We start from the raw sequence: 44730 nt of genomic DNA on the forward strand, positions 1-44730 counted from the left end.
TGCGGGCTTCCAGCGCTGCTCGCCGAGTGGAGAGCCCACCTCGGCACGGTCGACGTTGCGATCCTCGCTGGAAGCGGGCTTCCAGCGCTGCTCCTGGTCCGGCGCCGAGGCCGGGTGGGCGCTGAGTTGCGATCCTCGCTGGAAGCGGGCTTCCAGCGCTGCCGTTTATTTCCCCACACCGGGGGCCCGCGAGTCAGTTGCGATCCTCGCTGGAAGCGGGCTTCCAGCGCTGCCCGCCGCGCTGCGTGCTCGCGGCGACCAGGGCGGCGTTGCGATCCTCGCTGGAAGCGGGCTTCCAGCGCTGCGTGGCGCGGCCGTTGCGACGGCCGCCGGTGGTGACGTTGCGATCCTCGCTGGAAGCGGGCTTCCAGCGCTGCAGGGTGTCGCGCACGATCCCGCCGACCTCGGCGAGTTGCGATCCTCGCTGGAAGCGGGCTTCCAGCGCTGCCCTGGATGACCAGGCTAAATGGTGTCCCCATGAATCGGGAACATCGCCGATGTTCCATTATCCGGGATGACACGCCGACGCCGGCTTCGGAACCTCCCGGCGTGTCACGTCACGCTTGGGGTTCCGAAGCACCACCTACCAGTTCCGGAACCGGCAGGTTCACGAACCGGGGGCGACCGACGCATCCGGGCTCTGCGGCACTCAACGATCTCACGACCGAACCGGGGCCCGCCACGACCGTGCGCTCGGCGCGGTCGACCGTGAACGACCGAGCCGATGAACCCCGAGGCCTCGGGGTTCATCGACAACTCCTTCCGCTGCCACGGTCCCGGACTGCCACAACCCGGCACGGCACACCGACCGCCCGCCTGTTCGAGCGGTCGTGTCCGTGGACACCGCCTGTCACCCTGTTGAGGACTCGTCTCGGGACACCCCGGCCCAACCGCCCACCCCCTGTTCGCAGCCAGAACGGACGGCAATGGCAGTGATGGGAATACCGGAACCTTATCGTCGTGCGTCGGCGACAGGCGCCAATCGGCGTCGGTGTCCTGATGTGGTCGCTTTCCCCCGATATGGCTACACGCGTTCGCCGATGCCCATGCGGAGTTGGGTTTCCTGGGCCCGTTCGGCGGCGGCGCTGGCTCCGTAGTGGCGGGGCATGTCCTCCGACGCCCAACCAAGAAGGAGCATGAGGTCGCCGGTGTCGCCGCCGGCCCGTTTCCACTCGTGGGCGAAGTTGTGACGCCAACGGTGGGCGTGCACGCCGGTCAGGCCGGCCGCCAGGCCCCGGCGTTTGAGCATGATCTTGACACCATTCGGGGCCAACCGGCGGACGCCTCGTTCGGCCAGCCAGAGGTCCGGGAATTCGGCGGCTTTGTGTTTGCCGCGGGCGCGGAGGTAGCGGGACAGGGCGCGGGCGGTTTTCGGGCCGAACCGGACCCGGCGGTCCTTGTCGCCCTTACCCCGGTAGCGGACCGATTCGGTGTCCAGGTCGACGTCGGTCAGGGTGAGATTGCCGACTTCGGACAGGCGTGCACCGGTGTTGTAGTAGAGACGGATCAGGGCCTCGTCGCGCAATGCGACGAAATCCTTGCCCTTGCAGGTGCCGAGGACTTTCTTCGTGTCGTCGTCACGGATGACGGGAATCAGTTTCGTCGTGGTCTTCGGCTGTTTCACCCGGTCCATCGGGGAACGGTCGATGTCCTCCTCGTCGTCGCGCAGCCAGCGGAAGAACTGCTGCAACCCTTTGTGCTTGTTCAGCGCGGTCGCTCCCGAGCGGGTGTCGATCATCCACGCCTGGAAGTGCTCGACGTGGGCGCGGGTCACCTCGCACGGGTCCCCGGCCGCGTCGTCCGCATCAGGGTCCGGAGAGTGCTCAACCAGGTAGCGGGCCAACTGGGCCGCCGCGAGGAGGTAGTTGTAGCGGGTGGTCTCCGGGTGACCGGCCGAGCGCAGGGTCCGGTCCCAGTCGCGGAGGTAGCCCGACCAGGTCTTCGACAGACCGGTGGTGATCTTGTCCAGGTCCAGCAGGGGCATGGCGGAACTCCCCGAGTCAAGGTGTCGCCGAGCGGCGTGCTTGACCCGTCCGAACATCCCAAGATCACAAAAAGAGGGCCTTCGCAGTATCTGACCTGCGAAGACCCTCTTGGCCGTCGGGACGACAGGATTCGAACCTGCGACCCCTTGACCCCCAGTCAAGTGCGCTACCAAACTGCGCCACGTCCCGGCCGCATCCCGTTGTGGGGTGCCCGGATAGCTTAGCGCACCCCACAACGGGCCCCCGACACGGCCCCCCGCGTGGTCGATCTCAGGGGGCTGACCTGGGACGGAGGCCCGCCTGGTGGCGGACCTCCGGTTTCCCGCGGTCGACTGCCGTTCCCCCGGATCGACGCCACGTCACTATGCGTTCGCCGGGTTTCGTGCACTACCGCCGAAAGTCGAGTCATCTTTGTCAACTTTCGACGGACCAGTCGGTAGCCGGGCTTCCAGGGACCAGCTTCCGTCCGCCCGCTCCTCCGTCTCCAGGGTTCCTCCCACGAGGCCCACTCGCTCCGACAGACCGTGCAGGCCCGTTCCGCCCGACTCCGGCGGGGTGGGGCGGGTGGTGGGGGTTCCGTTGGTCACGGCGATCTTCAGGGTTCCGTCTTGTTGCGACAGTCGCACGTGGACCGGTGTGCCGGGCGCGTGTTTCGTCACGTTGGTCAGTGCTTCCTGGACCACCCTGAACGCCGCTCGGCTCACCGACGGCGGCAGGGGGGTGGGTACGGCCGCTTCCAGGGTTATGGTCAGGCCCGCCGCCGCCGCGCGTTCCACCAGGAGTGCGATGTCCTCGTAGCCCTGGTTGGGTTCCGCGGTGAGCAGGCCGAGTGCGGCTCGCATCTCGGCCAGCGCCTCTTTTGCCAGGGCACGCAGGCGTCTGGCGGTTTCGCGGGTCTCCGCGGACTCCGTGGTGGCGGCCAGGGCAGCGGACTCCACGGCGATCAGCGTGGCGTGGTGGCCCACCGCGTCGTGGATCTCGCGGGCTATCCGGGCACGCTCGGACGCGCGTGCGCTGGTTTCCCTCGCCTCCAGTTCCGCCTCCCTCGCCCGGGACGCCTCGGCGAGGGTTTCCGTCAGCTTCTCCCTGGTCGCGATCAGGGCTCCGAGGGCCGCGGGGGCTCCTGACATGAACAGGCTGAACGAGTACGTCAGCAGGATCGCGCCCGCGGTCAGGTGCTGCTGCACGACCACCAGGGTGGCCGGGAACGCCGTGGTGAGCAGTACCCAGCAGGTGATCGACCTCAGGGACGACCCACGCCCCACCCTGTACAGCGCCACGACCGCGGGCGGCCAGCCCAGACCTCCGGCCAGGGCCGGCAGGCAGGCGAGCACCGCCGGCCACGGCCGCCAGTGGCGCAGGGGCAGGAGCAGGCAGGCGGCGAGGGCCGCGGGGATGGACCACGGGTACGGGCCGCCGTCCGCCAGGAGCACCAGGGTGGCCGGGACCGCCACGGCCGGGAGCTCCCGGAGGACCCTCACCACGCGCCGCCGACCTGGTGGGCCACCAGGGCCGCCTGCACCCGGTTCTCCACGCCCAGCTTGGTCAGCACCGTCGACACGTAGCTCTTCACCGTCGCCTCGCTCAGGCCCAGGCTGGTGGCGATGGCGTGGTTCGACCGGCCGTTGGCCAGCAGCGCCAGCACCTGCTTCTCCCGGGCGCTGAGGTTGTCGAGCTGCGGGTTCTGGCGGAACCGGCCGGCGGTGCGGAACTTGGGCAGCAGGCGGGCGGTGATCCTCGGGTCGAGCACCGCCCCGCCCGCCGCCAGGTCCACGACGGCCCTGGTCAGGGCTTCCGGCTCGGCGTCCTTGAGCAGGAAGCCCTGGGCTCCCAGCTCCAGCGCGGTCGCCACGTAGTCGTCCAGGTCGAACGTCGTCAGCACGGCCACCGCGGGCGGGTTCGTCCACGCCAGCAGCGCGCGCAGCGCGGCCAGCCCGTCCATCCCCGGCATCTGCACGTCGACCAGCGCCACGTCCGGCCGGTACCGCCGCACGGCGTCGAGCAGGGCCGCGCCGTCCGCCGCCTCGGCGACGACCTCGACGCGCCCGTCCGCCTCCAGCAACACCCGCAGCCCCCGCCGCAGCAGCGCCTCGTCGTCCGCGAGGACCAATCGCACCGGCACGTGGTCAGGCAACTGCATTCCGCCCGCGGGGGCAACCGATCACTTCTTCGGCTTCTTCTCCCGCACCCGCACCGAGATGCGCACCGGGCTGCCCTCGAAGCCGAACTCCTCGCGGAGCTTGCGCTCGATGTACCGCCGGTACCCGGACTCCAGGAAACCGGTCGTGAACAGCACGAACGTGGGCGGCCGGGTGGAGGCCTGGGTGGCGAACAGCACCTTGGGCTGCTTGCCGCTGCGCACCGGCGGCGGGGTGGCGGCGATCAGGTCGCCCAGCCACGAGTTCAGCCGTCCGGTGGGCACCCGGGTGTCCCACGAGTTCAACGCCGTGCGCAGGGCGGGCGCGAGCTTGCGGACCGCGCGGCCGGTGAGCGCGGAGATGTTGACCCGCTCGGCCCACGGCACGCGGACCAGGCCGCGCTCCAGCTCGCGGACCATCGCGTACCGCCGGTCCTCGTCCACCAGGTCCCACTTGTTGAACGCCAGCACGACCGCGCGACCGGAGTCGACGGCCATGGTCAGCACCCTCAGGTCCTGCTCGCTGATCGGCTCGGACGCGTCCAGCAGCACGATCGCGACCTCGGCGGACTCGATCGCGGCCTTGGTGCGCAGCGACGCGTAGTACTCCGCGCCCGACGCGAAGTTCACCCGCTTGCGCAGGCCAGCGGTGTCCACGAACCGCCACACGTCGTCGTCCAGCTCGACGAGCGAGTCGACCGGGTCCACGGTGGTGCCCGCGACCGCGTCGACCACCGAGCGCTCCTCGCCGGTGAGGCGGTTGAGCAACGACGACTTGCCGACGTTCGGCCGGCCGACGAGGGCGACCCGGCGGGGTCCGCCGGTGTTCACGCCGAACGTGTCGCGCGGCGTCTCGGGCAGCGCCTCCAGGATCTTGTCCAGCAGGTCGCCGGAGCCGCGCCCGTGCAGGCCGCTGACCGGGACCGGCTCGCCCAGGCCCAGCGACCACAGCATGGCCACCTCGCCCATCAGCCGCTCGTCGTCGACCTTGTTCGCGACCAGGATCACCGGCCGCTTGGACTTGCGGAGCACCTTCACGGCGGCTTCGTCGGTGGTGGTCGCGCCGACCGTCGAGTCGACCACGAACACGATCGCGTCGGCGGTGTTCATGGCCAGTTCGGCCTGCGCCGCGACGGAGGCCATCATGCCGGTGGCGTCGGGCTCCCAGCCGCCGGTGTCGACCACGGTGAACTTGCGGCCGTTCCACAGCGCGTCGTACGCCACCCGGTCCCGGGTCACGCCCGGCACGTCCTGCACGACCGCTTCGCGCCGGCCGATGATGCGGTTGACCAGCGTCGACTTGCCCACGTTCGGCCGGCCCACGACGGCCAGGACGGGCTGCGGGACGACGCCGCCCCCGTCGCCGTCGATCCCGTCACCGTCGAACGTCGACCACTCGGACTCGTCCGCCCAGGTGCCGTCCAAGTCCGTCATCCTGCTTCTCCACTCACGCTTCGCCTGCTGTCGAGCTCGGCCACCAACGTGGCCAAGCGGTCGCGGACCTGCTCGGTCGCCTTCTCCAGCCCTTGCCGGCCCTTGCCGGCGTCGAGCTCGAACGGCTTGCCCACCAGCACGTCCACCACGGGTCGGAACCTCCGGCCGGACCCCTCCGGGCGACGGGTGCCCCGGCACGCCACGGGCACCACGAGGGCACCCGACGACCGGGCCAGCCACGCCGCGCCCTGCTGGGCCTGGGCCACGTCGCCGGTGCCGCGCGTGCCCTCGGGGAACACCCCGACGACCCCGCCGCCGCGCAGCACCCTCTGGGCCGCGAGCAGCGGCGCGCGGTCGGGCACGCCGCGCCGGACGGCGAGCTGGCCGATCCGCCGCAGGCCCCGTCCGGCGATCCCGCGGAACATCTCCTGCTTGACCAAGAACACCACACGCCGGGGCAGGACCCCGAACAGGATGGGGCCGTCCACCATCGAGCTGTGGTTCGCGACCAGCACCACCGGTCCGGTCGCCGGCATCCCGGCCGCCCCGACCAGCCGCACCCGGAACGACCTGGCGACGGGCCAGCGACCGATCCAGCGCCCGACGTCCATCAGCCGGGGCCAGGTGCCCTCGGGGAGGTCCTCGTTCACCCGCCCACCGCCACGACCCGCAGTCCGCGCCGCTCCACCAGGTCCACCAGGGCCGCGAGCACGCCGGCCAGGTCGAGCGACGTGGTGTCCAGCTCGACGGCGTCGTCGGCGGGCCGCAGCGGCGACACCGCGCGGGTCGAGTCGTAGGTGTCCCGCCGCCGCACGTCGGCCAGCGTCGCGTCCACTGTGGACGTGCGGCCGGCCGCGTGGTCCTGCTTGGTGCGCCGCTGCGCGCGGGCGCGGGCGTCGGCGGTCAGGTACACCTTCAGCGCGGCGTCGGGCACGACCACCGTGCCGATGTCGCGGCCTTCCACGACGATCCCGCCGGCGCTGCCCAGCGCGGCGGCGATGATCTCGCGCTGCCGCGCCACGAGCAGTTCGCGCACCTCGGGCACGGCCGAGACCGGGGACACCGCGAGGGTCACCTCGGGGCCGCGGATCTCCGCGCCGACGTCCACGCCGTCCACCGCGGTGGTCGACCGCTCCGGGTCGTCGCCCTGGTCCAGCCTGGTCTCGCGGGCCACTTCCGCGACGCGGTCGGCGTCGGTCGGGTCCACGCCCGCGCGCAGCACCGCCAGCGCCACCGCGCGGTACATCGCGCCCGTGTCCAGGTACCGAGCGCCGAGCGTCGCCGCCAGCCGGCGCGCGGCGGAGGACTTGCCGGTGCCGGACGGCCCGTCCAGGGCCACCACGCCACGCAGCTCACCGTGTGCCACCGGGATTTCCTCCTCGAACGCCTGCCTCGTCGTCAACCTCCTATTGTGCCTGGTGTGAGCCGTCACACCCGAATCGGCCTCACTGGTCGAGGTCGGTGCGCGGGCCCGGATCACCCGGAGCACCGCGCCGGGCACGGCGATCTCGACCGCGGACAGCAGCGGCACGTCCGCCGGACTCCCCGGCCGCGCCGCGCGGGCGGGGAACTCCGAGGTGCGGGTCGGGCGTGGCGGTGAGCACCACGGAGATGAGGTCGTCCGAGGTCAGCGCGTTGCGTGCGCACCGCCGTGCGCCCGACCCCGGGTCAGTCGAGGTCGGCCAGCAGCAGGCCGCTGCGCGGTTTGGGGGTGAAGTAGGTGCTCTTGCGGGGCATCCGCCCGCCTGACGCGTGCACCGCGAGCACGTCCGCGACGGGCACGGGCGCGATCAGCAGCAGCGCGTCGGCGTCGAGCGGCACGCCGTGGGTGACCGGGTGCACGCGCGGGCTCTCCGGGTCCAGGCCGAGCGCCTTCGCCAGGAGGTGGGACTCCACGACCGCGTGGTCGAGGCCGGCCGGGGGCAGCACCACCCGCAGCGCCCGCGCGCCGGACACGGCGACCACCACGCCGGGCGACGGCCGGGTGGACACGTCGGTCCCGGCCACCTCCAGCCCGATCCCGCGCCACGCGACCGCCAGGTCGTCCAGGTCCAGGCCGGTGCCGACCAGGGCCCGGTGGATCGGCCCGACCCGCAGGTCCGGCCCGGCGGTGACGAGCGCCAGCAGCCCGGTCAGCCCGGCCGCGCCGGCGGCGGCGACCCGGTGGTTGCCGTCGGCGACCATCAGCGGGTGCGCGCCGGCGGCGGCCAGCAGGGCGTCCTGGTGGTGGCCGGGGCCTACCAGCCACAGCCAGTGCCGCCGCCCGCTCGGGTCGACCATGGACACGGCGGGCGCGGAGTCGACCTCGGCCACCAGCCGGGTCAGCCCGGAGGGTTCCGCGTCCCCCGGCGCGGGCACGGGCACCAGGAGTGCGGCGCTGGTCACACAGCCCAGACCGGCCAGGACGCGGGCCCGCTCGGCGACCACGTCGGGGTAGACCTCCTCGGTGTGGCCGACGGCCGCCGGGTCGGCCAGGCACAGCAGCCCGTACGCCGTGCCGTCCGGCCCGTCCACCCGGTAGGGCGCGACCACGTCCGCGACCTGCCGGTACGCCGTCCGGCACAGGTGGGTCAGGGCGGCGCGCGCCCCCGGTAACGCGTCCAGCAGGCCCAGTCCGGCGGCGAGCGCGGCCGGGGTGCGGTGCGGGTGCTGCACCGCCAGCAGCGTGCCGCCGCGCGCCGCCGCGAGGGCCTCCACGACCTGCTCCGGCTCGGCGAATTCGTCCACGTCAGGCCCCGGCACCCGGTCCCTGACCACCCAACCACCGCGTATGGCCCGTACCCGAACAGTCATGCGGATTATCATGCAGTCATGAACGTCGAGGTCACGCCCCTGCCGGGAATCGGCACCCGCCAGGACTTCATGATCCGGGCCGGTCGCAGGATCGGGGTGATCACCTACCGGGACGGCAAATTCGAGCTGATCGTGTCCAGCAAGGACGACCCCGACAACTGCTCGGCGTCGATACCGCTGTCGCCGACCGAGGCCAACACGCTGGCCGGGCTGCTGGGCGCACCGCAACTGGTGGCGCACCTGGAGGCCCAGCACCGCGAGGTGGCGGGCATCTCCACCAAGCAGTTCCCGATCGCGCCGGGCTCGGGCTTCGACGGCCGGCCGCTGGGCGACACCGAGCTGCGCACCCGCACCGGGGCCTCGATCGTGGCCGTGGTGCGCGCGGGCGCGGTGCACCCGTCGCCCCGGCCCGACTTCACCTTCGCGGGCGGCGACCTGGTGGTCGTGGTCGGCACCACCGACGGGTTGGCCAAGACAGCCGACATCCTGGACGGCTGAGCGTTGCACGACACCGCGATCGCACTGGTCCAACTCGGCGCGGTCTTCTTCGGCCTGGGTCTCCTGGGGAAGATGGCCTGGCGGATCGGCATCTCGCCGATCCCGCTCTACCTGATCGGCGGGCTGGCCTTCGGGCAGGGCGGCCTGATCCCGCTGCACGGCATCGAGGACTTCTCGCACATCTCCAGCGAGATCGGCGTCATCCTGCTGCTGCTCCTGCTCGGCCTGGAGTACTCGGCGGCCGAGCTGATGACCGGCCTGAAGCGCTCGTGGATGGCCGGTGTCCTGGACATCGTGCTCAACGCCGCGCCGGGCGCGATCGCCGCGCTGATCCTCGGCTGGGGGCCGGTGGGCGCGCTGGCGATGGCCGGCGTCACCTACATCTCGTCGTCCGGGATCATCGCGAAGGTGCTCGGCGACCTGGGCCGGCTGGGCAACCGGGAGACCCCGGTGGTGCTGTCGGTGCTGGTCTTCGAGGACCTGGCGATGGCGGTCTACCTGCCGATCCTGACCGCCGTGCTGGCGGGCGTGAGCTTCGTGGGCGGGATGACCGCGGTCGGCATCTCGCTGCTGGCGATCACCGTCGTGCTGGTCATCGCCCTGAAGTTCGGCCGGTACGTCTCGGCCCTGGTGGACAGCCCCGACCCCGAGGTGTTCCTGCTCAAGGTGCTCGGCGCGGCGCTGCTGGTGGCCGGCGTGGCCTCGCAGCTCCAGGTGTCGGCGGCGGTGGGCGCGTTCCTGCTGGGCATCGCGATCTCCGGCTCCACGGCGGAGAACGCCACCCGGATGCTGGAGCCGCTGCGGGACCTGTTCGCGGCGATGTTCTTCGTGGTGTTCGGGTTGAACACCGACCCGAGCTCGATCCCCCCGGTGCTGGGCCTGGCCGTGGCGCTCGCCGCGGTGACCACGCTGACCAAGGTCGCCACCGGGTGGTGGGCCGCGAAGCGGCAGGGCATCGGGAAGCTCGGCCGGGCGCGCGCGGGCGCGGCGCTGGTGGCGCGCGGCGAGTTCTCCATCGTGATCGCGAGCCTCACCGTGGCCTCCGGCGCGGTGGACGGGCAGCTCGCGGCGCTGGCGACGGCGTACGTGCTGCTGATGGCGGTGCTGGGCCCGGTCGCCGCCCGGGTGGTGGAACCGTTGGCCCGTCTGGTGAGCCGGAAGGGTGACGCACAGCCCGCACCGGCCTGAACGGCGGCACGACGGCGGCACGACGACTCGGACTTGGCGGAATCACCCACTTTCGGCCGCTTGAGCCCGAGCGGTGGCAGGGGTTGCACTTGACTGCCGCCCAACCCCGGAGGGGGTCGTCATGCCTGAGGAAACCAAGACCACGACCGGCCGCTACCTCGTGCTGCTGGAGGACAACTCGGTGGCCGCCGGCGCGCGGGAGATGAACCGCGTCGCCGGCATCAACGCCGCCGACACGCTCGAATCGGTCTCGCCGGCCGACCTGGCGGGGTCCGACGGGATCATCTTCCAGGAGCTCGGCGTCGCCGTGGTCACCGCCACGCCCGAGCAGGTGACGCGGCTCGCCCGCGCCACCGGGGAACCCGGCCCGATCGCGGTGGTCGAGCCGGAGCGGATCGTGCGGGCGCTGGCCGTGCCCACGTCGGAGGAGACCTCGTCCGCGCTCGTGGACGAGAGCGTGTTCACCTGGGGGCTCCAGGCGGTCGGCGCGACGCTCAGCTCCGCGAGCGGCGCGGGTGTCCGGCTGGCCGTCCTCGACACCGGGTTCACCGTCGACCACCCGGACTTCACCGGCCGGACCGTGCTCACCCACTCGTTCATCAAGGACGAGGCGGTGGACGACGCGCACGGCCACGGCACGCACTGCGTCGGCACCGCCGCCGGTCCGCGCGAGCCCGCCACCGCACCGGGCTACGGCGTCGCCCACGAAGCGGAGATCTACGCGGGCAAGGTGCTGTCCAACGCCGGGTTCGGCGACGACGGCGGCATCCTGAACGGCATCGCGTGGGCGGTCGCCAACGGCTGCGCGGTCGTGTCGATGTCGCTGGGCGCGGCGGTCCGGCCGGGCACGCCGTACTCGCAGGTCTTCGAGCAGGCCGCCCGGCGCGCGCTGGCGAAGAACACGCTCATCATCGCCGCGGCGGGCAACGAGAGCCGGCGGCCGGGCGCGGTCGCCCCGGTCGGCCACCCGGCGAACTGCCCGTCGATCATGTCCGTGGGCGCGATCGACGACCAGCGGGCCGTCGCGCCCTTCTCCTGCGGCACGGTCGACACCGTCGGCCAGGTCGACGCCGTCGCCCCCGGCGTGAACGTCTATTCGAGCTGGAACGGGAAGACCGGGACCGGCCGGTACAAGCGCATCCAGGGCACCAGCATGGCCACCCCGCACGTGGCGGGCATCGCGGCGTTGCTGGCGCAGCGGTACGACGCGCGCGGCTGGGAGCTGTGGGCGCGGCTGATGCAGTCGGCGCGTCGCCTGGGCCTGTCCTCCACCGATGTGGGTGCGGGATTGGTGCAGGCCCCCTGAACCCGAACACGCTGAGCTCGAACACGCTGACTCGCGGCCGTGGGCGCGACGCGGCGCGGGTCTGGTCGTGGACGACGTGCGGGCGGGGGCGGTGGAGGCTCGGGCCGCCGCCCCCGCACCCCGTTGATCAGCGGTGGACCGTCCGGCGTCACCCGGGATCGGCGGGCCGGGCGCAAGCCCTACGCTGTGCGGGGCAATCGACCCGTCATCGAACAAGTGTTCTATGATCACGCCGGGTCGAGCCGGAAGCGCAGAGAGGAAACGAGAACGTGCAGGCGGACACGCTCGTGGAGCAGGAAGACCGGGTGGACGCCGTTGCGCCCGCCGAGCCCGTGCAGCAGGAGGAAGAAGCGCCTGCCGCACCCCCGAAGCAGGAGGAAGCGCCCGCGGCCAAGCCCGCGAAGCCCCGGGCCCCCAAGAGCACGGTCAAGAAGACCCGCACGGTCGAGCTGACGCTCACCGTCACCGGCACCGCGGACGGCGAGTGGCAGGCCGACCTGGTGCACGGCACCAAGCGGGTCGTGCAGGGCCTGGCCATCTCGGCGGCGGCCGTGTCCAAGGCGGCCAAGGAGCTGCACGAGGACATCGCCGGCGGTATCGAGGAGGTCATCGAAGCCGCCCGGTCCCAGCACCGCACCCGCATGGAGGAGCTGGAGGCCGAACTGGCCAAGGTCAAGGCGGCCCTGGCCGAGCTCAGCGACGACGAGTGACCAGGCGGGGCCGCCCACTTCGAAGGGGCGGCCCCTCCCCCACGCGTTCCGACCAGCACCCGGTGACCACTCGGTGTGCCCCTGCACCGACGCTGGCGTCCCGCCGACCGGGCCGGTAGCTTGCCCGGTAGCCCCTGAGCGCTCGCTTAGGCTTGTTACCAGGAGGTCGACGTGCCCGGACCCGACAGGCGCGTGGCAGTCGTCACCGGTGCCGCACGGGGGATCGGTGCGGCCGTCGCGACGAGGCTCGCCCGGGACGGCATGGCCGTGGCGCTGCTGGACCTGACCGAGGAGAGCTGCGCGGAGCCGGTCGCCGGGATCACCGAGGCCGGCGGCGAGGCCCTGGCCGTGGGCGTGGACGTCGGTGACGGCCAAGCCGTGGACCGGGCCGTGCGACGGGTGGCCGACGAGCTCGGCGCGCCCACCGTCCTGGTGAACAACGCCGGCATCCTGCGCGACAACCTCCTGTTCAAGATGACCGACGACGACTGGGACGCCGTGATGAACGTGCACCTGCGGGGCACGTTCCTGATGAGCCGGGCGGTCCAGCGGTTCCAGACCGAGGCCGGGTGGGGCCGGATCGTCAACCTGTCCAGCACCAGCGCGCTGGGCAACCGGGGCCAGGCCAACTACGCGGCGGCGAAGGCCGGCATCCAGGGCTTCACCAAGACCCTCGCGATCGAGCTGGGCAAGTTCGGCATCACCGTCAACGCCATCGCCCCCGGCTTCATCGCCACCGACATGACCGCCGCCACCGCCGCCCGCGTGGGCGCGGACTTCGAGGACTTCAAGAAGGTGGCCGCCACGATGATCCCGGTGGGCAGGGTGGGCACGCCGGAGGACATCGCCCACACCGCGTCGTTCCTGGTGAGCGACGGCGCGGGCTTCGTCTCCGGCCAGGTCTTGTACGTGGCCGGCGGACCGAAGGACTAGGCGGTGCGGATCTTCCCCACCTTGGACGCCCTGGGCGAGGCGGTGGGCGAGCACCTCGGCCACGGCTCGTGGCACGAGATCACCCAGCAGGAGATCGACCTCTTCGCCGAGGCCACCGACGACCACCAGTGGATCCACGTGGACCGGGACAGGGCGCGGGCCGGGCCTTTCGGTGCTCCGGTGGCGCACGGCTACCTGACCCTCTCGCTGATCCCGAGGCTGGTCCGCGACGTCTACGCGGTCCGCGACCTCGCCATGGGCATCAACTACGGCCTCGACAAGGTCCGCTTCCCCACGCCGGTGACCGTGGGTTCCCGCGTGCGGGCCGGAGCGGAACTGGTGGAGTTCACCGACTTCCCACCGGGCAAGCGGGCGGTGGTCAAGGTGACCGTCGAGATCGAGGGGCACCCCAAACCCGCCTGCGTGGCCGAGACGGTGATCCTGCTGATCCCGTGACCGGACCGGGCGGCATCCCGTGGCCGCTCCGGGTAATCCCTACACCCGCAACGAACTTGCCAGCAGGTCCGCGTAGTGCCGCCCGACCTCCTCGGCCGACAGCGCCCCGTCCTCCCGGTACCAGGCCGCCAGGTGGTGCACGGTCCCGAAGAAGTAGTGCACGGTCAGATCGGCCGGGACGTCCTGCCGGAACACCCCGGACGCCTGCCCCTCCTCCACCAGCGACCGGAACCGCTCGTGGTAGCGCCGCCGCTCGGCCCGCATGGCCAACCGCTGGGGCTCGGCCGGCAGATCGGCGGACCGGAAGTACACCTTGGCCTGGTCGAAGTTCTCCACCGACGTCACCACCACGTCCACCGCCGCCGAGTGCAGCCGGTCGGCCACCGCGCCGTCGCCGGCGGCGATCAGCTCCAGCCGCTCCGTCTGCACCCGCAGCAGACTGGCGTAGATCTCGTGCAGCAGGTCGTCCTTGGACCCGAAGTAGTGGTACATGGCACCTTTGGTGACGCCCGCGAGGTCGACGATCTCCTGCACCGCCACCCGGTCGAACCCCTTGTCGGCGAACAACCTGGTGGCCGCCGCGATCAGCCGCTCCGGCACAGTGCCCATGCGGGGCAGCATAATCCCACTCCCGGCACCCGCCGCCCGAGCCGACGCGGGGGCGTCCCCGGCACTACGACCCCAGGGTCGCGCCGCCGTCCACGACGAAGGTCGCTCCGGTGACGTAACCGCCCGCGTCCGAGGCGAGGAAGACCACCGCCGAGGCCAGTTCCTCGGGGTCGCCGACCCGCCCCATCGGGAGCCGCGCGACGTGCGCGTCCAGGTACCCGTCCGGGTACTGGTCGGTCATCTCCGACGCGAAGTACCCGGGTGCCAAAGCGTTCACCCGGATGCCCTTGCGCCCGGTCCACTGCTGCGCCAGGTCCCGCGTCAGGCCCAGCAGGCCCGCCTTGGACGCCGAGTACGCCGCCTGCGGCAGCCCGCCGGACACCAGTCCCAGCACGCTGGACACGTTGATGATCGACCCGCCACCGGTCATCACCGCCGCAGCGGCCTGGGCCATCCAGTACGCGCCGTTGAGGTTCACGTCCACGACACCGCGGAACTGCTCCGGCGTCTCGCGCGACGCCGGTACCGCCGACGCCGTCCCGGCGTTGTTCACCAGCACGCCCACCGCGCCGAAATCCGCCGCAGCACGCGCCACCTCGTGACAGTCCTCCGGCACGGCGACATCCGCGCGCACGACCAACGCCCGCCGGCCCGTGGCCTCGACCAACGCCGCGGTGTCCTGGAGCCGATCCACCCGGCGCGCCGCGAGCACCACGTCCGCGCCCGCTTCCGCGAGTCCCTTCGCGAACGCGACGCCCAGCCCGGAGGACGCCCCGGTGACGATCGCGACCTTCCCGTCCAACCTGAACCTGTCCAGGATTCCCATCCGGCCCACCGCCTTCTCCCGAATACTCCACAGTGGACAGAACGGGCGTCAGAGCCCCCGGTCCCGTCCGATGAGTTTTTTCATGATCCCGTTCTGGGCGTCCGCGCTCCAGTACTCGGCCTCGGCCGCGTCCACCGCCGTACGGTCGACGAAGGCGCGCGCCGTGTCGCGGCACGCGCCGTGGTCGTCCCCGAACAGCGTGCGGCGCACCGTGCCCCCGTACTGAGCAGTTGCTCAGGGCTAAGCGTGCGCTTAGCCTGCGACAGGCTGAGCTCCCTCGTCAAGGAGGCCGATGACCGCCCCGGAGTCCGGGTCGCCCGATGGCGCGTGGCGCGACATCACCCCACCGGCCGCCCGCCGGATGCTCGTCGCGGCGGCTGCCGCCTTCGCCGGGCGCGGCTACCACGCCACCACCACGCGGGACATCGCCGCCCAGGCCAGCATGAGCCCCGCCGCGGTCTACATCCACTACCGGTCCAAGGAAGACCTGCTGTTCCAGGTCTCCCGGATCGGCCACGCGGCCTCGCTCGACGTGCTGACCTCCGCCACCGGGCCGGACCCGGCCGCGCGGATGGCGTCGGCGGTGTCGGCGTTCGCGTCGTGGCACGCCGAGCACCACACGACCGCCCGCGTCGTGCAGTACGAGCTGGGTGCGCTCACCCCCGAGCACCTCGCCGAGGTGGTCGTGCTCCGCAAGCGCATCGGGGCCACCGTCCGGCGGATGATCCGGGACGGGGTCGAGGCCGGCGCGTTCCACGTCCCCGACGTGCCTGGCGCGGCGCTCGCCGTGCTGTCGCTGTGCGTCGACGTGGCCCGCTGGTACCGGCCCGCCGGCCGCCGCTCGCCGGCCGACATCGGTGCCCTCCACGCCGACCTGGTGCTCCGCATGCTCGGCTGCGACCCCGGGCCCGGCAACGCCGAGGGGCCTCCCGGCGTTGCCGGGAGGCCCCTCCGCGAACAGGTCTAGTGGGCCTGCCTCTTGCCCCAGAACCCGGCCACGAGGCTCACGCCCACGGCGGCGAGCGCCACCTGGACGATGATCTCGATCCAGTCGATGCCGGGGGTGTCCTCGACACCGAGCGCCCGGGCCACGAACGTGCCCAGGAACGCGGCCACGACGCCGACCACGAGGGTCAGCCAGATGGGAATGGCCTGCTTGCCCGGTGCCACGAGTTTGCCGAGGAACCCGATGATGAGACCCACGATAAGAGCGCTGATCACGCCGCCGATGCCCATGACGCCTCCTGCGGGTTGGTCGCCTTCGAAGAAGTCCCCGACCTCGCCGAGGGCCTCGCCGACAATCATCGCACCGAACACGCCGCCCGCAGCCCCTACGAGCACGCGGCTTGCCCCGATCCCACCGCCGGGGTGGCCACCGCGATCACCGCCGCGCGAGCCCTACAGGCCGTGGCCGTGCGAAGATCGCCTTCCCGCGACCTGGTCCATCCACTGGTGCAGGACCGCGGCCCAGTCCGTGCGGATCACCTCATCGTGCGACATGGCGAAGTGCCCGAAGGTGTCCCCGCCCTGCCGGAACAGCCCACCGCGCCGGTCCGCCTCCAGCACCACGTACAGGTGGTGGGAGTCGGTGACGAAGGTCAGCTCAACCTGGCTGATCTTGCCCAGGAACTGCTGCGGCGGCAGGAATTCGATCTCCTGGTAGAACGGGAGCTGCTGCGGGACGCCGTGGATGCGGCCCTGCTCGGAGTCCGCGCGGGTGAACCGGAAGCCCAGCGCGCCGAACGCGTTCAGCACGTGCTCCTGCGAGCGGATCGGGTGCACCGCGATCGGGTCGAGGTCGCCGGGGTCGACCGCGCCGCGCACCTCCAGCTCGGTGCGCAGGCCCATCGTCATGCCGCGCAGCGGCGTGCCGTGCACGACGGTCAGCGGGGTCTCCAGCGGCACCGGGAACTGGAAGGGCAGCGCGAGGTGCTGACCGGGGCCGACGTGGACCTGCCTGCCGACGACGACCCGGGCGAACTCGACGTTGCGGTTGTGCTCGTTGTCGCCGCTCTCCACCTCGACCCTGGTCACCAGCGACAGCTTCACCTCGTCGACGGTCGCGGCGTGGTCACCGCCGGCGATGCGCACCTCGCCGGTCAGCAGCTCGCCGGGACGCACGTTGGGGTTGGTCAGCACCGTGTCCACGGACGGACCGCCGACTCCGAACGCGCGCAACATCCTCTTGAACACCACGGGGGTCCTCCTGGGGGGACTGTCCGGTTCACGTCCTGGGGTGGAATGCCCAAGAGACGCCTCACCCCGGGCATCGGTTCCGCGTGCGACAACGCTAAGCACATTCGACATGATGTGATCGCCATCACACGCTACTGGCCCAGTCGTGCGCCAGACCGTCGACGCTGCGTCACGAACCCGTCGCCACTGCCGGATTTCCCACCGCCCGTCACCGGGCGACTACCCACAGCCCCGTGCGTCTCGACTGGCCCGCGACCCGGCCGTTCCACCGTGAAAAGTCAAACGGGTGACGTGCGGAACGTTGCCCCCGTGCCGTACGTTGCGGTGCCGTGACCACTCTCCTGGGACGGTTCAAGCAGCGGCTGCGCCGGTTCGCGCAGAAGCCCGGCTCCGCCGACCTCACGCCGTACCGCGCGCTGCTCGTCGAGGTGAACGAGCAGGCGGACCGCGTGAGCGCGCTCAGCGACGCGGAGCTCACCGAGGCGGCGGCGGCGCTGCGGGAGAAGTCCGAGTTCGGACGCCCCGAGCTGGTCGAGGTCTGCGCCCTCGGGCGCGAGGCCGCCGACCGCGCGCTCGGGCTGCGGCCGTTCGACGTGCAGATCCTCGGCGCGCTGGGCCTGCTGGAGGGCCACGTCGTGGAGATGGCCACCGGTGAGGGCAAGACGCTGGCCGGCGCGATCGCCGCCGCCGGGTTCGCGCTGCGCGGCGACCACGTGCACGTGGTCTCGGTCAACGACTACCTCGCCCAGCGCGACGCCGAGTGGATGGGCCCGCTCTACCGGCTGCTCGGCGTGTCCGTCGGGTGGCTCAACCAGAGCAGCAAGCCCGACGAGCGCCGCGCCGCCTACGAGGCCGAGGTCACCTACGCCTCGGTGTCCGAGCTCGGCTTCGACGTGCTGCGCGACCGGCTCGCCACCGACGAGGGCGACCGGATCGTGCCCGCGCCCCGGGTCGCCCTGGTCGACGAGGCCGACTCGGTGCTGGTCGACGAGGCCCGCGTGCCCCTCGTGCTGGCCGGTTCCACGGCCGGCCCCGCGGTCGACCCCGCGCTCGCCGACCTGGTCAAGCGGCTGCGCCGCGACCTGCACTTCGAGGTGGACGACGAGGAGCGCAACGTCTACCTCACCGGCGCGGGCTCCGAGCTGGTCGAACGCGCCCTCGGCGGCATCGACCTGTACTCCGACGAGCACGTGTCCACCACGCTGAGCAAGGTCAACGTGGCCCTGCACGCCCAGGTCCTGCTGCACCGCGACGTCGACTACATCGTCCGCGACGGCAAGGTCCACCTGATCAACGACACCCGGGGCCGGATCGCGAAGCTCCAGCGCTGGCCGGACGGCCTCCAGGCGGCGGTCGAGGCCAAGGAGGCGGTGGCCACCACCGACTCCGGCGAGGTGCTCGACTCGATCACCGTCCAGGCGCTGCTCAGCCGCTATCCCGCGGTGTGCGGCATGACCGGCACCGCGGTCGCCGTGGCCGAGCAGCTCCGCGACTTCTACCAGCTCGAAGTGCTGGTGATCCCGGCCAACGTGGAGTGCGTGCGGGAGGACGAAGCGCCCCGCCTCTACACGACGCTGGAGCTCAAGGAAGCCGCGATCGTCCAGGAGATCAAGGCCGTCCACGAGACCGGCCGGCCGATCCTGGTCGGCACGCTGGACGTGGCCGAGTCCGAGCGGCTGTCCCGCAAGCTGGCCGAGGCCGGCCTGGAGTGCGTGGTCCTCAACGCGAAGAACGACGCCGAGGAAGCCTCGATCATCGCCGACGCGGGGTCGTTCGAGCGCGTCACCGTGTCCACCCAGATGGCCGGTCGCGGCACGGACATCCGCCTGGGCGGCCACGACTCGACCGACCACGAGCGGATCTCCGAGCTCGGCGGCCTCTACGTGGTCGGCACCGGCCGGCACCCGTCGTCCCGGCTGGACGACCAGCTCCGCGGGCGCGCGGGCCGCCAGGGCGACCCCGGCGGCTCGGTGTTCTTCTCCTCCTTGCAGGACGACCTGGTGGCGCAGTACGTGCCCGACCACGACGAGCCCGCCGAGGTCGAGGACGACGGCCGGGTGGTCGACGCGGGCACGCTGCACACCGTCGAGCACGGGCAGCGCGTGGCCGAGGGCGTGCACCTGGAGATCCACCGCAACACCTGGCGCTACAACAAGCTGATCGAGCACCAGCGGACGCTGATGCTGGAGTACCGCGACGAGCTGCTGCGCACCGACAAGGCGTGGGAGGAGCTGGCCGAGCGCAAGCCCGAGCGCGCGGCGGAACTGGCCGAGCTGGACCGCGAGGTGCTCGTGGAGTCGGCCCGGCTGATCGCGCTGCACCACCTCGACCAGCGGTGGAGCGACCACCTGACGTTCCTCACCGACCTGCGCGAGGGCATCCACCTGCGGGCGCTGGCCCGGCAGAACCCGCTCGACGAGTTCCACCGCGAGGCGATCCCGGCCTACCACCGGATCGTGCCGGACGCCTGGGACGAGGCCGAGGAGACCTTCGCCAAGGTGAAGATCGACGCGGAGGGCGCGCACCTCGCCGAGGCCGGCGTGCAGCGGCCGAACACGACGTGGACCTACCTGGTCAACGACAACCCGTTCTCGTCCGGCCTGGAGGAGACCTTCAAGGGCCTGGTGAAGCTGGTCCGCCGCCGCTGACCCGCTGCCCGACGACGGCCCGTGGCGGTGCGGCGAGCACGCCGGCACGGGCCGTCCGCGCGTCCGCCCCGGGCTCCGTCGACCGGGAGGGCTCGCGCGAACCGGGTCAGCGGGCGGGCAGGGGCGCGCTCTCCACGGACTCGGCCTGGCGGGGCAGGCCGGCGGGTCTGGCGAGCCTGGCCGCCACCGCCTGTTCGGTGAGCGCGCGGATCTCCGCGAGGATGTCGAGGTGTTCCTGGGACGGGGGTGGACCCACCAGGTTCGAGTGGTTGAACGCGGTGCGTTCGGCGCGGCGTGCCAAGTTCTGGATGCGCCGGATCAGGTCCGATTCCCGGTCGGTGGGCGTAGAGCGCCGTTGCTCAGTCACCCCGGAAGCGTTCACCTCACGCCGGGTGAACGTAAATCACCTGGTAGTGCGAACTTCGCTGGGTCATCTCAGCTACCCGTCCCCACCCGGTCGAAACGCCACCTTCGTGCGACTCAAGCCCTCGACGGTGGACCGACCGCGCGACCGGGCACCTGGATCACCCCAGGCGCGCAGCGCGTTGTGCAGCCGCGTTGCGCCGACGCACGGCCGGCACCGACCGGCCGGGAGTGCCCCGTACCGGTGACGACGCCGGCACCGACCACGGGTGACCGCCGGTCGCCCCGGCCCCCGCCCGGGGGTAACCCACCCCGGTGACCGTGGTGGTTCCACTGTGGACGGTCATCCCCCGGCCGGGAGCGCCCGCGTCGACCTCGCCGCCCGCCCGAGCGGGGGTTTCGCCTCTCACCGCCCCGCGCGGGAGGGTCGCCGGGTGTCCGGGCACGGGGCACGTCCGCCCTGTGACCCATGACATGGTTTAACTCCCGCAGTGCCAAGGTGATCGCGCCGCTCGCGCCCCCTTCGGCTGTCCACACCGCACACGAGCTGCGGCAATGGGAGGTGCTCGGTCAATGGTCAGCAACCCGGGTTCGTCATTGTCGGATACCAGGTGAAGTGGACACCCCGCCACGAGTAGGCTGCTTTGGTCCGATCGGGGGACGAACCAGACTGTGGGGGTTACCAAGTGTCACTCACGCCGATCTACGACGACCTGCTGCGCCAGTTCGAGGGCATCATCGAGGCCAGCGCGGACGTCGAGGCCGACGCCGTCCCGGCCGACGCCACTCCCGGCGCTGGTGCCGCCGCTGCCGCCAAGGCCGCAGCCGCCACCGCAGCCACTGCCGCGCCCACTCCCGCCACCGCGCCCGCCGCCACCGGGGCCGCTGCCGCCGAGGCCGCCGACGTGGAGGGCTGAACGGGGTGACGAGGGGGTCGACCACGCGAGCGGCGCTGTTTCCAGGAGACGGAAACAGCGCCGACGTCGTTCTCGCGGAGGGCGGGCGCGGTCACGGCCGCCGACCCCGCCGCCGCTAACCCGGTTGCTGCAACAGGTCCGCCGGCACCGGCTCGTCCTTCTCCAGCGCGCCGAACAGGCGCAGCGCGTTGGCGCGGTCCCACTGCACGACCGAACCCGCGCCCGGCACGGTCGGCGTACCGCCCACCGGCACCGTCACGTTGTCCACGCCGCCGCTCATGCCGAACGCCATCCCGGCCAGGTGGTGCAGGTGGTCGCCCTCGTTGACCGAGATCGAGTCGGTCGACGCGAACAGCAGCGGGAACGCCTTGAACGGGTTGATCAGGGTGCCGACGCTGGTCGCCTTGTCGGACAACGCCGACAGGAACTCGCGCTGGTTCTGCACCCGCTGGAGGTCGGCCGTGGCGAACGCCCGGGTCCGCACGAAGCCCAGCGCCTGCGCGCCGTCGAGCTCCTGGCAGCCCGGCTGGAGGTCCAGGCCCGCCAGCGGGTCCTTCATCGGCTCCTTGACGCACAGGTCGACACCGCCCACGGCGTCCACGATGCCCGCGAACCCGCCGAAGCCGATTTCCATGTAGTGGTCGATGCGCAGGCCGGTCGCGCCCTCGACGGTCTGCGCCAGCAGCGGCGCGCCGCCGAACGCGAACGCCGCGTTGATCTTGTTCTTGCCGTTGCCCGGGATGTCCACGTAGGAGTCGCGGGGAACGCTCACCAATGTGGACTTCCCCGATCCCGACGGGATGTGCAGGACCATGATGGTGTCCGTGCGCCGGCCGCCCGCGTCGCCGGTGGCCAGGTCGGTCTTCTGCTCCTCGGTCAGGTCGTCCCGCGCGTCGGACCCGACCAGCAGCCAGTTGGTGCCGGGCGTGTCGGCGGGCCTGCCCTCGTAGTCCGGCAGCGCGTCGATGCGGCGCAGCGAGGAGTCCACGTAGACCCACATGCCGACCGCGAAGGCCAGCAGCAGGACCAGCAGGACCAGGATGATCCGACCGACGCGCGGTCTGCGGCGCTTCGGCGCGGGCCGGAGGCCGCCCCTCTGCTGGTAGCCCTGGTGGTAGCCGGCGCTCATGTCAGCGACCCCGATCCGTGTGTCGAAAACTGCTCGCACCTATAGACGCGGCGTGAGGCAGGAGGTTGCCAGCCTAGTGGGCGGGCGGCAGCACGAGGGTGCGCAGGAGGTGGTCCAGCGCCGCCTCCGGGTCGTCGGTCAGGCCGGTGTGGGCGGGCGAGGTCTGGATGATCGTGCTGCGCGGCGCGGTCAGCCAGCGGAACCGCTGACCGGGCGTGGTCCGGGAGACCGGCCCGGCCTGCGGGTCGCCGGCGCAGGACACCCCGAGGTGGTCCAGGTTCGCCCGGAGCAGCTCGACGTCGAGGAACGGGTCCAGCGCGCGCAGGCGCGGTTCGTCGACGTGCACGCGCGCACCCAGGAAGCCCAGCGGCGCGCAGTAGACCAGCACGCCGACGTTGACGAACTCGCCGCGCTCCTGCCGGGGCACCGCGCGCAGCAGCGCGTACTCAAACACGTGCGGCACGGGCGGCCTCCAGGGCGTCCACCCAGGCGCGCGGCTGCGCCAGGCGGGTTGTGAAGAACTGGATGTACGCGGCGCGGACCGCGTCCGGCGGGCCGAACGCCTCGTCAAGCGCGAGCCACTCGTCCGGCACCAGGGCGAGCACCTCGCGCAGCAGCTCCGGGGTGATCGTCGCGGACAGCTCGGCGTCGACCTCGGCCAGGGGCCCGGCGAAGGGCAGCACGAGGTGGTCGGCGGCGTCGAACCGGTAGCTCGCGGCCGGGAACCGGTCCGGGTGCCACGAGTGGTGGAAGTACAGCGCCGCGCCGTGGTCGATCAGCCACAGCTCGCGGTGCCACAGCAGGGTGTTCGGGTTGCGCCAGCTCCGGTCCACGTTCAGCGTCAGCCCGTCGAACCACAGCAGGCGGGTCGCGAGGGCCGTCGACGGCTCGCGCACGACCGGGTTGTAGTCGAACGAGCCGGGCAGGTAGTCCAGCCCGAGGTTCACCCCTCCGCTGGCCCGCAGCAGCTCCTGGACCTCCTGGTCGGGTTCGGCGCGGGCGAGTTCGGGATCGACGTCCACCAGGACGATCTCGGGCACCCGGAAGCCCAGCCGGCGGGCCAGCTCGCCCACCACGATCTCGGCCACCAGGGCTTTCACCCCCTGGCCGGCACCGCGGAACTTGAGCACGTACATGCCGAGGTCGTCGGCCTCGACCAGCCCCGGCAGCGAGCCACCCTCCCGGAAGGGGGTGACGTAGCGGGTGGCCGCGACCCTGCGCAGCCCGTTCGTGGCGTTCACGCCCGGCATCATCGCCGGTCGCGGCCGATCACCGCCAACGGGTTCCGGACGGCCCCGGCGCGGCGGGCCGGGGTTCCGCGCTCACGGGCGGGGCGCGCCGACCCCCGGGTCGACGCGCCCCGGCACCCGCCAGGAGCCGAGCGCCCTACGGCGCGACGCGCTCCAACACCGGCAGGTAGCCGTCGCGGTGGCCGGCCGCGTTCGGGTGGTAGGAGTCGCCGACCGGGATCGACACGTTGTTCACCCACGGGTCGCGACCGCACACGCCGTGCCCCGCAAACGCTTCCCTCACGTCGCCGAACACGAACCCGTCGTCTTCGGCCCAGGCCCGCGCCGTCTCGTCGAGCAGGTCGGCCGCCCGGTTGAGCGCCGCCCGCTTGGCCTCGCTCAGGCCGCACCACCCGGTCGGCTCGAACAGCCTCGGGTACCCGAGCACCACGACCGGCGCGGACGTCCGCTCGCGCACCGCCGCGCCGACGCCGGCCAAGCGGGCGGGCAGCTCGTCGCGGATGAACCGCTCGGCCGTGGCCACGCGGTTCCCGCACCCCGCGTCGGTGCTCAGCACGCACGAGACCATCACGCTCGCGAAGCCCGCGTCGTTGCCGCCGACGGTCACCGTGACCAGCGACGTCTCCGAGGTGATCCGCCCGGTCTGCGCCAGGACCTCGGCCGTGGTCGCCCCGGAGCACGCGGCGAACACCAGCGTCATCCCGCGCCGCGCCGCGAAGAGCTCGGGGTGGGCGGCGGTGCTGCGCCCGCACGCCTCCCGGTTCGCGCCGACCCCCGCCGCGTAGGAGTCGCCGAGTGCGACGTACTCCGGGGCGACGGGGGTCGGCGCGGGGGTCAGTGCCGCCACCATCAGTGCTGCCAGCAAGTTCATGCGTACGGCGTACCACTGTGGACGGTCGCGGCGGTGAAAGTTCCCCCTACAGGGCGACGCACACCGGGATGGGGGCCGGGAAGGTGCTCGTGTGCTTGAGCCCCCCGGTCGACTGGTCCACCGCGAACGTGGTCACCGTGTTGGAGTTCTGGTTGGCCGCGAACAGCAGCTTGCCGGTCGGGTCCAACGCGATGTGCCGGGGGAACTCGCCGCCCACCGGAGTGGCCTCCAGCAGGCGCAACACCGCACCGCCCTGCTCGACCGCGAACACCGCCACGCTGTCGTGGCCCCGGTTGGACAGGTACGCGAACCTCCCGTCGGCCGACACGACGACCTCCGCCGGGTAGTTGCGCGGCGTGGTCGGCGCGCCGGGCGGCAGCGTGTCGAGCTTCTGCACCGGCGTGAGCACACCGCCCGCGTAGGACGCCACCACGACGGTGGAGTCCAGTTCGTTCGCGATGTAGGCGTACCGCCCGTTCGGGTGGAACGCCAGGTGCCGAGGTCCCGCGCCGGCGTGCAGCTTGGCCGTGCCGACGCGGGTCAGCCTGCCCCGCTCCAGCCGGTAGGAGAAGACGGCGTCCGCGCCCAGGTCGACGGCCAGCACGTGCTCACCCGCCCGGTCGGCCAGCACCTGGTGCGCGTGCGGGCCTTCCTGGCGGTCCGGGTCGGGCCCGGAGCCCTGGTGGCGCACCAGGTCCGTCCGCGCGCCGAGCCCGCCGTCGGGGCGCACCGGGTGCACGGACACGCTGCCCGAGCTGTAGTTCGCGGCCAGCACGTGCCCCTGGTGCAGCAGCAGGTGGCACGGGTCCGCGCCGCCGGTGCTCTGCGTGTTGATCACTTTGGGCACCCCGTTCGCGCCGACCTGCAACGCGGTCACGGTGCCCTTCGACTGCTCGTTCACCGCGTAGACGCGCTTGCCCGCGGTGATCACGAACGACGGGTTGGGCACGCCCGCGACCACACCGGTCGACCGCAACCGGCCGGTGGCCGCGTCGTAGGAGGCCAGCCCCAGGCCGGACCCGCCGCCCGCCCAGGTCGTGTAGGTGCCCAGGTAGACGCGGACCTCCGCGCGTGCCTCGGCGACACCTTCGGTCATCAGCAACCCCGCTCCAACGCCCACGGCCCCCAGGAACCGCCGCCTGTCCATTTCCACGCCAGACCTCCGCTCCACCGTGCCCGCGGCATGTCCCACAGTGGACTAGACCACAGCGGGAGGACAATAGGTGCAACGGATATTGCATCTAGCGCAACGGATCGGCATCCCGGAGGCGAGCCAATTCGACCACCGGATCGTACGAGGGCTCGGGGAACACCGGTGCCACCTCCCGGAGCGCCTCCAGCAGCACCCGGGCCACCGCCCAGTTCCGGTACCACTTGCGGTCGGCCGGGATCGCGTACCAGGGCGCGACCGCCGTCGAGCACTTCACCAGGGCGTCCTGGTAGGCCGCCTGGTACTGCGGGAACTTCGCCCGCGCGGCCAGGTCGCCCGGGTTGTACTTCCACCGCTTGGCCGGGTTCTCCAGGCGTTCGACGAGCCGCTCCCGCTGCTTGTCCGGCGAGATGTGCAGGAAGCACTTCACGGTGGTCACGCCGCTGCCGGCGAGCTCGGCCTCGAAGTCGTCGATCAGCCCGTAGCGCCGCCGCCACTCGGCGGCGGGCACCAGCCCGTCCACCCGGGCGACGAGCACGTCCTCGTAGTGCGACCGGTCGAACACGCCGATCAGCCCCGGTGCGGGCACCTGCCGCCGGACCCGCCACAGGAAGTCGTGCCGCAGCTCGGCGCGGGTCGGCTTCTTGAACGAGGCGATGTGCAGGCCCTGCGGGTTCACCAGGCCGGCGACGTGGCGGATGACACCGCCCTTGCCGGAGGTGTCCATGCCCTGGAGGACCAGCAGCACCCGCCGCCGCCCGCCGCCGGTGCCCTCCGCGTAGAGCGCCTCCTGGAGCGCGTCCAGCTCGGCGGCGACCTGCGCCAGGTCCGCGGCGGCCTCGGATTTCGACTTCGGCCCCACCGGCGTGGCCGCCGGGTCCAGCCGCGCGATCTCGAAGTCGCCGGGCTCGACCCGCAGCGCGTCCCGGACCGGTACGACCTGCGCGGACTTCTTCGCCATCGTCGGACTGTATCCGCGCGCTCATCGGCCCGCCCGCTGCGCAACAGAACGCCACACCAATCCCCAACTGCGCAATGAATCAGCCAGAGACGCAACACCTCACGGATGAAATCGCCGTGCGAAGCCCTTTAGCCTGGTGACATGACCACCGTCGCCGCTCCCACCACGGGGCAGTTCATCGCACTCGACGAGCAGTGGAGCACGCACAACTACCACCCGCTGCCGGTCGTGATCTCCCACGGCGAGGGTGCGTGGGTGACCGACGTCGAGGGGCGCACCTACCTCGACTTCCTGTCCGGGTACTCGTCCCTCAACTTCGGCCACCGGCACCCCGACCTGGTGGCCGCCGCCGTGGCGCAGCTCGGCCGGGTGACCCTCACCAGCCGGGCGTTCCACCACGACCAGTTCGGCCCGTTCTGCCGCGAGCTCGCCGAGCTGACCGGCACCGAGATGGTGCTGGCGATGAACTCCGGCGCGGAGGCCGTCGAGTCCGCGATCAAGGTCGCCCGCAAGTGGGCCTACCAGGTCAAGGGCGTCCCCCAGGGCACCGCCGAGATCGTCGTGGCCGGCTCCAACTTCCACGGCCGGACCACCACGATCGTGTCGTTCTCCACCGACGACACCGCGCGCGCCGACTTCGGCCCGTTCACCCCCGGCTTCCGGGTCGTGAAGTACGGCGACCTGGACGCGGTGCGCGACGCGATCGGCCCGCGCACCGCCGCCGTGCTGATCGAGCCCGTCCAGGGCGAGGCGGGCGTGGTCGTCCCGCCCGCCGGCTACCTGGCGGGCATCCGCGCGCTGTGCGACGAGCACGACGTGCTGTTCATCGCCGACGAGATCCAGTCCGGCCTCGGCCGCACCGGCGAGCTGTTCGCGCTGGACCACGACGACGTCCGCGCCGACCTGTACACCCTGGGCAAGGCCCTGGGCGGCGGCATCGTGCCGGTGTCGGCCGTGGTCGGCCGGCGGGACGTGCTGGGCGTGCTCCGGCCCGGCGAGCACGGCTCCACGTTCGGCGGCAACCCGCTGGCCTGCGCGGTCGGCCGCGCCGTGGTGCGGCTGCTGGCCACCGGCGAGTTCCAGCGGCGCTCCCGCGAGCTGGGCGGGCGGCTGCACGCGCGGCTGGGCGAGCTGGTCGGCCGGGGCGTCGCCGAGGTGCGCGGCCGGGGCCTGTGGGCGGGCGTGGAGATCGCGCCCGGCGGCCCGCGCGGTCGCGAGGCGTCCGAGGCGCTGGCCGGGCTCGGCGTGCTGTGCAAGGAGACCCAGGACACCACGCTGCGCGTCGCGCCGCCGCTGGTGATCACCGAGGCCGAGCTCGACCAGGGCCTCGACGCGGTCGAGCGGGTGCTCACCCGGTAGCCCGACCCGGTAGTCCGACCCGGTGGCGCGGGTACCCTCCGCACCCGCCCGCGCCGCCGTCCCCCGGCACTGATCGCCACCGTCCGGACACGGCCGGTGGCGGCCGTGCCCGAATTGCGCAGACAGCCCGATTGCGCAGGTCACAGCCGTGGCACGAGACGGTATCCAGCGCGCCGCGCGTGCATCATGCCCGGTATGGGAGAACACAGACGGGCCGTCGCGGCCGTCGCGCTGGGACGCTGGACCGAGCCCGAGGAGGTCTTGGCCGAAGGTCGGCGGCTGCGCTCGGCGGTGCCGCACGAGGTGCACCGCCGCACGGCGCTCGCGGCGGACCGGCCCTCGGTCGTCGAGTACGTCGAGGCGTCCAACGAAGGCCGGCTGCCGCACCTGGTGCCGTTGCGCGTCGGGCGGATGCTGGCCTCGCCGTTCGCGTTCTTCCGGGGCAGTGCCGCGCTGATGGCGGGCGACCTCGCGGCGGGTCCGCGCAGCGGGCTGGACGCCCAGTTGTGCGGCGACGCGCACGCGGCGAACTTCGGCCTGTACGGCACGCCCGACGGCCAGATCGTCATGGACATCAACGACTTCGACGAAACCCTGCCCGGCCCGTGGGAGTGGGACCTCAAGCGGCTGGTCACGTCGCTGGTGCTGGCCGGGCGCGAGGGCGGCGTGTCGGACAAGGGCTGCCGGGACGCGGCGGGCGACGCGGTGCGGGCCTACCGGGACGCGGCGCGGCACCTCGCGGAGATCCCCTTCCTGGAGTCGTGGAGCGCGTTGGGCGACGAATCGGTGCTGTCCAAGGCGAAGGCCGACGACCTGACCGACGAGTTCAGCAAGGCCGCGTCCAAGGCGCGCAAGAACACCAGCGCGAAGGTCGCCGCGAAGTGGACCCGGCGGGAGGGCGGGCACTGGCGCTTCGTCGCCGACCCCCCGGTGCTGACCCGCATCCCGGAGGACGAGGCCCGGACCGTGATCGACGCGCTGCCGTCCTACGTGGACACGCTGCGCGAGTCCCGGTACGACCTGATCATGCGCTACGGGGTGTCCGACGTGGCCTTCCGGGTGGTCGGCACCGGCAGCGTCGGGCTGCGCAACTACCTGGTCCTGTTGCACGGCAACGGGGACGAGGCGCTGATCCTCCAGGTGAAGGAGGCCCGGCCGTCCGCGCTCGCGCCGTTCCTGGACGTGCCGGCGGGCAAGCACGAGGGCAAGCGGATCGTGCACGGGGCGCGGCTGGTGCAGGCCGAGACGGACATCCTGCTCGGCTGGACCACGATCGGCGACCGGCACTTCATCGTCCGCCAGTTCCGCAACCGCAAGGGCGAGATCGACGCGACCAGGTTGAAGCGCGACGCGCTGGACGACTACGGCAGGTTCGCCGGGGCGCTGCTGGCGCGGGCGCACTCCCGGTCGCTGGACCCGAGGCTGCTCGCCGGCTACTGCGCGGGTGACGGCCTCGACGACGCGTTCACCCGGTACGCGGTGGACTACGCCGACCAGACCGCCGCCGACCACGAGCGGCTGGCGAAGGCGGTCAAGGCCGGTCGGCTGACCGCGCACGTCGAGTAGCGGCAGGCCCGCCCGCCGCCCTCACCCGGGCGGCGGGGAACAGGGCCGAACGGCCTACGCCCGCGAATTCGCCGACCGCGTCCGACCGCAATTGTGCGGGCAATTTCCCTTTGTGGATGACCAGGTGCGCACGACCGGGAACGGTCCGTGCACATTTCACCGGGAGACGCCGCGCCGGGTATTTTGAAAGCGGTTTCAGCGCTTCTAGCGGAGGGCGGTCCGTGTGATCTCTCGCAGGCATCTTCTGGTGGCCGCCGGGTCGAGCTTGGCGCTGGCGGCGACGGGGTGTGGCGCGGCCGCGAAGACCGTGGCCTCGGAGCCGGCCAAGACGTGGCTCTCGGCCCTGGGCACGGAGGTCGCGGCCGAGGTGGCGGGCACGCTGACCGACGCCGGCAAGTGGGTGTTCCAGAAGGCGTGGGAACAGTGGGTGGAGCCCACCAGGAAGGTGTTCGGCCAGCAGAAGGACGACGGCTTCGGGTTCGTCGGGAGGACCGTCTACGGGCACGTCGTCCCCGGGACGACCCTGATCAGCCTGCACCGGGGAGTGGCGGGCGACCAGCAGACCGACCGGCTCGGCTGCATCCGCTCCACGGGCGAGGCGATCGTCCTGGAGAACTGGGCCTGGCGCGGGCTCATGGCGTTCATCAAGGCGGAAACCGCCGAGAAGGAGGAAAAGGACCGCCTACACCTTTTGCAGTTGTTGGCCAAGACCGTCATGCCGCACGGCGCGGCGGTGCCCGCCACAACGCCGATGAAAACGGTGGAGTACGTGAACTACCCGGCCCGGGACGGCAGCGTGGAGATGGTGAAGTTCACCGACTCGGGCAAGGCGAAGGTGACGGTGACCGCCTCCGGCTACCACAGCGACGCCACCGGGTCACCCACGACGATGACCTTCGACCTGGCCTAGCCGACGCGGGGCCGGGCCGGTCACCCACCCGGCGCGGGGCCGGTGTGCTCGCCCGGCCCCGCGAGCGGGGTTCAGCGAACGCGGCGGACCCGCTGCTCGTCCCACACCGGCTCATCCACCTCCGCCACCTCGCCGTCCGACCGGAACAGCAGGAAGCGGTCGAAGGTGCGGGCGAACCAGCGGTCGTGGGTGACCGCCACGACGGTCCCGGTGAACTCGTCCAGCGCCGACTGCAACGCCTCCGCCGAGTTCAGGTCCAGGTTGTCCGTCGGCTCGTCGAGCAGCAGCAGCGTCGCACCGGACAGCTCCAGCAACAGCACCTGGAACCGCGCCTGCTGGCCACCCGAGAGCGTCTCGAACCGCTGGTCGCCCGACTTGGCCAGCCCGTAGCGGTCCAGCACCGCCATGGCCGCGCCGCGATCCTTGCCCGACCGGCCGGCCTCGCCGTGCCACAGCAGGTCCACCAGGGTCCGGCCGATCCACTCCGGGTGCTGGTGGGTCTGCGCGAACAGCCCCGGCACGACCCGCGCGCCCAGCCGCCACGCCCCGGTGTGCGCCACGTCGCCGCCGCCCAGCAGCCGCAGGAAGTGGCTCTTGCCCGACCCGTTCGAGCCGAGCACCGCGACCCGGTCGCCGAAGAAGATCTCCGCGTCGAACGGCTTCATCAGGCCGGTCAGCTCCAGGCCGGCGCAGGTGATCGCGCGCACGCCCGTCCGACCGCCGCGCAGCCGGGGCGTGACCCGCTCGTCGGTGGGCAGCTCCGGCGGCGGCCCGGCCTCCTCGAACTTCGCCAGCCTGGTCTGCATGGCGCGGTACTTCGCCGCCATGACCTCGCTGATCCGGGCCTGGATCTGAAGCGTGCGGACCAGCTCCTTGAGCCGGTCGTGGTCCTCGTTCCAGCGGCGGTGCTGCTCGGCCAGCCGCTCGATCCGCGCCGCGCGCGCCGCGTGCCACGTGCCGAACGAGCCGCTGTGCGTCCACGCCGAGTGCGCCTCCACGGTCACCACGTGCGTGGCGGCCACGTCGAGCAGCTCCCGGTCGTGGCTGACCAGCAGCACGGCCTTGCCGGTGTCGGTGAGCCGCTCCTCCAGCCAGCGCTTGCCCGGCACGTCCAGGTAGTTGTCCGGCTCGTCGAGCAGCAGCACCTGTTCCGACCCGCGCAGCAGCGCCTCCAGCACCAGCCGCTTCTGCTCGCCGCCGGACAGGGTGCGCACCTCGCGGAACCGGGCCCGGTCGAACGGGACGCCGAGCGCGGCCACGGTGACCGTGTCCCACAGCACCTCGGCGTCGTAGCCGCCCGCCTCGCCCCACCCGGTCAGGGCGTCCGCGTAGCGCATCTGGGTGGGTTCGTCGTCGGTCTCCATCAGCGCGAGCTCGACCTCCTCCAGGGCCGTCGCGGCGTCCCGCAGGGCCTTCGGCGACGCCGTCAGCAGCAGGTCGCGCACCGTGCTGCCGTCCCGCACCGAGCCCACGAACTGCGGCATCACGCCCAGCCCGCCCTGCACCCGCACGCTGCCCGCGCTCGGGGTCAGCTCACCCGACAGGATGCGCAGCAGGGTCGTCTTGCCCACGCCGTTCGCGCCGACGAGCGCCACCACCGCGCCCGCGCCGACTTTGAACGACACGTCGCGGAACAGCTCGCGGCCGTCGGGCAGGCGGTAGGCGAGGCCGTTCGAGTCCAGGAATCCCACACCCCGCATCGTCGTCCAGACGTGTACCGCGAAGCCAACCGGTTTCGCGTATCAGCGGCCCCCTCCGGGTGCTCTTCAGGACACGGACACCATTCTGGGGAGGGTTCGATGGCCACGGTCGAGTCGGCGCGACTGGTCGCGGCGCAGCTTGGAGTGCTGGTCACGGTCGGTGCGCTGCCGTTCCCGGCCGACGGCACGCGGCTGTCCGAGCGGCCCGTGCCGGTGTGCGACGAGACGGGCGAGATCGTGCTGTGGCGACACGCCGCCGGTGACGGCTACGTCGACGTCGCCGCCCGGCCGTGCCTGGGCGCGCCGCTGGTCGCGGTGGTGCCGGAGGGCCGGGTCGAGCCGCCGAGGGCCCTGGTGCGGCCGGTGGTGTCGGCCGCCGCGCGGATCGCGAACGAGGAGCGCTACCGGCAGCGGGTGCAGGACCTCACCCACCTGGCGCAGGTGCTGAAGGTGACCGAGCCCGTGGTGCGGCGCTTCGACCGGGACCTGGTCGAGGAGGTGCTCAGACCGCGCGTGGACACCCGTGAGCTCAGGCTGTGCGGCCGGCCGTTCCGGCAGGAGACCGCGGAGTGGGCGGCGGCGGCGTGCGTGCAGGTGGTCCTGGACTTCTACCGGTACCGCTACGACCAGGAGCGGCTGGCCGAGGAGCTGGGGCTGGGCACCGAGGAGCACCCGGTGCCCGGTGACGAGCACGACGTGGCACCGGCGCTGGAGACGTTGACCGGCAAGGCGCTGACCGCCGTGCTGACGTCCTCGCCGACGTTCGCCGAGTACCGGTCCGAGGTGCGCGAGCTGCGGCCGTCGATCAGCTTCGTACCCGGTCACGCGCGGGTGGTCACCGGGTACACGCGGATGAGCTCGTTACGGCTGATCGGGGCGAGCTTCGCCGGGCTGCTGGTGCAGGACCCGTGGGAGGGCGACGCGCGCTGGGAGAACTACGACGCGACGACGCTGGTCGGCACGTGCACGGCGCGCGTGAACCTCATCCCGTGACGGGCCGGGGTCGGCGGGTCGGGGGTCGGGTCAGCGGAGGGTGACACCGCGCAGCAGCAGCGTGATCGCCGCGCAGCCGAAGCACAGCAGCGCGCTCCCCACGACGCCCAGGCTGAGCAGCAGCAGGCCCAGGGCGACGAACGTGCCCGCCAAGGCGTAGGTGACAACGGGGTGGCGAGGGCGACCGGTGACCAGCACGTCGGCCAGTCCCGGCTCCTCCACGGCGAGTCTGTGCTCTATCTCGTTCAGCGTCCGGCGCTCCGCTTCACTCATCACCGACTCTGGATACCCGTGTCCAACCCCACAAAACCAGCGCCCCGGGTCGTTCGGAGGTCCCCTCGGGAGGGCGGTTCCCGATACCCCCGGAAGGGGTGCGGGACTACCTCGAAAGGGCTACCAACCGGGACACGGCGCGCAGGTACTTCTTGCGGTAACCGCCCCGGAGCATCTCCTCGGTGAACAGCTCGGACAGCGGCGCACCGGACACCGCGACCGGGATGTCCCGGTCGTAGAGCCGGTCGCCCAGCGCCACCAGCCGCAGGGCCACCGCCTGGTCCGGCGCGGGCGCGACACCGCGCAGGTGCACGGCCGTGACGCCGTCCAGCAGCCGGCCGTAGCGGGACGGGTGCAGCTCCGCCAGCCGCGCGCACAGCCCGGTGAAGTCGTCCAGCGTCGCACCGGGCGTGCTCCCGGCCTTCGCGGCGAGCTCGTCGTCCGACATCGGCTCCGGCGCGTCGGGCAGGCCCCGGTGCCGGTAGTCCGGGCCGTCCACCCGCACGACGGTGAACTTCGCCGACATGGACTGGATCTCGCGCAGGAAGTCCGCCGCCGCGAACCGGCCCTCGCCCAGCTTGTCCGGCAGCGTGTTGGACGTCGCCGCGACCGCCACGCCCGCCGCCGTCAGCTCCTTGATCAGCCTGGTCACCAGCATGGTGTCGCCGGGGTCGTCGAGCTCGAACTCGTCGATCGCGAGCAGCTCGTGGCCCGAGAGCCGGCGGACCGTCTCGGCGAACCCGAGCGCGCCGACCAGGTTCGTCAGCTCCACGAACGTGCCGTAGGACTTGGGGCCGGGCACCGCGTGCCAGATCGACGCCAGCAGGTGCGTCTTGCCGACGCCGAACCCGCCGTCGAGGTAGAGCCCCGGCTTGTCCTCCGACGACCGGCGGAACAGCGAACCGAACCACCCCGGCGAGCCCGCCGCCACCCGCTCGGCGAACGCCCGGCACGCCTCGACCGCGGCGGCCTGGCTCGGCTCGTCGGGGTTGGGCAGGTAGGTGTCGAACCGGACGGTGTCGAACCGGGGCGGCGGGAGCATCGCCCCCACCAGTTCGTCCGCCTCGACGCGGGGGTCGCGGTCGGACAGGCGCGGGGCTGACATGCCCGAAGCCTAACGGCGTGCTGGGATGGGCAGGTGCAGATGTTGTGGCCGCCACCCCACGCGGGCTCCGGGCAGACCGACGTGCTCGCCGACGCCGGGCTCGAACGCCTCTACGACTACCCGGCCGGGCTGACCCGGCCGTTCGTCCAGGTGAATTTCGTGTCCAGCGTGGACGGTGGGGTGACCGTCGCCGGCAAGTCCGGCGGCCTGGGCAACCCCGCCGACAAGAAGGTCTTCGCCCTCGGGCGCGACCTCGCCGACGTGGTGCTGGTCGGCGCGGGCACCGCGCTCATCGAGGGCTACCGGGGCGTGCGGGCCGGCGACGTGCGGCAGGAGCGGCGGGCCCGGCTGGGCCTGTCGGCGGTGCCGCCGATCGCCGTGGTCACCGCCCGGTGCTCGATCGAGCCCACGTCGCCGCTGATCACCGACACCTCGGCGCGATTGATCGTGCTCACCACGGCCGACGCGCCGGCCGAGCGCCGGGACGCGCTGAGCGAGGCGGGCGCGGACGTCGTGGTCGCGGGCGAACAGCGGGTGGACATGCCCACCGCGCTGGCCGCGCTGGACGAGCGCGGCCTGCGCCGGGTGGACTGCGAGGGCGGGCCGACCCTGTTCGGCGCGCTGATCGCGGCCGACCTGGTGGACGTGCTGTGCGTGACGTTCACGCCCGTGCTCGCGGGCGGTGACGCCGGCCGGATCGCCGTCGGCCCGCTGCCCCCCGCGCCGCGCGACCTGGAGCTGGCCTCGGTCCTGCGGTACGGGAGCGCGTTGCTGCTCAGGTACCGGCGGGCGGGCACATGACATCGGACCGGCCCCTGCCGGCCGCGGCGGTGCACGGGGACACCGCCGCGTTCGACGAGCTGGTCCGCCGGCACACCGGCCGGATGTACCGGGTGGCGCTGCGGATCGTGGGAGACCCCGTCGAGGCCGAGGACGTGGTGCAGGACGCGTGGATCTCGGCGTGGCGCGCGCTGCCCCGGTTCCGCGGCGAGGCCGCGCCGGCCACCTGGCTCTACCGGGTGGTGACCAACGCGGCGCTGACGCACCTGCGACGGAGGAAGCCGACCGTGCCGCTGGAGGCCGTGCCCGAGCCGCGCACGTCGGACGGACCGGAGACCACGGTGCTGCGCAACGAGACAACGAACGACGTGCTGCGGGCCATCGCGAGCCTGGACCCGTCCCAGCGGGTGCCGCTGGTGCTGCGGGAACTGGAAGGACTGAGCTATGAGGAGGTCGCCGAGGTGATGGGCACGGGGGTGCCGGCCTTGCGCGCGCGGCTGCACCGGGCGAGGGTGGCCCTCATGGCGAAGCTGGAGGAGCGGCGGTGAGCCCGTTCCCCTGCGGACGCTCGGTGGACGAGCTGGTGGCGCACCTGGCGGACCGGGACGACGACCCCGCGCTGGCCCGGCACGTGACCGGGTGCGCGGACTGCGAAGCGGAACTGGCCGACCTGGAGCGGCGGTGGGACGCGGTGCGGGAGACCGCCGTGGTCGCCGTGCCGACGCCGCCGGGTCTGGTGATCAGGGTGCTGGCCGCCGTGCGCGGCATCCGACCGAGGCTGGGTGCCCCACCGGTCGAGTTCGTCCAGGACGGCGACCGGGTGCGGGTGGCGGAGCGGGCGGTGCTCGCGGTGTGCCGGCAGCTCGCCGTCGAGGCGGCGGCGGAACTGGACCTGCACGTGCGCGGCACGGCCGTGGAGGACGGGCAGTTGCAAGTACTGGTGGCGGCCAGGTACCCGGACCCGGCGATCGCGGCGGCGGACGAGCTGCGGTCGAAGGTGGCCCGGCAGCTCCTGGCACACCTGGGCGACGCCGCGCCGGTCGTGCACGTGCATTTGATCGACATCGCTCCATAGGCTGAACCTGGCCGACCCATGGGGTGAGGGGTATCACATTGCCGTGACGACCCCGATACGGTCCGCATCCGAACCTGTGCAGAACGATTCGGATCCGGAAAGGACCGCGCCATGGCCCAGAACACAGCCACCAAGCCCGACACCACCCCCGCCCGCCTGGCCGACGACACGACCCAGGGCAAGACGACCATCGCGTCGTCCGTCGTGCAGAAGGTCGCGGGCATCGCGGCGCGCGAGATCTCCGGCGTGCACGCCCTCGGCGGTGGCGTGTCGCGCGCGTTCGGCGCGCTGCGCGAGCGGATTCCCGGCGCGGGCACGTCGGCGACGTCCGGGGTGTCGGTCGAGGTCGGCGAGAAGCAGGCGGCGATCGACCTCGACCTGGTCGTCGAGTACGGCGCGGGGATCGTCGACCTGGCGCGGGCGGTGCGGCGCAACGTGATCACGGCGGTCGAGCGGATCACGGGCCTGGAGGTCATCGAGGTGAACATCGCGGTGAACGACATCCACCTGCCCGACGAGGACGGCGACTCCGAAGAGCAGAACCAGCCCTCGCGCGTCGAGTAGCGCGCATGCACGCGGCGGAACGGATCGAGGCGGCGTTGCTGGCGCACCCGTCGGTGGCCCGCCTCGCGGGCGGGTACGAGTCGTACTTGCCGGGCAAGCGCGTCGTCGGGGTGCGGACGGAGGACCGGGTGGGCGTAGCGGTGGTGCTGCGCCCCGGACGCCCCATCCCGGAGGTGGTGGCGGAACTGCGGGCGGTGGTGCGGGCGGTGATGTCCGGCGTGCCCGGTGCGGCTGGGGCGGCTGGGGCGTCCGGCAAGTCCGGGGCGTCCGGGGCGTCCGGGGCGTCCGTGCCTGTGCCGGTGGACGTGGTGGTGGCCGACCTGGAGGACCCGTGACCAGGGAAAACGTTTCGGCGAAATGCGCCAGACGCCCTTCGATCAGGCGAAGGAACCGAAATCCGGGCACTTTCGGAACAAAGATTTCGTTGCCGGAAACAAGGAGCGCGGCACTCCCGGCGAAGCGAATGCGCCAGGCCACCACAACCCTCGACACACCCGCCCAACCACCCCAAGCCCCGCCCCCGCTCCCGCCTCTTCCCCTAGCCCTCCCATTGGCGCTGACCCAGCCGCCTGCGCTAACCCAGCCGCCTGCGCTGGGGCTGGCGCTGAGATTGGGATTGGGGCTGGCGCTGGGGCGGGGGCTGAACAGCGGCGCAGCAGGAGCAGGCAGCGGTTCAGCAGACAGCGGCGCGGTAGGCAGTAGTGGAGCGGTAGGCCTGAACGGGCGTCCTATTGGGACCAACAAGTCCGTGGACCGCTCACCCGATCACTCGCTGCGTCCTCCCCTGAACCGCTCGCTGCGTCGCTGGCTCCGTCACTGCCTGCGTCGGGTCCTGCGCGCGGTTGCTGGGGTGTTGCGCTTTCGCGCAGTTCTGGTGCTCCATCGACCTGGAGGGTCGTGCAGCCGCCATCCGATGCCGCTCTGCGGTTTCGCGCCCAAAGCAGCATCCGCAAACGTTTGTCTGCCATCGAATCGTCTGTCAGCAAGCCGCCGGGCACCAGAGAACCTGCCACCGAGCCGCCGGCTGTCAGTGCAGCCGCGTGAAGTGGCGCGGTGGGTGCGGCTCGCCTGGTATCGGGCGGGAGCTGGTAGCGCGGGTAGCGCAGATGGGCTGGACAGCGCGGGCGGGTTGGACAGCTCCGGCACCTTGGGCAGCCTTGGCAGGGCGGGCAGCCCTGGCCGTCCGGATGTCGGGCAAGAGGGGTTGGGGTGAACCGTCGGCGGGCTGAGATTCGGGCGTTTGTGCGGGCCAACCACCCGGATGTCGGGGGTGACCCCGAGGTGTTCGTGCGGGGGTTGGCGGCTTTGCGGGCCGGGGAGTCGGAGGGCGCAGACAGGAAGCCCCAGTCTGGAAAACCGCAGCGCGGAAAACCGCAGTCCGGGGAACCACAGCACGGGAAGCCGCAGCATGGGAAGTCACGGGCTGGGAAGTCACGATCTGCGGAGTCGCGGTTTGATGCGCCGGTTTCGTTCGTGCAGCGGGGGTTTTGGCGGCGGTTGATCGGTCGGCGGGGTCGGCGGGATCTCATCTAGTGGATCTAGTGGTTGGGAGTGTGGGCACATGAACGGGACGCAGACCGGGTTGTTGGCCGGGCTGGTGCTCGGGTTGGCGGCGGCCAGCGGGTTCGCCGCGTTTCTCGTCACCTTGGCTGTCGGCGTGATCGGGCTGGTGGTGGGGCGGGTGCTGGACGGGCAGCTCGACCTCGGTGACCTGATCGGGCGGGGGCGGGACAAGTGAGTTCCGGTGGTCGGCGGATACGCACCTACGTGGTGCCCCTGGACGCCATCTTCGAGTCCGATGTGGAGGATGTCGCGGGGGCCGACGCCGATGATCGCGGCTCGTTGGACATCCACTCCTCCGTGCTGCGCAAGATCGCGGAACGCGCCGTGGGGCTCGCTCCCGCCGCCGAGGACGGCTCCTCGGTGAAGGTCCACGAGGACGGGCACGTCCTCGACATCGCGGTGAAGTTGACCCTCCGCTACCCGACGCCCGTCCGCCGCGCCGCCGATTCCGTGCGGCGCACCGTGTCCGACGAGGTGGAGCGCATCACCGGCTACCGGGTGCGTGAGGTCGACGTGACCGTGTCCGCGCTGCGGGCCCCGACGCCGCCCAGGGTGGGGTGACCGCCCGTGCGCGCGTTCCTCCGCCTGATCTCCCCTGTCCTCGGTCTCGCCGTGGCCGCCGCCGGCGTCCTGCTGATCGCGGACATCGCTTGGCACTGGGCCGGGAACGGCCACCTCGTGCAGGTGCCGCGCGACCTGAGCTGGACCGACGACCGCGTCCGCACCGTGGGGCTGGTCACCGCCGTCGCGGGCTTGCTGCTGCTCCTCGTCGCGATGACCGCGCGGTTCCGCTACGTGCGCCTGCACGACCCGTCCGACCAGGTCGTCGTGACCACCACCCCGACCGCGCTGGCCCGCGTCGTCGGCCACCGCGTCCGGGCCGAGGAGGGGGTCTCGTCGGCGTCGGTCACCGTCTCGCGCCGCAAGATCCGCGTGCGGGCGACCAGCGCGCTGCACGACGAAGCCTCGCTGCGCCCCCGGCTGCTCGACGTCGTCCGTGAGACGGTCGAGTCGCTGCCGATCGCGAAGGCACCCAAGGTGTCCGTGGTCGTCAGCTCCCCCAAGGACCGCCGGTCCGCGCACCCGATCGACCACCGGATTCCCGACCAGAGCACGTCGGGACGCAGCGCACCGGGTCGTCCGAAGTCCTCGGACGACCTGGCCACCACGGGAACGGAGGGCCGATGATCGCCCGCTCCTACCGCACCGAACGGGTCTGCGCGGCGATCCTCGGCCTGATCGCGCTGCTCGTCGGAGCCGGCGCGGTCGTCCTCAACGCCCGCCGCGAGGACCGGCCGCTGCTCGACCCGACCGCCCTGGCCTGGGCCCGCGACCACCTGCTCCAGGTCCGGATCGGCGCGTTGATCGTGGGCCTGTTCCTGGTGGTCGTCGGGCTGCGCTGGGCGTGGCGCGCCGCGACGCCGGAGCGGCACCCGGACCTCGTCCTCGACCACCACCTGGTGGTCACCTCCTCGGCCCTCGCCGACGCCGTGAAGTCCGATGTGGAGCAGGTCGACGGCGTCACGTCCGCGCAGGTCAAGGTGATCGGCGAGCCCGCCCTCCGGATGAAGCTCACGCTGCGCCAGGGCGCGGACGTCCGCGCGGTGTGGCGGGAGCTGGACGGGGTGCTGGGCCGGGCGCGCGACACGTTGGGCGTGTCCGTGCTGCCCACGGCGATCAGGCTCGACCTCGCGGCCCGCGCCCGGCAGCGCGTCCGGTAAAACCGGCCGATCACGTGCGCCGGAGCCCGTCGCCGGGCAGGATGGCGGCGTGGTGCTCCCGCTGAACCCGCCCGTGCAGCCGATGCTGGCCACCGCGGTGGCCAAGATCCCGACCGACGCCGAGTGGGTGTTCGAGCCGAAGTGGGACGGCTACCGCTGCCTGGTGTTCCGCGACGGCGACGAGGTGACCCTCCAGTCCCGCAGCGGCAAGCCGCTCAACCGGTACTTCCCGGAGGCGGTGGCGGCGCTGCTGCGCACGCTGCCCGAGCGGGTCGTGGTGGACGGCGAGCTGGTCGTGGCCAAGGACGACAAGCTGGACTTCGACGCGCTGTCCGAGCGCATCCACCCGGCGGCCAGCCGGGTGGAGGTGCTGGCCGAGCGGACGCCCGCGAGCTTCGTGGCGTTCGACCTGCTGGCGGTGGGCGACGAGGTGCTGCTGGACGACCCGTGCACGGCGCGCCGGGCACGGCTGGAGGAGTTGGTCACGCCGGGCGACTCGCTGTACCTGACGCCGGTCACGGCGGACGGCGCGGTCGCCGCGCGGTGGTTCGAGCTCTTCGAGGGCGCGGGGCTGGACGGGGTGATCGGCAAGCCCGCGTCGGCCGGGTACTCGCCGGGCAAGCGGACCATGATCAAGGTCAAGCACCAGCGGACCGCCGACTGCGTGGTGGCCGGTCTGCGCTGGCACAAGGACACCGATCCGGGCACGGCGGTCGGGTCGCTGCTGCTGGGGCTGCACGACGACCGGGGTGTGCTGCACCACGTGGGTGTCGTCGGCTCGTTCAAGGCGGCCGAGCGGCGGGAGCTCGCGGCCGAGTTCGCCGGGCTGATCACCGGGGGTGAGCACCCGTGGCTGGTGGAGCCGGACGGGCGGCGGCTGCCGGGCGAGATCAACCGGTGGCGGGGCAAGCACGCGGACTGGGTGCCGCTGCGGCCGGAGCGCGTGCTGGAGATCGCGTACTCGCAGACCGAAGGGGCCGCGCCGGCGCGGTTGCGGCACAACGGCCAGTTCCGGCGGTGGCGGCCGGACCGGACGCCCGGGTCGTGCGGCTACGACCAGCTCGAACAGCCGGCGCGCTACGACGTCGAATCGGTGCTGCGCGGCGAGGTCAAACCGGCCTGAGTCCACGCGGTCGCGAAACCCGCGAATCCGGGGACGGTCACCGGCCGGACGCGTACCGTGACGGGACGTGGGGGATGCGAACGCGCTCGTCGGAGAACTGGACGACCGGATGCGCACGGACTGCCGGCGGTTGATGGTGTGGCGGCAGGTGCACCGCAGCACCGGTGTGGTCTACACGATCGTGCTGATCCTGGTGCCCGCGGTGCTGGCGGTGGGGTTCACGTCGTCGGAGACGGTGCTGGGCAAGACCCTGCTGCTGGTCGCGGCGGTGGTGGGCGGGTTGAACGTGACGTTCAAGCCGTACCTGCACAGCCAGAAGCGGCGGGGCGACGTGAACACGATGCGGCGGTTGCGCGACCGGTTCCGGGGCGAGGTGGCGAAGGCCGACGACGTGATCGAGGTCTACGACCGGTACTCGGCGCAGTACGCGGCGATCTTCGAGGCGCGCGGCCGGGACCTGGTCGACGGGACGCTGGTGGACGGGACGCTGGACGGGGCCGCCCCGGAACGCGGCACCGCAGGACGAGGCGGCACCGGACCGGGTGGCACCGAGCCGGCGGCTAGCGGTCCGACCGGGCGGTGACCAGCTCCAGGAACGCGTCCACCGGGTAGCGGGCGACTTCGCGGCCGATCACGTCCAGCGGCAGGTCTTCGACCCGCGTGAACCGGACGCAGGACTTGCCCATGTCCAGCTTGCGGCCGGTGGCCTCGAACTCGGCGCGGAACTCCCGCTCACGGCCGCCGTCCACGCACATCAGGTACAGCGACAGGTGGTTCTTCTGCGACGCCAGCGCCACGTACCCGAGCGGCTGCCCGTTGTAGGTCTTCCCGGACCGGCTCAGCGGGACCGAGTACGTGATCATCCCCCAGGCCATGCCCTCCTGGTAGCCGTCGGGCAGGTTCGCCAGGATCACCTCCCGCACCTGGGCCACCGCGTCGCGCCGGTCGGCGGGCAGCTCGCCGAGGTACTCCTCGACCGTCGCCGCCTTGCTCCGCACCACTGCGTCCTCCGGGGGGCGTGCGGTCCGGGTCGCCCCGACCGATGCCAGGACGACGCAGCACACCGCCACCCATTGTGCGGGACGCAGCGCCTCGTGCAGCAGCACCAGCCCCGCCAGGGCCGCCACGGCGGGCTCCAGGCTCATCAGGATGCCGAACACGCGGGGCGGGATGCGGCGCAGCGCGGTCAGCTCCAGCGAGTACGGGATGACCGACGACAGCAGCGCCACCGCCGCGCCCGCGATCAGCACGACCGGGTCGAGCAGGGCCGCGCCCGCGTCGGCGACGCCGAACGGCAGGACGACCACCGACGCGAACACCATCGCCAACGCCAACCCGCCGCCGTCGGACGTGCGGCTGCCCAGCGCCGCCGCCAGCAGGATGTAACCGCCCCAGCACACCGCCGCCGCCAGCGCGAACAGCACGCCGGTCAGCTCCAGGCCACCGTCGGCCCTGGTCAGCAGCACCACGCCGGCGGCGGCGAGCAGCGCCCACACGCCGTCCAGCCAGCGCCGCGACCCGATCACGGCCACCGCGAGCGGCCCGAGGAACTCGATGGTGACCGCCGCGCCCAGCGGGATGCGCTCGATGGCCTGGTAGAAGGTGAGGTTCATGGCCCCGAGCACGAGGCCGTAGCCGCCGATGACCAGCAGGGTCCGCTTGTCGACCCGGAACGACGGCCGCCACACGACCAGCAGCACCAGCGCGGCCAGCACCAGCCGGAGCGTGACCGTGCCCATCGGACCGGCCACGGTGAAGAGCTGCTTCGCCAACGCCGCACCGACCTGGACGCTCACCACGCCGAGCAGCACCAGTGCCGGCGGCGGGACCGCGCCGAACGCGCGGGCGACGGCGGCGAACGGCCCGGAACCGGAAACGCGCCGCTCAGGGATATTTTCGACGTGCACCATGACCACCTCGCCATCCTCCTCCGCTCACCGAAGTCTCACCTCGCTTATGTGAGGCTTTGCACCACCGTCGACAGAGAGTGAGGGACGACTGTGCCGCGTCGGCGTCACGCCGCCCTGGTGCTGGTGGCTTTGAGCGCGTTGGGCGCGTGCAGCGCGGGACCGTCGACCCGGCCGGTGATCGCCGTGCACGGGGCCGGCGAGGAGACCCGGGCCCCGGCTCCGAGCGGACCTCGCGAGGTCCCCCCGCTGGAGAACTTCCAGTCGTCCCTGACCTGGTCGTCGTGCACCGATGCGACGAAGGCGCGGATGGGGTCGTCCGCGCCGGCGGGTGACCAGGCCTACGAGTGCGCGCGGCTGACCGTGAAGCTGGACGTGCCCAACCGGCCGGGGCGCGGTGCGCTCGGCATGTCGCTGCTGAAGGTCGGCACGGGTGGCAGCGCGCTGGTCCTGGTCGGCGACCCGGACGGCGAGCCGGGCACGCTGAAGGCGGCCCGGCTGGCGGCGGCGCTGCCGCCCGCGCTGCTGAGCACGTTCACCCTGGTCGGGGTGGACCGGCGGGGCACCGGCAAGTCGGACGGCGTGCAGTGCGTGCCCGAGTCGGCGCGGGTTGGGATCGTCGAGTCGGACCCGGACGACCCGTCGCAGGAAGACCTGCTGGAGTCGATCGGGCGGGCCAGCCAGGAGTGCGTGCTGGACCTGGAGAACCGGCTGCCGGCGGTGGACTCGTGGCGCGCGTCGGCGGACCTGGAGCAGTTGCGCGAGGCGCTGGGCACCTCGCACCTGAACGCGATCGGCATCGGCGACGGGTCGCGGGTGCTGACCCTGTACGCGAGCCGCTACCCGGACCGGGTGGGGCGGATGGTGTTCGACGGCGCGCCGGACCCGGCGCTGGACGTGCCGGGGGTGGCGCAGGCGCAGGCCGTCGCCGCAGAGGAGACGTTCGCGGCGTTCCAGAAGGACTGCGTGATCCGGTCGTGCCCGCTGGGCGCGGACGCCACCACGCGGTTCACCGCGCTGCTGGACTCGTTGCGGATCAAGAAGATCCGCGGCAGCGACCTGGACCTGACGCCCGGCACGGCGGTGTCGGCGGTGCTGGCCGGGCTGGCCGACCGCGCGAAGTGGCCGGCGCTGGCCGACGCGCTGGTGGCCGCGGAGTCGGGCAACGGCGCGCCGCTGGCGGATTTCGTGCTCCCGCAGGTGGTGGACCGGGACGAGAACCCGCCGCTGCTCGACCCGGGCATCGTGACCAGGTGCAACGACACCACGACCCGGATTCCGCCGGAGCGGGTGAAGAGCATGGCCGACGACTGGCGGACCAAGCAGCCGCTGTTCGGCGCGTGGCACGCGCGGCGGCTGCTGCTGTGCGGGCCGTTCCCGGTGCCGCCGCTGCCGAAGGTGCCCGAGCTGACCAGCGCGCCGCCGATCCTGGTGCTGAGCACCGCGACCGACCCGGTCACGCCGCAGGGCGGCACCGAGCGGGCGGCGCAGGCGCTGCCCGCCGGGGTCCTGGTGGGCTGGCAGGGCAGCGGGCACGGCGCGCTGGTGCAGTCGTCGTGCGCGACGCAGTCCGCGCTGGATTTCCTGGTGGACGCAAAACTGCCCTCCAGCGGGACGGTCTGCCCGCCGTGACAATGAGCCTTTTTCATCCTGCGGCGGTCTCGTGGTTCTGGAGGACGTGGATGGCTTTGGCCAGGCGTCCGGCGCGGTAGGGGCAGCTGCGTAGTTTGC

Annotated in this window: 48 protein-coding genes, 1 tRNA gene, 2 pseudogenes and 1 CRISPR repeat array; of the genes and pseudogenes, 25 read left to right on the top strand and 26 right to left on the bottom strand. The window is 72.4% G+C overall.

Annotated features, from left to right (window positions below; translation table 11 throughout):
* Positions 1 to 54: 54 nt before the first annotated feature.
* Positions 55 to 448: direct repeats of the CRISPR family, unit length 37 nt; unit sequence GTTGCGATCCTCGCTGGAAGCGGGCTTCCAGCGCTGC.
* A gap of 576 nt (positions 449 to 1024) precedes the next feature.
* From AB0G01_RS29435 to AB0G01_RS29470, 8 genes are all read right to left on the bottom strand, one after another.
* A complete protein-coding gene (locus AB0G01_RS29435) occupies positions 1025 to 1984 on the bottom strand; it encodes a tyrosine-type recombinase/integrase (protein ID WP_360951984.1) in 960 nt (319 codons plus the stop codon).
* A gap of 116 nt (positions 1985 to 2100) precedes the next feature.
* Positions 2101 to 2174: transfer RNA gene (locus AB0G01_RS29440), tRNA-Pro, on the bottom strand.
* A gap of 173 nt (positions 2175 to 2347) precedes the next feature.
* Positions 2348 to 3469: a histidine kinase gene (locus AB0G01_RS29445; RefSeq protein WP_360951987.1), complete on the bottom strand. Its 1122-nt coding sequence runs from the start codon at positions 3467 to 3469 to the stop codon at positions 2348 to 2350.
* Positions 3463 to 4125: a response regulator transcription factor gene (locus tag AB0G01_RS29450; protein WP_360951990.1), complete on the bottom strand. Its 663-nt coding sequence runs from the start codon at positions 4123 to 4125 to the stop codon at positions 3463 to 3465. The genes AB0G01_RS29445 and AB0G01_RS29450 overlap by 7 nt, the downstream gene beginning before the upstream one ends.
* Positions 4126 to 4146: 21 nt before the next feature.
* Positions 4147 to 5556, bottom strand: a complete 1410-nt coding sequence (gene der, locus AB0G01_RS29455; protein WP_360951993.1) for a ribosome biogenesis GTPase Der — start codon at positions 5554 to 5556, stop codon at positions 4147 to 4149.
* Entirely contained in the window at positions 5553 to 6167 is a 615-nt protein-coding gene (locus tag AB0G01_RS29460; protein ID WP_360952120.1) for a lysophospholipid acyltransferase family protein, read from the bottom strand. The genes der and AB0G01_RS29460 overlap by 4 nt, the downstream gene beginning before the upstream one ends.
* Before the next feature lie 35 nt (positions 6168 to 6202).
* Complete coding sequence (gene cmk, locus AB0G01_RS29465) at positions 6203 to 6922, bottom strand: (d)CMP kinase (RefSeq protein ID WP_360952122.1); 720 nt, start codon at positions 6920 to 6922, stop codon at positions 6203 to 6205.
* Between the two features lie 302 nt (positions 6923 to 7224).
* Entirely contained in the window at positions 7225 to 8349 is a 1125-nt protein-coding gene (locus AB0G01_RS29470; protein ID WP_360951996.1) for a DUF1015 family protein, read from the bottom strand.
* Positions 8350 to 8367: 18 nt separating this feature from the next.
* On the opposite strand from AB0G01_RS29470, the gene AB0G01_RS29475 reads away from it, so the two are divergent.
* The 6 genes from AB0G01_RS29475 (at position 8368) to AB0G01_RS29500 (ending at position 13440) form a co-directional block, all read left to right on the top strand.
* On the top strand, positions 8368 to 8847 hold the full coding sequence (locus tag AB0G01_RS29475; RefSeq protein WP_360951999.1) for a cation:proton antiporter regulatory subunit: 480 nt from the start codon (positions 8368 to 8370) through the stop codon (positions 8845 to 8847).
* 3 nt (positions 8848 to 8850) lie between these two features.
* Positions 8851 to 10035: a cation:proton antiporter gene (locus tag AB0G01_RS29480; RefSeq protein WP_360952002.1), complete on the top strand. Its 1185-nt coding sequence runs from the start codon at positions 8851 to 8853 to the stop codon at positions 10033 to 10035.
* A gap of 121 nt (positions 10036 to 10156) precedes the next feature.
* A complete protein-coding gene (locus AB0G01_RS29485) occupies positions 10157 to 11341 on the top strand; it encodes a S8 family serine peptidase (protein ID WP_360952005.1) in 1185 nt (394 codons plus the stop codon).
* A 269-nt stretch (positions 11342 to 11610) separates the two neighbouring features.
* Positions 11611 to 12051 (top strand): DUF6319 family protein, encoded by a 441-nt coding sequence (locus AB0G01_RS29490; RefSeq protein WP_360952008.1) that lies wholly within the window; start codon positions 11611 to 11613, stop codon positions 12049 to 12051.
* Positions 12052 to 12222: 171 nt separating this feature from the next.
* Positions 12223 to 12984: a 3-oxoacyl-ACP reductase FabG gene (fabG, locus tag AB0G01_RS29495; RefSeq protein ID WP_360952011.1), complete on the top strand. Its 762-nt coding sequence runs from the start codon at positions 12223 to 12225 to the stop codon at positions 12982 to 12984.
* A gap of 3 nt (positions 12985 to 12987) precedes the next feature.
* Positions 12988 to 13440: a MaoC family dehydratase gene (locus AB0G01_RS29500; RefSeq protein WP_360952014.1), complete on the top strand. Its 453-nt coding sequence runs from the start codon at positions 12988 to 12990 to the stop codon at positions 13438 to 13440.
* Between the two features lie 39 nt (positions 13441 to 13479).
* Here the strand turns inward: AB0G01_RS29500 and AB0G01_RS29505 are convergent, their stop codons facing one another.
* The 3 genes from AB0G01_RS29505 to AB0G01_RS29515 all read right to left on the bottom strand — a co-directional run bounded on the left by AB0G01_RS29505 (position 13480) and on the right by AB0G01_RS29515 (position 15085).
* Positions 13480 to 14049, bottom strand: coding sequence for a TetR/AcrR family transcriptional regulator (locus AB0G01_RS29505; protein ID WP_360952017.1), 570 nt, complete (start codon positions 14047 to 14049; stop codon positions 13480 to 13482).
* A gap of 64 nt (positions 14050 to 14113) precedes the next feature.
* Positions 14114 to 14875 carry an SDR family oxidoreductase gene (locus AB0G01_RS29510; RefSeq protein ID WP_360952020.1) on the bottom strand — a complete coding sequence of 254 codons (762 nt, stop codon included), beginning with the start codon at positions 14873 to 14875 and terminating at the stop codon, positions 14114 to 14116.
* 48 nt (positions 14876 to 14923) lie between these two features.
* Positions 14924 to 15085, bottom strand: a complete 162-nt coding sequence (locus AB0G01_RS29515) for a hypothetical protein (RefSeq protein WP_360952023.1) — start codon at positions 15083 to 15085, stop codon at positions 14924 to 14926.
* Between the two features lie 82 nt (positions 15086 to 15167).
* Here AB0G01_RS29515 and AB0G01_RS29520 point away from each other — a divergent pair, with 82 nt between their 5' ends.
* Positions 15168 to 15842: a TetR/AcrR family transcriptional regulator gene (locus tag AB0G01_RS29520; protein ID WP_360952026.1), complete on the top strand. Its 675-nt coding sequence runs from the start codon at positions 15168 to 15170 to the stop codon at positions 15840 to 15842.
* Here the strand turns inward: AB0G01_RS29520 and AB0G01_RS29525 are convergent.
* Together AB0G01_RS29525 and AB0G01_RS29530 are read right to left on the bottom strand one after the other, a co-directional pair.
* The gene (locus AB0G01_RS29525; protein WP_360952125.1) at positions 15839 to 16111 is read right to left on the bottom strand and encodes a GlsB/YeaQ/YmgE family stress response membrane protein; all 273 of its coding nucleotides are present in this window, start codon (positions 16109 to 16111) and stop codon (positions 15839 to 15841) included. The genes AB0G01_RS29520 and AB0G01_RS29525 overlap by 4 nt on opposite strands.
* Positions 16112 to 16273: 162 nt before the next feature.
* Positions 16274 to 17071 carry a sporulation protein gene (locus tag AB0G01_RS29530; protein WP_360952029.1) on the bottom strand — a complete coding sequence of 266 codons (798 nt, stop codon included), beginning with the start codon at positions 17069 to 17071 and terminating at the stop codon, positions 16274 to 16276.
* Between the two features lie 329 nt (positions 17072 to 17400).
* Between AB0G01_RS29530 and secA2 the strand changes: the two genes are divergently transcribed.
* On the top strand, positions 17401 to 19719 hold the full coding sequence (gene secA2 / locus AB0G01_RS29535; RefSeq protein ID WP_360952032.1) for an accessory Sec system translocase SecA2: 2319 nt from the start codon (positions 17401 to 17403) through the stop codon (positions 19717 to 19719).
* 106 nt (positions 19720 to 19825) lie between these two features.
* Here the strand turns inward: secA2 and AB0G01_RS29540 are convergent, their stop codons facing one another.
* Positions 19826 to 20086 carry a hypothetical protein gene (locus tag AB0G01_RS29540; protein ID WP_360952035.1) on the bottom strand — a complete coding sequence of 87 codons (261 nt, stop codon included), beginning with the start codon at positions 20084 to 20086 and terminating at the stop codon, positions 19826 to 19828.
* 682 nt (positions 20087 to 20768) lie between these two features.
* On the opposite strand from AB0G01_RS29540, the gene AB0G01_RS29545 reads away from it, so the two are divergent.
* On the top strand, positions 20769 to 20999 hold the full coding sequence (locus AB0G01_RS29545; protein ID WP_360952038.1) for a hypothetical protein: 231 nt from the start codon (positions 20769 to 20771) through the stop codon (positions 20997 to 20999).
* Between the two features lie 115 nt (positions 21000 to 21114).
* On the opposite strand, the gene AB0G01_RS29550 is transcribed toward AB0G01_RS29545, so the two are convergent.
* The 6 genes from AB0G01_RS29550 to AB0G01_RS29575 all read right to left on the bottom strand — a co-directional run bounded on the left by AB0G01_RS29550 (position 21115) and on the right by AB0G01_RS29575 (position 26360).
* On the bottom strand, positions 21115 to 22128 hold the full coding sequence (locus AB0G01_RS29550; RefSeq protein WP_360952041.1) for an LCP family protein: 1014 nt from the start codon (positions 22126 to 22128) through the stop codon (positions 21115 to 21117).
* Positions 22129 to 22201: 73 nt separating this feature from the next.
* Positions 22202 to 22591 carry a DUF3037 domain-containing protein gene (locus tag AB0G01_RS29555; RefSeq protein ID WP_360952044.1) on the bottom strand — a complete coding sequence of 130 codons (390 nt, stop codon included), beginning with the start codon at positions 22589 to 22591 and terminating at the stop codon, positions 22202 to 22204.
* Positions 22575 to 23378, bottom strand: coding sequence for a HipA family kinase (locus AB0G01_RS29560; RefSeq protein ID WP_360952128.1), 804 nt, complete (start codon positions 23376 to 23378; stop codon positions 22575 to 22577). The genes AB0G01_RS29555 and AB0G01_RS29560 overlap by 17 nt, the downstream gene beginning before the upstream one ends.
* Positions 23379 to 23514: 136 nt before the next feature.
* Complete coding sequence (locus AB0G01_RS29565; protein WP_360952047.1) at positions 23515 to 24249, bottom strand: SGNH/GDSL hydrolase family protein; 735 nt, start codon at positions 24247 to 24249, stop codon at positions 23515 to 23517.
* A 46-nt stretch (positions 24250 to 24295) separates the two neighbouring features.
* Positions 24296 to 25345, bottom strand: a complete 1050-nt coding sequence (locus tag AB0G01_RS29570; RefSeq protein ID WP_360952050.1) for a lactonase family protein — start codon at positions 25343 to 25345, stop codon at positions 24296 to 24298.
* Positions 25346 to 25490: 145 nt separating this feature from the next.
* Positions 25491 to 26360, bottom strand: a complete 870-nt coding sequence (locus tag AB0G01_RS29575) for a PPK2 family polyphosphate kinase (RefSeq protein ID WP_360952053.1) — start codon at positions 26358 to 26360, stop codon at positions 25491 to 25493.
* A 141-nt stretch (positions 26361 to 26501) separates the two neighbouring features.
* Here AB0G01_RS29575 and rocD point away from each other — a divergent pair, with 141 nt between their 5' ends.
* From rocD to AB0G01_RS29590, 3 genes are all read left to right on the top strand, one after another.
* Positions 26502 to 27719, top strand: coding sequence for an ornithine--oxo-acid transaminase (gene rocD / locus AB0G01_RS29580; protein WP_360952056.1), 1218 nt, complete (start codon positions 26502 to 26504; stop codon positions 27717 to 27719).
* A 195-nt stretch (positions 27720 to 27914) separates the two neighbouring features.
* Entirely contained in the window at positions 27915 to 29285 is a 1371-nt protein-coding gene (locus AB0G01_RS29585) for a DUF2252 domain-containing protein (RefSeq protein WP_360952059.1), read from the top strand.
* A gap of 223 nt (positions 29286 to 29508) precedes the next feature.
* A complete protein-coding gene (locus AB0G01_RS29590) occupies positions 29509 to 30195 on the top strand; it encodes a hypothetical protein (protein ID WP_360952062.1) in 687 nt (228 codons plus the stop codon).
* Between the two features lie 71 nt (positions 30196 to 30266).
* Here the strand turns inward: AB0G01_RS29590 and AB0G01_RS29595 are convergent, their stop codons facing one another.
* Positions 30267 to 31895 carry an ATP-binding cassette domain-containing protein gene (locus tag AB0G01_RS29595; protein ID WP_360952065.1) on the bottom strand — a complete coding sequence of 543 codons (1629 nt, stop codon included), beginning with the start codon at positions 31893 to 31895 and terminating at the stop codon, positions 30267 to 30269.
* A gap of 99 nt (positions 31896 to 31994) precedes the next feature.
* On the opposite strand from AB0G01_RS29595, the gene AB0G01_RS29600 reads away from it, so the two are divergent.
* Positions 31995 to 32888: a hypothetical protein gene (locus tag AB0G01_RS29600; RefSeq protein WP_360952068.1), complete on the top strand. Its 894-nt coding sequence runs from the start codon at positions 31995 to 31997 to the stop codon at positions 32886 to 32888.
* A gap of 30 nt (positions 32889 to 32918) precedes the next feature.
* On the opposite strand, the gene AB0G01_RS29605 is transcribed toward AB0G01_RS29600, so the two are convergent.
* The gene (locus AB0G01_RS29605) at positions 32919 to 33161 is read right to left on the bottom strand and encodes a DUF3040 domain-containing protein (protein WP_360952070.1); all 243 of its coding nucleotides are present in this window, start codon (positions 33159 to 33161) and stop codon (positions 32919 to 32921) included.
* Between the two features lie 106 nt (positions 33162 to 33267).
* Positions 33268 to 34266, bottom strand: coding sequence for a cell division protein ZapE (gene zapE, locus AB0G01_RS29610; protein ID WP_360952073.1), 999 nt, complete (start codon positions 34264 to 34266; stop codon positions 33268 to 33270).
* A gap of 39 nt (positions 34267 to 34305) precedes the next feature.
* Between zapE and AB0G01_RS29615 the strand changes: the two genes are divergently transcribed.
* The 11 genes from AB0G01_RS29615 to AB0G01_RS29665 all read left to right on the top strand — a co-directional run bounded on the left by AB0G01_RS29615 (position 34306) and on the right by AB0G01_RS29665 (position 41675).
* Positions 34306 to 35067 (top strand): pyrimidine reductase family protein, encoded by a 762-nt coding sequence (locus AB0G01_RS29615; RefSeq protein ID WP_360952131.1) that lies wholly within the window; start codon positions 34306 to 34308, stop codon positions 35065 to 35067.
* Positions 35064 to 35594 (top strand): sigma-70 family RNA polymerase sigma factor, encoded by a 531-nt coding sequence (locus AB0G01_RS29620; protein ID WP_360952076.1) that lies wholly within the window; start codon positions 35064 to 35066, stop codon positions 35592 to 35594. The genes AB0G01_RS29615 and AB0G01_RS29620 overlap by 4 nt, the downstream gene beginning before the upstream one ends.
* Positions 35591 to 36121 carry a hypothetical protein gene (locus AB0G01_RS29625; protein ID WP_360952079.1) on the top strand — a complete coding sequence of 177 codons (531 nt, stop codon included), beginning with the start codon at positions 35591 to 35593 and terminating at the stop codon, positions 36119 to 36121. The genes AB0G01_RS29620 and AB0G01_RS29625 overlap by 4 nt, the downstream gene beginning before the upstream one ends.
* A 111-nt stretch (positions 36122 to 36232) precedes the next feature.
* A complete protein-coding gene (locus AB0G01_RS29630) occupies positions 36233 to 36685 on the top strand; it encodes an Asp23/Gls24 family envelope stress response protein (protein WP_360952082.1) in 453 nt (150 codons plus the stop codon).
* A gap of 5 nt (positions 36686 to 36690) precedes the next feature.
* Positions 36691 to 37020 carry a hypothetical protein gene (locus AB0G01_RS29635; protein WP_360952085.1) on the top strand — a complete coding sequence of 110 codons (330 nt, stop codon included), beginning with the start codon at positions 36691 to 36693 and terminating at the stop codon, positions 37018 to 37020.
* A 1226-nt stretch (positions 37021 to 38246) separates the two neighbouring features.
* Positions 38247 to 38423 (top strand): hypothetical protein, encoded by a 177-nt coding sequence (locus AB0G01_RS29640; RefSeq protein ID WP_360952088.1) that lies wholly within the window; start codon positions 38247 to 38249, stop codon positions 38421 to 38423.
* Positions 38420 to 38809 carry an Asp23/Gls24 family envelope stress response protein gene (locus AB0G01_RS29645; RefSeq protein WP_360952091.1) on the top strand — a complete coding sequence of 130 codons (390 nt, stop codon included), beginning with the start codon at positions 38420 to 38422 and terminating at the stop codon, positions 38807 to 38809. Before AB0G01_RS29640 ends, AB0G01_RS29645 begins: the two co-directional genes overlap by 4 nt.
* Positions 38810 to 38815: 6 nt before the next feature.
* Positions 38816 to 39436, top strand: coding sequence for a DUF6286 domain-containing protein (locus tag AB0G01_RS29650; protein ID WP_360952094.1), 621 nt, complete (start codon positions 38816 to 38818; stop codon positions 39434 to 39436).
* Positions 39433 to 39969: an alkaline shock response membrane anchor protein AmaP gene (locus tag AB0G01_RS29655; RefSeq protein WP_360952097.1), complete on the top strand. Its 537-nt coding sequence runs from the start codon at positions 39433 to 39435 to the stop codon at positions 39967 to 39969. Before AB0G01_RS29650 ends, AB0G01_RS29655 begins: the two co-directional genes overlap by 4 nt.
* Positions 39970 to 40018: 49 nt before the next feature.
* Positions 40019 to 41092: an ATP-dependent DNA ligase gene (locus tag AB0G01_RS29660; RefSeq protein WP_360952100.1), complete on the top strand. Its 1074-nt coding sequence runs from the start codon at positions 40019 to 40021 to the stop codon at positions 41090 to 41092.
* 67 nt (positions 41093 to 41159) lie between these two features.
* A complete protein-coding gene (locus AB0G01_RS29665) occupies positions 41160 to 41675 on the top strand; it encodes a hypothetical protein (protein ID WP_360952103.1) in 516 nt (171 codons plus the stop codon).
* On the opposite strand, the gene AB0G01_RS29670 is transcribed toward AB0G01_RS29665, so the two are convergent.
* A complete protein-coding gene (locus tag AB0G01_RS29670; RefSeq protein WP_360952134.1) occupies positions 41653 to 42093 on the bottom strand; it encodes a DUF1801 domain-containing protein in 441 nt (146 codons plus the stop codon). The genes AB0G01_RS29665 and AB0G01_RS29670 overlap by 23 nt on opposite strands.
* 21 nt (positions 42094 to 42114) lie before the next feature.
* Positions 42115 to 43002, bottom strand: a pseudogene (locus tag AB0G01_RS29675) (EamA family transporter); the annotation flags it as partial.
* 90 nt (positions 43003 to 43092) lie between these two features.
* On the opposite strand from AB0G01_RS29675, the gene AB0G01_RS29680 reads away from it, so the two are divergent.
* Positions 43093 to 44631: an alpha/beta hydrolase gene (locus AB0G01_RS29680; protein ID WP_360952106.1), complete on the top strand. Its 1539-nt coding sequence runs from the start codon at positions 43093 to 43095 to the stop codon at positions 44629 to 44631.
* A gap of 13 nt (positions 44632 to 44644) precedes the next feature.
* On the opposite strand, the pseudogene AB0G01_RS29685 reads toward AB0G01_RS29680, so the two are convergent.
* A pseudogene (locus AB0G01_RS29685) lies at positions 44645 to 44730 on the bottom strand (IS5/IS1182 family transposase); the annotation flags it as partial.

Origin of the sequence: Actinosynnema sp. NPDC023587 (assembly GCF_040640215.1) — a bacterium.
Classification (GTDB): Bacteria; Actinomycetota; Actinomycetes; order Mycobacteriales; family Pseudonocardiaceae; genus Actinosynnema.

Coding starts and splice junctions, on each gene's coding strand:
- AB0G01_RS29435 (WP_360951984.1), bottom strand. CDS start 1,984: ATGCCCCTGCTGGACCTGGACAAGATCACCACCGGTCTGTCGAAGACC.
- AB0G01_RS29450 (WP_360951990.1), bottom strand. CDS start 4,125: ATGCAGTTGCCTGACCACGTGCCGGTGCGATTGGTCCTCGCGGACGAC.
- der (WP_360951993.1), bottom strand. CDS start 5,556: ATGACGGACTTGGACGGCACCTGGGCGGACGAGTCCGAGTGGTCGACG.
- AB0G01_RS29460 (WP_360952120.1), bottom strand. CDS start 6,167: ATGGACGTCGGGCGCTGGATCGGTCGCTGGCCCGTCGCCAGGTCGTTC.
- AB0G01_RS29470 (WP_360951996.1), bottom strand. CDS start 8,349: ATGACTGTTCGGGTACGGGCCATACGCGGTGGTTGGGTGGTCAGGGAC.
- AB0G01_RS29475 (WP_360951999.1), top strand. CDS start 8,368: ATGAACGTCGAGGTCACGCCCCTGCCGGGAATCGGCACCCGCCAGGAC.
- AB0G01_RS29485 (WP_360952005.1), top strand. CDS start 10,157: ATGCCTGAGGAAACCAAGACCACGACCGGCCGCTACCTCGTGCTGCTG.
- AB0G01_RS29505 (WP_360952017.1), bottom strand. CDS start 14,049: ATGGGCACTGTGCCGGAGCGGCTGATCGCGGCGGCCACCAGGTTGTTC.
- AB0G01_RS29510 (WP_360952020.1), bottom strand. CDS start 14,875: ATGGGAATCCTGGACAGGTTCAGGTTGGACGGGAAGGTCGCGATCGTC.
- AB0G01_RS29520 (WP_360952026.1), top strand. CDS start 15,168: ATGACCGCCCCGGAGTCCGGGTCGCCCGATGGCGCGTGGCGCGACATC.
- AB0G01_RS29525 (WP_360952125.1), bottom strand. CDS start 16,111: ATGGGCATCGGCGGCGTGATCAGCGCTCTTATCGTGGGTCTCATCATC.
- AB0G01_RS29550 (WP_360952041.1), bottom strand. CDS start 22,128: ATGAGCGCCGGCTACCACCAGGGCTACCAGCAGAGGGGCGGCCTCCGG.
- AB0G01_RS29560 (WP_360952128.1), bottom strand. CDS start 23,378: ATGCCGGGCGTGAACGCCACGAACGGGCTGCGCAGGGTCGCGGCCACC.
- AB0G01_RS29565 (WP_360952047.1), bottom strand. CDS start 24,249: ATGAACTTGCTGGCAGCACTGATGGTGGCGGCACTGACCCCCGCGCCG.
- AB0G01_RS29570 (WP_360952050.1), bottom strand. CDS start 25,345: ATGACCGAAGGTGTCGCCGAGGCACGCGCGGAGGTCCGCGTCTACCTG.
- AB0G01_RS29575 (WP_360952053.1), bottom strand. CDS start 26,360: ATGGCGAAGAAGTCCGCGCAGGTCGTACCGGTCCGGGACGCGCTGCGG.
- rocD (WP_360952056.1), top strand. CDS start 26,502: ATGACCACCGTCGCCGCTCCCACCACGGGGCAGTTCATCGCACTCGAC.
- AB0G01_RS29585 (WP_360952059.1), top strand. CDS start 27,915: ATGGGAGAACACAGACGGGCCGTCGCGGCCGTCGCGCTGGGACGCTGG.
- AB0G01_RS29595 (WP_360952065.1), bottom strand. CDS start 31,895: ATGCGGGGTGTGGGATTCCTGGACTCGAACGGCCTCGCCTACCGCCTG.
- AB0G01_RS29600 (WP_360952068.1), top strand. CDS start 31,995: ATGGCCACGGTCGAGTCGGCGCGACTGGTCGCGGCGCAGCTTGGAGTG.
- AB0G01_RS29605 (WP_360952070.1), bottom strand. CDS start 33,161: ATGAGTGAAGCGGAGCGCCGGACGCTGAACGAGATAGAGCACAGACTC.
- zapE (WP_360952073.1), bottom strand. CDS start 34,266: ATGTCAGCCCCGCGCCTGTCCGACCGCGACCCCCGCGTCGAGGCGGAC.
- AB0G01_RS29615 (WP_360952131.1), top strand. CDS start 34,306: ATGTTGTGGCCGCCACCCCACGCGGGCTCCGGGCAGACCGACGTGCTC.
- AB0G01_RS29620 (WP_360952076.1), top strand. CDS start 35,064: ATGACATCGGACCGGCCCCTGCCGGCCGCGGCGGTGCACGGGGACACC.
- AB0G01_RS29630 (WP_360952082.1), top strand. CDS start 36,233: ATGGCCCAGAACACAGCCACCAAGCCCGACACCACCCCCGCCCGCCTG.
- AB0G01_RS29635 (WP_360952085.1), top strand. CDS start 36,691: ATGCACGCGGCGGAACGGATCGAGGCGGCGTTGCTGGCGCACCCGTCG.
- AB0G01_RS29640 (WP_360952088.1), top strand. CDS start 38,247: ATGAACGGGACGCAGACCGGGTTGTTGGCCGGGCTGGTGCTCGGGTTG.
- AB0G01_RS29655 (WP_360952097.1), top strand. CDS start 39,433: ATGATCGCCCGCTCCTACCGCACCGAACGGGTCTGCGCGGCGATCCTC.